This is a genomic window from Streptomyces sp. NPDC048718 (assembly GCF_043198875.1).
Lineage (GTDB): Bacteria > Actinomycetota > Actinomycetes > Streptomycetales > Streptomycetaceae > Streptomyces.
In genome coordinates this window covers 427,518-485,188 of record NZ_JBICVG010000006.1, presented here as the reverse complement: position 1 = coordinate 485,188, position 57,671 = coordinate 427,518, and the positions used below count along the sequence as shown (strand labels likewise).

General features: G+C 73.8%; 36 protein-coding genes and 2 pseudogenes (2 of these 38 cut by a window edge). 13 read left to right on the top strand and 25 right to left on the bottom strand.

Features of this window, described 5'->3' with window-relative positions:
* From ACGFRB_RS14705 to ACGFRB_RS14695, 3 genes and pseudogenes are all read right to left on the bottom strand, one after another.
* Positions 1–1,133 carry the 5' end (the start) of a xanthine dehydrogenase family protein molybdopterin-binding subunit gene (locus ACGFRB_RS14705; protein WP_393243081.1) on the bottom strand. 1,270 nt of this gene lie to the left of the window's left edge, so 1,133 of the gene's 2,403 nt are visible here — the first part of the coding sequence; the start codon lies at positions 1,131–1,133; its stop codon lies off the left edge, out of view.
* Between the two features lie 170 nt (positions 1,134–1,303).
* Positions 1,304–1,921, bottom strand: a pseudogene (locus ACGFRB_RS14700) ((2Fe-2S)-binding protein); the annotation flags it as partial.
* 2 nt (positions 1,922–1,923) lie between these two features.
* Entirely contained in the window at positions 1,924–2,817 is an 894-nt protein-coding gene (locus ACGFRB_RS14695; protein WP_393243079.1) for an FAD binding domain-containing protein, read from the bottom strand.
* 347 nt (positions 2,818–3,164) lie between these two features.
* On the opposite strand from ACGFRB_RS14695, the gene ACGFRB_RS14690 reads away from it, so the two are divergent.
* The gene (locus tag ACGFRB_RS14690) at positions 3,165–4,856 is read left to right on the top strand and encodes a PucR family transcriptional regulator (protein WP_393243077.1); all 1,692 of its coding nucleotides are present in this window, start codon (positions 3,165–3,167) and stop codon (positions 4,854–4,856) included.
* A 271-nt stretch (positions 4,857–5,127) separates the two neighbouring features.
* Complete coding sequence (locus tag ACGFRB_RS14685) at positions 5,128–5,895, top strand: hypothetical protein (RefSeq protein ID WP_393243075.1); 768 nt, start codon at positions 5,128–5,130, stop codon at positions 5,893–5,895.
* Between the two features lie 92 nt (positions 5,896–5,987).
* Here the strand turns inward: ACGFRB_RS14685 and ACGFRB_RS14680 are convergent, their stop codons facing one another.
* The 3 genes from ACGFRB_RS14680 to ACGFRB_RS14670 form a co-directional block, all read right to left on the bottom strand.
* Positions 5,988–6,752, bottom strand: coding sequence for a hypothetical protein (locus ACGFRB_RS14680; protein ID WP_393243073.1), 765 nt, complete (start codon positions 6,750–6,752; stop codon positions 5,988–5,990).
* 423 nt (positions 6,753–7,175) lie between these two features.
* Positions 7,176–8,711, bottom strand: coding sequence for a WD40 repeat domain-containing protein (locus ACGFRB_RS14675; RefSeq protein ID WP_393243071.1), 1,536 nt, complete (start codon positions 8,709–8,711; stop codon positions 7,176–7,178).
* Between the two features lie 83 nt (positions 8,712–8,794).
* Positions 8,795–9,814 (bottom strand): GntR family transcriptional regulator, encoded by a 1,020-nt coding sequence (locus ACGFRB_RS14670; RefSeq protein WP_393243069.1) that lies wholly within the window; start codon positions 9,812–9,814, stop codon positions 8,795–8,797.
* 256 nt (positions 9,815–10,070) lie between these two features.
* On the opposite strand from ACGFRB_RS14670, the gene ACGFRB_RS14665 reads away from it, so the two are divergent.
* Together ACGFRB_RS14665 and ACGFRB_RS14660 are read left to right on the top strand one after the other, a co-directional pair.
* Positions 10,071–10,943, top strand: a complete 873-nt coding sequence (locus tag ACGFRB_RS14665; protein WP_363007387.1) for a (2Fe-2S)-binding protein — start codon at positions 10,071–10,073, stop codon at positions 10,941–10,943.
* 280 nt (positions 10,944–11,223) lie between these two features.
* On the top strand, positions 11,224–12,420 hold the full coding sequence (locus ACGFRB_RS14660) for a DUF2637 domain-containing protein (RefSeq protein WP_393243067.1): 1,197 nt from the start codon (positions 11,224–11,226) through the stop codon (positions 12,418–12,420).
* 70 nt (positions 12,421–12,490) lie between these two features.
* Here ACGFRB_RS14660 and ACGFRB_RS14655 read toward each other — a convergent pair whose 3' ends face one another.
* The 4 genes from ACGFRB_RS14655 to ACGFRB_RS14640 all read right to left on the bottom strand — a co-directional run bounded on the left by ACGFRB_RS14655 (position 12,491) and on the right by ACGFRB_RS14640 (position 16,676).
* On the bottom strand, positions 12,491–12,895 hold the full coding sequence (locus tag ACGFRB_RS14655) for an ATP-binding protein (protein ID WP_363007390.1): 405 nt from the start codon (positions 12,893–12,895) through the stop codon (positions 12,491–12,493).
* A 100-nt stretch (positions 12,896–12,995) separates the two neighbouring features.
* On the bottom strand, positions 12,996–14,738 hold the full coding sequence (locus tag ACGFRB_RS14650; protein ID WP_393243065.1) for a pyruvate dehydrogenase: 1,743 nt from the start codon (positions 14,736–14,738) through the stop codon (positions 12,996–12,998).
* A gap of 27 nt (positions 14,739–14,765) precedes the next feature.
* Entirely contained in the window at positions 14,766–16,259 is a 1,494-nt protein-coding gene (locus tag ACGFRB_RS14645; protein WP_393243063.1) for a protein phosphatase 2C domain-containing protein, read from the bottom strand.
* A gap of 111 nt (positions 16,260–16,370) precedes the next feature.
* Positions 16,371–16,676: a hypothetical protein gene (locus ACGFRB_RS14640; protein WP_393243061.1), complete on the bottom strand. Its 306-nt coding sequence runs from the start codon at positions 16,674–16,676 to the stop codon at positions 16,371–16,373.
* 235 nt (positions 16,677–16,911) lie between these two features.
* Here ACGFRB_RS14640 and ACGFRB_RS14635 point away from each other — a divergent pair, with 235 nt between their 5' ends.
* Both ACGFRB_RS14635 and ACGFRB_RS14630 read left to right on the top strand, forming a co-directional pair.
* On the top strand, positions 16,912–17,895 hold the full coding sequence (locus ACGFRB_RS14635) for a helix-turn-helix domain-containing protein (protein WP_393243059.1): 984 nt from the start codon (positions 16,912–16,914) through the stop codon (positions 17,893–17,895).
* Between the two features lie 86 nt (positions 17,896–17,981).
* Positions 17,982–18,464, top strand: a complete 483-nt coding sequence (locus tag ACGFRB_RS14630) for a DUF456 domain-containing protein (RefSeq protein ID WP_363007400.1) — start codon at positions 17,982–17,984, stop codon at positions 18,462–18,464.
* A 73-nt stretch (positions 18,465–18,537) separates the two neighbouring features.
* On the opposite strand, the gene ACGFRB_RS14625 is transcribed toward ACGFRB_RS14630, so the two are convergent.
* Positions 18,538–19,374 carry an EamA family transporter gene (locus ACGFRB_RS14625; protein ID WP_363007628.1) on the bottom strand — a complete coding sequence of 279 codons (837 nt, stop codon included), beginning with the start codon at positions 19,372–19,374 and terminating at the stop codon, positions 18,538–18,540.
* An 83-nt stretch (positions 19,375–19,457) separates the two neighbouring features.
* On the opposite strand from ACGFRB_RS14625, the gene ACGFRB_RS14620 reads away from it, so the two are divergent.
* Complete coding sequence (locus tag ACGFRB_RS14620) at positions 19,458–20,312, top strand: MurR/RpiR family transcriptional regulator (protein ID WP_393243057.1); 855 nt, start codon at positions 19,458–19,460, stop codon at positions 20,310–20,312.
* A gap of 399 nt (positions 20,313–20,711) precedes the next feature.
* Here ACGFRB_RS14620 and ACGFRB_RS14615 read toward each other — a convergent pair whose 3' ends face one another.
* From ACGFRB_RS14615 to ACGFRB_RS14605, 3 genes are all read right to left on the bottom strand, one after another.
* Positions 20,712–22,139 (bottom strand): bifunctional transcriptional activator/DNA repair enzyme AdaA, encoded by a 1,428-nt coding sequence (locus ACGFRB_RS14615; RefSeq protein WP_393243055.1) that lies wholly within the window; start codon positions 22,137–22,139, stop codon positions 20,712–20,714.
* Positions 22,140–22,368: 229 nt separating this feature from the next.
* The gene (gene rsgA, locus ACGFRB_RS14610; protein WP_393243053.1) at positions 22,369–23,490 is read right to left on the bottom strand and encodes a ribosome small subunit-dependent GTPase A; all 1,122 of its coding nucleotides are present in this window, start codon (positions 23,488–23,490) and stop codon (positions 22,369–22,371) included.
* A 336-nt stretch (positions 23,491–23,826) separates the two neighbouring features.
* Positions 23,827–24,741, bottom strand: coding sequence for an arylamine N-acetyltransferase (locus tag ACGFRB_RS14605; protein ID WP_393243051.1), 915 nt, complete (start codon positions 24,739–24,741; stop codon positions 23,827–23,829).
* 408 nt (positions 24,742–25,149) lie between these two features.
* Here ACGFRB_RS14605 and ACGFRB_RS14600 point away from each other — a divergent pair, with 408 nt between their 5' ends.
* From ACGFRB_RS14600 to ACGFRB_RS14585, 4 genes are all read left to right on the top strand, one after another.
* Positions 25,150–26,925 (top strand): AMP-binding protein, encoded by a 1,776-nt coding sequence (locus ACGFRB_RS14600; protein ID WP_393243049.1) that lies wholly within the window; start codon positions 25,150–25,152, stop codon positions 26,923–26,925.
* Positions 26,926–27,247: 322 nt separating this feature from the next.
* On the top strand, positions 27,248–28,468 hold the full coding sequence (locus ACGFRB_RS14595; protein ID WP_393243047.1) for an AraC family transcriptional regulator: 1,221 nt from the start codon (positions 27,248–27,250) through the stop codon (positions 28,466–28,468).
* Positions 28,465–28,611, top strand: coding sequence for a hypothetical protein (locus ACGFRB_RS14590; RefSeq protein WP_363007414.1), 147 nt, complete (start codon positions 28,465–28,467; stop codon positions 28,609–28,611). The genes ACGFRB_RS14595 and ACGFRB_RS14590 overlap by 4 nt, the downstream gene beginning before the upstream one ends.
* Before the next feature lies 1 nt (position 28,612).
* A complete protein-coding gene (locus ACGFRB_RS14585; RefSeq protein ID WP_363007416.1) occupies positions 28,613–29,611 on the top strand; it encodes a peptidoglycan-binding protein in 999 nt (332 codons plus the stop codon).
* Positions 29,612–30,059: 448 nt separating this feature from the next.
* On the opposite strand, the gene ACGFRB_RS14580 is transcribed toward ACGFRB_RS14585, so the two are convergent.
* Positions 30,060–30,536, bottom strand: coding sequence for a phospholipase (locus ACGFRB_RS14580; protein ID WP_363007418.1), 477 nt, complete (start codon positions 30,534–30,536; stop codon positions 30,060–30,062).
* Between the two features lie 260 nt (positions 30,537–30,796).
* On the opposite strand from ACGFRB_RS14580, the gene ACGFRB_RS14575 reads away from it, so the two are divergent.
* Complete coding sequence (locus ACGFRB_RS14575) at positions 30,797–33,787, top strand: BTAD domain-containing putative transcriptional regulator (RefSeq protein WP_393243044.1); 2,991 nt, start codon at positions 30,797–30,799, stop codon at positions 33,785–33,787.
* 400 nt (positions 33,788–34,187) lie between these two features.
* Here ACGFRB_RS14575 and ACGFRB_RS14570 read toward each other — a convergent pair whose 3' ends face one another.
* A complete protein-coding gene (locus ACGFRB_RS14570; protein WP_393243042.1) occupies positions 34,188–34,499 on the bottom strand; it encodes a hypothetical protein in 312 nt (103 codons plus the stop codon).
* A 214-nt stretch (positions 34,500–34,713) separates the two neighbouring features.
* On the opposite strand from ACGFRB_RS14570, the gene ACGFRB_RS14565 reads away from it, so the two are divergent.
* A complete protein-coding gene (locus ACGFRB_RS14565; protein ID WP_393243040.1) occupies positions 34,714–36,900 on the top strand; it encodes a BTAD domain-containing putative transcriptional regulator in 2,187 nt (728 codons plus the stop codon).
* Positions 36,901–37,137: 237 nt separating this feature from the next.
* Here ACGFRB_RS14565 and ACGFRB_RS14560 read toward each other — a convergent pair whose 3' ends face one another.
* The 9 genes and pseudogenes from ACGFRB_RS14560 to ACGFRB_RS14520 form a co-directional block, all read right to left on the bottom strand.
* A complete protein-coding gene (locus ACGFRB_RS14560; RefSeq protein WP_363007426.1) occupies positions 37,138–37,446 on the bottom strand; it encodes a chorismate mutase in 309 nt (102 codons plus the stop codon).
* Between the two features lie 207 nt (positions 37,447–37,653).
* Positions 37,654–38,652, bottom strand: a pseudogene (locus ACGFRB_RS14555) (hydroxyacid dehydrogenase); the annotation flags it as partial.
* A gap of 92 nt (positions 38,653–38,744) precedes the next feature.
* Positions 38,745–40,715 carry an FtsX-like permease family protein gene (locus tag ACGFRB_RS14550; protein ID WP_393243038.1) on the bottom strand — a complete coding sequence of 657 codons (1,971 nt, stop codon included), beginning with the start codon at positions 40,713–40,715 and terminating at the stop codon, positions 38,745–38,747.
* The gene (locus ACGFRB_RS14545; RefSeq protein WP_363007430.1) at positions 40,715–41,527 is read right to left on the bottom strand and encodes an ABC transporter ATP-binding protein; all 813 of its coding nucleotides are present in this window, start codon (positions 41,525–41,527) and stop codon (positions 40,715–40,717) included. Before ACGFRB_RS14545 ends, ACGFRB_RS14550 begins: the two co-directional genes overlap by 1 nt.
* 64 nt (positions 41,528–41,591) lie before the next feature.
* Entirely contained in the window at positions 41,592–50,840 is a 9,249-nt protein-coding gene (locus ACGFRB_RS14540; protein WP_393243036.1) for an amino acid adenylation domain-containing protein, read from the bottom strand.
* A complete protein-coding gene (locus tag ACGFRB_RS14535) occupies positions 50,833–51,057 on the bottom strand; it encodes an MbtH family NRPS accessory protein (protein ID WP_363007434.1) in 225 nt (74 codons plus the stop codon). Before ACGFRB_RS14535 ends, ACGFRB_RS14540 begins: the two co-directional genes overlap by 8 nt.
* A gap of 29 nt (positions 51,058–51,086) precedes the next feature.
* A complete protein-coding gene (locus tag ACGFRB_RS14530; protein WP_393243034.1) occupies positions 51,087–51,833 on the bottom strand; it encodes a thioesterase II family protein in 747 nt (248 codons plus the stop codon).
* Complete coding sequence (locus ACGFRB_RS14525; RefSeq protein WP_363007438.1) at positions 51,830–52,780, bottom strand: TauD/TfdA family dioxygenase; 951 nt, start codon at positions 52,778–52,780, stop codon at positions 51,830–51,832. Before ACGFRB_RS14525 ends, ACGFRB_RS14530 begins: the two co-directional genes overlap by 4 nt.
* Positions 52,781–52,939: 159 nt before the next feature.
* Positions 52,940–57,671 carry the final stretch of an amino acid adenylation domain-containing protein gene (locus tag ACGFRB_RS14520; RefSeq protein WP_393243032.1) on the bottom strand. The gene runs 6,002 nt beyond the window's last position, so 4,732 of the gene's 10,734 nt are visible here — the last part of the coding sequence; its start codon lies off the right edge, out of view — the gene reads right to left on this strand; it ends in the stop codon at positions 52,940–52,942.

Here is a 57,671-nt window from a genome sequence, read left to right as displayed (position 1 = left end):
CCGCAGGGCGGGTTGTTGGTGTAGAGGGCGAGGGCCTCGATGTCGACGGCGTCGACGACGTACGGGCCGGCGCCCAGCGAGGCGGCGTTGCCGACGACCGCCGGGGAGGACGACGCGTAGGCGCCGCCGTCCAGAACGATGCGGCAGGTCAGATGGGTGAGCCGGCCGTCCTTGGTGGCGCCGTGCTCGTAGCGCAGCTTCGCCGGGTGGCGGTGGACATGGCCGAAGAAGGACTCGAAGCGGTCGTAGACCATCTTGACGGGCTTGCCGGTGCGCAGCGCGAGCAGACAGGCGTGGATCTGCATGGAGATGTCCTCGCGGCCGCCGAAGGCGCCGCCGACCCCGGCGAGGGTCATCCGGACCTTGTCCTCGGGCAGGCCGAGGACCGGGGCCATCTGGGCGAGGTCGGCGTGCAGCCACTGGGTGGCGACGTAGAGGTCGACGCCGCCGTCCTCGGCGGGCACCGCGAGGCCGGACTCGGGGCCGAGGAAGGCCTGGTCCTGCATGCCGAAGGTGTACTCGCCCTCGACGATCACATCGGCCCGGGCCCGCGCGGCCGCCACGTCGCCACGGACGACGGGCTGGCGGTGGAGGATGTTGGGGTGCGGAACACGGTCGGCGTAGTGGTCCGTGCGGTGCTCGTGGACCAGCGGGGCGCCCGGCGCGGTGGCCGAGGCCTCGTCGGTGACCAGCGGCAGTTCGCGGTACTCGACCCGGATCCGGGCGGCGGCCCGGCGCGCGGTCTCGGGGTGGTCGGCGGCGACGAGGGCGACCGGCTCGCCGTGGTGGCGCACCTTGCCGTGGGCGAGAACCGGGGTGTCGCGGATCTCCAGACCGTAGTGCTTCACCTCGGTCGGCAGGTCGTCGTAGGTCAGGACGGCGTGGACGCCGGGGGTCGCGACGGCTTCGGCGATGTCGAGGGAGACGATCTCGGCGTGGGCGACGGTGGAGCGCAGGGTGTGGCCCCACACCATGTCCTCGTGCCACATGTCGGAGGAGTAGGCGAATTCGCCGGTGACCTTCAGGGTGCCGTCGGGGCGCAGGGTGGACTCGCCGACGCCGCCCCGGTGGTGGTCCTGGGTGAGGCCGGTGGGGGTTCCGGTGGGGGCGGTACGGGTGGACGGCCGGGTCATCGCGGTCCCTCCTCGTCGCGGTCGTTGAGGTCGTGGCCCGGCCCACCGTCCGGCCGGCCGGCCTCGGGGCTACCGTGGCGGTCGTGGCCCGGCAGGCCGTCCGGCCGGCCGGCCCCGGAGCCGCTCTGGTGACCGTCCGTCAGGCTGCCCGTCCGGCCGGCCGTCGGGCTGTCCTGGCGGGCGGCGGCGAGGCGGACCGCGTCGAGGATCTTCTCGTATCCCGTACAGCGGCAGAGGTTGCCGGAGAGCGCCTCGCGGATGTCCTCGTCCGTCGGCGAGGGGTGACGCTCCAGCAGATCGTCGGCGGCGACGAGCAGTCCGGGCGTGCAGAAGCCGCACTGGACGGCGCCGGCGTCGAGAAACGCCTGCTGGACGGGGGACAGCGCGGCGGGGCCGGATACGGCGGACCCGCCCTGGCCGCCCGCTCCCGGCTCCTCCTCGTCGGGCCGGGCCCGCCACCGGCGTGCCTCGTCGAGCGAGGTGCCGTCCGCCGGGCCGGGCCCGGGTGCGGCGGCCTTTGTCCCCGTACGCCCGCGCCGCTCGGCGTACCGGGCGAGGCCCTCGACCGTGTCGACCCTGCGGCCCTCGGCCTGGCCGGCGGCGACCAGGCAGGCGCACACCGGAACACCGTCGAGCCGGACCGTACAGGACCCGCATTCGCCCTGTTCACAGGCGTTCTTGGAGCCGGGGAGCCCCAGCCGCTCGCGCAGTACGTACAGCAGGGACTCGCCCTCCCAGACGTCGTCGGCCGTCTGCGCGCGGCCGTTGACGGTGAAGTGGACTCGCATGGTCATGCAGCTCCTTCGAGGGTGCGCCCGTCGCCGTTGCGGTACTGCTCCCAGGCCCAGCCGAGGGTGCGCCGGGCCATGACGCCCACGGCGTGCCGGCGGTACGCGGCGGTGCCCCGTACGTCGTCGATCGGGGCGCAGGCGCCGGTGGCCAGCTGCGCGAACTGCCGGGCGACCGAGGGGGTGATGATCTTCCCGTTGTCCCAGAAGCCGCCTTCTTCGAGCGCCGCGTTCAAGAACTCCTCGGCGGCGCGCGCCCGTACGGGGGTCGGGGCCGCCGAGCCGATGCCGGTGCGCACGGTCCGGGTCTGCGGGTGCAGGGCGAGGCCGAAGGCGCAGACGGCGATCACCATCGCGTTGCGGGTGCCGACCTTGGAGAACTGCTGGGGGCCGTCCGCCTTCGCGATGTGGATGGCCCTGATGAGTTCGTCGGGCTCCAGCGCGTTGCGCTTCACGCCCGTGTAGAAGGCGTCGATGGGGATGCGGCGGCTGCCGCGCACCGACGCGACCTCGACCTCGGCGCCGGCGGCGAGCAGCGCGGGGTGGGCGTCGCCGGCCGGGGAGGCGGTGCCGAGGTTGCCGCCGACGCCGCCGCGATTGCGGATCTGCGGGGAGGCGACGGTGTGCGCGGCGAGTGCCAGGCCGGGCAGTTCGCGGCGCAGGTTCTCCATGATCCGGGTGTACGGGACCGAGGCGCCGAGCCGCACCGTGTGCTCGCCGACCTCCCAGGTGTTCAGCTCGTCGATCCGGGTCAGGTCGAGGAGGTACGCGGGGCGCCGGTGGTCGAAGTTGATCTCGACCATGACGTCCGTGCCGCCCGCGAGAGGTACGGCCGCGGGGTGCTCGGCCTTGGCCGCGAGCGCCTCCTCCCAGTCGGCGGGGCGAAGGAAGTCCATGCTGGCTCTCTTCTGCTGGGTGATGCGGGACGGCGTACGGAGCCGGGGGGCGAGGGGCCGGCCGGAGGCGTGTCGTACGGGCCCGGGAAGCCCTTCGGCCGCTGTCGCCGTGTGCTCGCCCCACACAACCCCACACCCCGGATGTGATCCAGTACACAAGCCCGGGTGTCCGAGGTGCAGTGACAGAAACCATGAAGCGGTTGGCTGCCGAGCGCCGTCGTCTTGTAGATTCGAACGAACGACGGAAGCGCGGTGCGCTCTCCGTTCCCCCGAACGCGATGGCCCCGGGCCACCCGTTCACCCCACCCCATGACGGACAACGGACGAGAAGGAACGGCGGCGACATCATGCGGCTGCGCGCACTGCTGGAGAACGACGCGCTGGGGCTGCGGCTGCTCGGCGGCGCGGAGGCGCTGGACCGCACCGTCCGCGGCGTGATGACCACGGACCTCAAGGACCCGAGCCGCTATCTGTCCGGGGGCGAGGTGGTGCTCACGGGGCTCGCCGGGCTGCGGGAGCCCGCCGACGTGGAGGTCTTCGTCCGCGCCGTGACGACCGCCGGAGTGGCCGCGGTCGCCGCGGGCGAGGTCGAGCTCGCGCACGTCCCCGCGCTCGTGGAGACGTGCGCGCGGTACGAGCTGCCGCTGTTCGCGGTGAACGAGTCCGTCGCGTTCGCGACGATCACCGAGCACGTCGTACGCCAGGTTTCCGGCGAGCGGGCGGGCGATCTGGCCGCCGTCGTGGACCGCCACCGGCGGCTGATGACCTCCGGCCCGGCGGGCGGCGGCCCCGATGTCGTCCTCGACCTGCTGGGCTCCGACCTCGACCTGCGGGCCTGGGTCTTCTCCCCCACCGGCCGCCGTATCGCGGGCGCCGGGGAACCGCTCGACGCCGAGGTGGCCGCCACTCTGGCGGGCGAACACCTGGCCGCGACCCGGGCCGGGCGGCGCGCCCCGCACCGGGTCACCACCGGCGGGACGACGTACTCCCTCTTCCCGATCCGCAACACCGCCCGCACCGCCGCGCCGGGGCCGCGCGACGTACGCGAGACCGTGCTGGCCGACTGGCTGCTCGCCGTCGAGGCCGACGCCGCCGAGTGGCCGCCGGCCCGCCTGGACCTGCTCCAGGGGGTCACCCAGCTGATCGCCGTGGAGCGCGACCGGCGCGACGCGGCCCGTACGGTGCGCCGCCGGCTCGCCCAGGAGGTCCTGGAGCTGGTGCAGGCGGGCGCGGCGCCCGCCGAGATCGCCGCCCGGCTGCGGGTCGCCGCGCCGGTGCTGCTGCCCGGCTTCGGCAACGCGCCGCACTGGCAGGTCGTCGTCGCCCGGCTGGAGTGGGCGCAGGAGCCGGGGCAGAACCCGATCGACAGCGGGCACGTCGCCCAGGCCCTGCTGGAGGAGATCCTGGTCGATCCGGCCGCCACGGGCCCGGACTCCGCCGACCGGATCGCGGTCGCGCACAGCGGCGACGAGGCGATCGCGCTGGTCCCGCTGGCCACCGCGCCGCTGCCGGAGTCCGAGGACGGGCTGCCGTCCGCGGCGCTCGGTCTGCACGCGGACGTACTGCTCAAGGCCATCCGCGGCCCGCTGTCCGCCGGGCTCGGCGAGGACGGGCGGCTCACCCTGGGCGTCAGCGCCTCGGTGCACTCCGCGGAGGGGCTGCGCGGCGCGCTGGAGGAGGCCCGGCACGCCCGCCGGGTCGCCGCCGCCCGCCCGGGCCGGGTCTGCGCGGCCGGACACCACGAGCTGGCCTCGCACGTCCTGCTGCTGCCGTTCGTCCCGGACGACGTCCGGCGGGCGTTCACCGCGCGGCTGCTCGACCCGCTGCGCGACTACGACCGGCGCCACCGGGCCGAGCTGATCCCGACGCTGGAGGCGTTCCTCGACAGCGACGGCTCGTGGACCCGCTGCGCGACCCGCCTGCATCTGCACGTGAACACGCTGCGGTACCGGGTCGGGCGGATCGAACAGCTCACGGGCCGCGATCTGTCCCGCCTGGAGGACAAGCTCGACTTCTTCCTGGCGCTCCGCATGAGCTGAGCGGCTCACGCGATTCGCCGCGCGAGCCGGGAGATTCCGGAGATACGGAACCCACCGAAGATTCGGAAGATACGGGTGAACGCCGAGGTCACCCGTATCTTTTCGGCTCATCGGGCGACAACCCGCGCCCCTGGGGACACACCCGGCGCCCGCTTCCAGCCGCTCCGGGCCCCGTCCCACCAGCCCCTCCCTTTGTGAAAATTTTCACCCGACCCCTTGGCCGGGCCCGGAGTTCGTGTTGAGATGCCGTCCTACTCGACAGCTCGATGGCGTGCTACGGGAGGCCAATGTGGCGTACGGCCGGGGAACCCCACTGGAGACCGCGGTCTGGAGGCTTCGCTCGCGCGGCTGTTGGACGGACGCGGCGGAGCTGCTCAGCCCTCGCGTGGCCGATCCGGCCGCGGCCCTGGAGCGGGCGGCCCTGTTGATCGAACGCTGTCTGTACACCGAGCAGGGCTGGCCCGAGGCCGAGGAGGCGCTGCGCGCGGCGGAGGCGGTCACCCGGACGGACGAGGAGCGCGGCGCGGCCGCCTGCGAGCGGGGCTATCTGGCGTACGCCTCCACTCTGCTGGGGGTACGCGACCGGGCCGACGAGGCCCGCGCGGCGCTCGGCCGGGCGGCGGCGCTCATCGACCCGGACACCCCCAGGCGGGCCCTGCTCGACTTCCGGCGCGGCCTGGTCGCCCAGAACCTCGGCGACTCCCCCCAGGCCGCCCGCGCGGCCTACCGCCGCGCCCACGAGGCCGCGGCGGCTCACGGGGACTCGTTATTGCTCTCCTTCACCTGGCGACACCTCGCCGGACTCGCCCTACGGGAGGGCGAGTTGACGGAGGCACGGCACGGCTTCTCCGAATCCCTGCGCATCCGCGAGGAGTTGGGCTACCTGGTGGGCACCGCCCCGGCCCTCGCCTCGCTCGCCGCGACCGCGTCCGAACCGGAGGCGGGCCGCCTCCGCGAGGAGGCGGCCCGCCTCTTCCGTCTTCTGGGCGGCGTCCCCACCTGGCTGGCGGCCCAACTGACCCCGCGCCCGGCGATCTAGGAGTTCTTACGGGTGCGCGTCCGCCGAGGGAGAGCCCGAGGGGAAGCAGACCGCTGCCGCCTCGGGCCGACCCGTGAAGTGACCCCGGGAGGTCACTTCACCACGACGTAGTCCCCGGCCGAAGTCGACGCGCCGGTCGTGGTGTTGCCGCCGTACATCCAGCGCCACGTACCCGTCTTGGACGCCTTCACGGTCGTCTTGAGGTCGCCCTTGCCGTTCGCGTACACCGTCTTCACCGAGGTGTAGGAGGTGGCTCCGGCGGGCTTGAACTGCAGGCTCACCTTGCGGCCCTCGTACGAGACGTACTTCCTGGTCTCCCAGTTGGCCCGCGTGACCTTTCCGGTCACGGTGAGGGTGCCGCCCTTGGCCACCGGCTTGGGCGAAGCCTTCACGGACAGACGGGAGTTGCGCTTGACGTAGACCGTCATTCCCTTGTCGTCGATGTCCCTGCCGCCGCCCAGGAAGTACACCTCCGCCGCGACCTTCCAGGCTCCGGCCTCGCTGTTGCGCATGGGCCACTGGCTCGGGTTGAAGTAGATCATCTCGTCGATGTCGCAGACACCCGCGCCCACCTTGATGCAGTCGCTCGTCTCAAAGGCGTGCGACAGCCGCTCATCAGTGTTGCCGCGGTACAGGAACACCGCCGGCCACTTCCACTTGTCGGGGGTCGTCAGCCTGAAGGAGGCGGGGGCCTTGACCTCGTTCGTCACCCCGATCACGACCGGCTTGCCGCCGTTCACCTTGACGCGGGTGAACGCGGCCCCACCCTCGGCCGCGCCGGCCGGAAACGCGGCCAGGCCGGTGAACACCGCGGCCGCCGCACCGGCCACGACGGCTCTCCAGAGCTTCTTCCCCATGTGATCCCCCATCTCCGTCTCAAAAGGCACCGGAGACTCATCCTCTGGCGCGTATTTTCAGACTGCTGTGATCCACAAAGGTTGTACTCCTCTTGCCAACTCCCCACCGGCGGACGGGCACCCTCAACACCCGCCCACCCCTCCCCCAACCCAAGCGGACGGGGTGCGGGGCGGTGCGCCGCGAGACGGACGGGAGCGGGGGCCGGGGAGGGGGTCGTGTTCGGAACGTAAGGCGTGATTTGTGGCGCGGAGACAGCAACGCTTCACGCACTACAAAGGCTCCCGCGCCGTAAATCATGCAGTGCAAAACACGAGCCCCCGGACCGGCCCCCGCGCACCCCACCACGAACCCACGGCGCACCGCACCAGCACCCCGAACGCGCCCCCACGCCCCGCCACCACCACGCCCCGCACCCACACAGCTCAGCGCAGCGTCACGCACACCAGCGCCTCGTCCAGCCCCACCACCAACGCCCCGTCCCCCGTCACCGCCACCGCCCGCACCGCCGGCCCCGCCCGGAACACGCCCCGTTCTCTCCGCTCAAGGCGGTGGAGTTCCACGACGCCGTCGCCCCACGCGGCCGCCACGACCGGCCCGTGCGGGGTCTGCGCGGCGGCGAGGGAGACGACGGGCGAGGAGCGCCGCCGCAGTGGTTCGGGGTCGGGGTCCTGACCGGGGGTCCATCGGCGGACGGTGCCGTCGCTGCCGCCGCTGCAGACGAAGGGGGTCTCGGAATCGACGGCGGCGACGGCGGTGACCCGCCCGCTGTGGAGTGACGCCTGGTGCAGGCCGGTGAGTCCGAAGGCGTGGACGGAGCCGAGCCGGTCGCCGACGACCACGGACCCGGCGATGGTGGCGAGGGCCGTCCCGGGGTGCCGGGTGAGGGTGGCGGTGACGGCTTCGGTGAGCCGGTGCAGATAGGGGGCGCGGGGTTCGCGTCCTGGCGCGGTGTGCAGCCGGCCGCGTTCGTCGAGCAGGAGGACGGTGCCGTCGGGGGCGGGCGCGAGGGCGGTGATCCGCCCGGTCACGGGGTGGTCGAGCTGTCCGAGCGGCCGGGCGTCGGCGGCGGCGAGGAGGCGAACGGTGCCGCCGAGGTCGGCGGTGAGCAGCATGCCGTCGGGTGCGGCGAGCGCGGTGACGGGTCCGGGCCAGGGCGGGGTGAGGTCGCCGGTGACCCGGCTCCAGCGCAGTCGCCAGGGTGAGCCGGCCGCGAGGGCGGCGAGCGCGGGCCGCAGCCGGGGGTCGGCGCCGTCGCCGAGGAGGGCGAGCAGGCCGAGGGCGCGGTCGGCGGGGCGGGGGGCCGCGCAGAGGGCTTGTCCGGCGCGGAACCAGGCCGCCCGCAGCCCGCCGTGTTCGTCCCAGGGATCGCGTATGTATCCGGTGGTGACGGCGACGGGGTCGGCGGCGCAGACGGCGGCGGGGTCGGAGAGGTCGACGGCGGCCGGGGCCGCCCCTTCGTCCCCTTCGTCGCCCTCCGCACCCTCGGCGTCGTCAGGGGCGACGACGGTGACCCGCTCCCGCGCGAGCAGCTCGTACTCGGGTGTGCCGGGCCGCGCCTCGACGACCATCCGGACCCGGCCGAGCCGGGCGAGTTCGGCGAGCAGCGCGGCGACGGCCTCGGGTTCGGCGGCGGTGTGCAGGGCGGTCAGCAGCAGGACGGTGCGGGCGGCGCGCCCGTTCTCGCTGGTGGCGAGGGCGCGTACGAGGTCGGCTGGGGACGCCGCGACGACGCCCAGGTGGTCGGCGACGGCCCACGCGGCGCCGAGAGCGCTGCGTCCGGTGAGCGGGACGAGCGCGCGGACGGTGCGCCGGCGGCCGGCGTCGCGGGGGCCGTGGCGGGCGAGCCAGTCGAGCAGCCCGGGGCCGCCGGTGACGAGACAGAGCCGCGGGGCCTCGGGGTCGGTGAGCCAGCCAAGCAGGCCGGCGGCCCCGGGGCGGTCCGCGCGGACGGACGGCATGGCCACCTCCAACGGAACCACGGCATAGCGGCGCAACGGCATAACGGCATATGCCTAAGGCCTCTTGCTCTCGACCTTAGCCGTCAGTCGCGCCATCCGGTGAAGTGCTGTCGGACCCGTGTGAGAACGGCCTCGGTGTCCTCGGCGATCAGGGCGTCCAGAAGGGCGGAGTGCGCGGCCGCGTCGGCGACGAGTTCCGCGCGCCGGACGGTGCCGGGTGCGCCGGCCAGGGGCCACTGGGTGCGGCGGTGCAGGTCCTCGGCGACGGTGAGGAGCTGCTCGTTTCCGGCGAGGGCGAGGACCGCGCGGTGGAAGGCGCGGTCGGCGTCGGCGTAGCCGGCGCGGTCGCCCCGGGCGGCGGCGAGCGCGGCGGTGTCGGCGAGTGGGCGCAGCGCGGCCCAGCGGGCGGCGGGGACGGTGCGGGCGAGCCGGAGGATGACGGGGACCTCGACGAGGGCGCGGACCTCGGCGAGCTCGGCGCGTTCGCGAGGGGTGTGTTCGGTGACGCGGAAACCCCGGTTGAGCACGACTTCGACGGCGCCCTCGGTGGCGAGCTGCTGCATGGCCTCGCGTACGGGGGTGGCGGAGACTCCATGGCGTTCGGCGAGGGCGGGCGCGGAGTAGACCTCGCCGGGGACGAGTTCGCCGGCGAGCAGGGCGGCACGCAGGGACTGGAGGATCTGGCCGCGTACGGAGTGGCGGCGCACGGTCCGGGGCGCGGACGCCCCCTCGGAGTGCGCGGGTTCGTCGTGGGCATCGCGGGCGTCTTGAGCGTCGTGGCCGTCGTCGCCGCGCGGGCCGTCGTGCGGATCGCCGCGCGGATCGCCGTGGCCGATGTCGCCGTGCACATGCTCGCCCCGGGCCGCAGGGAAGGCGGGGACGGGGACGGCGGGCCCCGTCGACCGCTCGACGCCGGCCTGCTGCGGCACCCTGACCTCGTCGCCGTACCCGGGATATCCGGGGTATGCGGCGTCTCCGGCTTCTCCGAGCGCGGCGAGCCCGACGCCGAGGCCGCCGAGGCCGCCGAGGCTCCCGGGACCACTCCCGGTGGCAGCCCACCCGTTGCCGCCGTCGCCGCCGTCGCGGGTGCTTCCGTTCTCCATGCCCCTGTGCTCCACGTACTCCGCGTGCTCCACGCCCCCGGATTCCCGGGCCGCGGCGCGCTCCCCCGCCCACGTCCCCGCCGGGCCGAGGCCACCGCCCTGCTCCACCCGGGTCCTCCTGCGCCTTCGTCTCGGGCCCGGCTCGCGGTGCCGGGGTCCCCTGTGCACGATAGGCGGACGGCGTCGCAGTTCAAACACCGTGCGTGTCGGGTAAGGTAAGGCTTACCTGCCCACGAGCGCGATTCGGTGGTCCCGTATGACCGTCCCCACCTTGCGAACTCCGCCGCCCGCCCCGGCCGGTTCGGCCGTCGCGGCGGCCTACGCGCGGATCGCCGAGGTCTTCCCGGCCCTGCGGGTCGAGGAGTGGACGGACGGCGACGGGCGGCGCGGCGGCGGCTGGTTCGGCGCCGACGAGCTGGCGGCCGGCGGCGAGGATCTGGACGCCTTCCTGGCCTGGGACGAGGAGCAGGTGCTCCGGGATTACGGGAGCCCGGGGCGTCCGGACGTGGTGGCGGGCTTCGGACTGCACCGGTACGCCTGGCCGGCCTGCCTCCTGGTCACGCTCCCCTGGTTCCTGGACCGCCGGGTTCCCCGGCTGCCCGCCCGCAACGTGGCCTTCCACCGCGGGCTCGGGCGGCTCGCGGTGCGCGTGGAGGATTTCGCCTGTCTGCCGGGCGATCCGGCGGCGGCGCTGCCGGGCGCGCGAGTGGTGGCGGACGAGGAGGCGCTGCGCGCGCGGGCGCGGGAGGCGCTGGCCGAGCACTTCGAGGCGGTACTGGCCGGATTCGGGCCCCGGATGCGGCGCGGCCGGCGCGCGCTGTGGGGAATGGTGACGGACGAGATCGTCGAGGGCCTCTGGTACGTGGCGGCGCTGCTCGGCGAGGAGGACCGGGCGCTCGGCGAGCTGGAGCGGCTGATGCCGGGGACGGTCCGGTCGTACGCGCCGTACGCGGGGGCGGCGAACTTCCGCGAGCTGCCGGGTTCGGCGGAGGCCTGCGGTGGCCCACGCGCCACCCGGGACCGGGTGACCTGCTGTCTCTTCTACACGCTGCGCCCCGAGGACACCTGTCTGACCTGCCCCCGCACGGCCGACCCGGAGCGGGTGCGCCGACTGGCCGCCGCGGGCTGACGGACCGGCCGGTCCGACAGGCCGAACAGGCCGCCGAGGGCGCAAGGAAGGCGCCCGCCGTCCTCCCCCTCGCGCCGGTGCGCCTCCCTTCACCCCTCACCACCGAACAAAACCCCTCTCCCCGCATGCCAGTTCGACCAGATTGAGCCTCCGTACGCCCCCTACGCCCCCATTGGCATGCTGTTCCCCGGAAACCCCTTGTCCGTCCCGCCCGGTCGGCCAGGATGGCCGCCGCGTCGCCGTTTCGCGAGGCACTCCTGAGAGGCAAGGAACACCGCCGATGAGACTGACCGACATATCGCTGAACTGGCTGCTCCCGGGCGGCGTGGTCCTGGTGGGCGGCCTGGTGGCGGTGGCGATGCTCGCGCGCGGGAAGCGCGCCCCGGACCCGCCGGCCGGCGAGGGCGGCCGGGAACGCGGCGAGGAGCGCCGCCGGCGCCGGGAGACCCTGTACAGCTCCGCCGCCTACGCCCTGCTGTTCTGCTGCGCCGCGGTCGCGGCGGCGCTCTCCTTCCACGGTCTGGTCGGCTTCGGCCGGCAGAACCTCGGTCTCTACGGCGGCTGGGAGTACCTGGTCCCGTTCGGGCTCGACGGCGCGGCCATGTTCTGCTCGGTGCTCGCGGTGCGGGAGGCCAGCCACGGTGACGCGGCGCTCGGTTCACGCCTCCTGGTGTGGATGTTCGCGGGGGCCGCGGCCTGGTTCAACTGGGTGCACGCGCCACGGGGCCTCGGGCACGCGGGCGCGCCGCAGTTCTTCGCGGGCATGTCGCTGTCGGCGGCCGTCCTCTTCGACCGGGCGCTGAAGCAGACCCGGCGGGCGGCCCTGCGCGAACAGGGACTGATCCCCCGGCCGTTGCCGCAGATTCGGATGGTCCGCTGGCTGCGGGCACCACGGGAGACGTACGCCGCCTGGTCGCTGATGCTCCTGGAGGGCGTCCGTACGCTGGACGAGGCCGTGGACGAGGTACGCGAGGATCGCCGGGAGCGGCGGCGCGGCCGGATCGCCCGGCGGGAGCGGGCCAAGCTGGACCGAGCCCGGCTGAAGGCGCTGAGCCGGCGGCACCGGGCGTACGGAGACGGTGCCCGTCAGGCCGGCTCCGCGACGGTGGCGCTCGGCGCCTCGTCCGACTCCGGCACGGGCACGGGCACGGGTACGGGTACAGGTACAGGTGCGGCGGCGACCGGACCGACCGGGCCCGCCGTCGCGGAGCCCGTGATAGCGGAGGTTCCCGACCGGGCGCCGGCCCGGGTGAAGCACGAACAGCGGCCCGAGGAGTCCGGGCCGCGAACCCGCCCGTCTCTCCAGGCGGTGCGGGAAAAGGCCGGGAATCCGGCCTCCGAGTCGCGCGCGGGTGATTCCCGCCCGATCGATCCCGCATCCGCATCCGCGGCCGCCTCCGAGGACGACCTGCGGACGCTGCCCCGGCTCGATCAAATGGAGCGCAAACTCGCCGCGATGGAGCAGCAGTTCGGCTGATCTTCAGCACACGAACCAAGCCCCTCGCACGCACGGGAACAGCGGGGCCGCCACTCCCCTCACGGGTTCCTCAGGCGGCCCCGCCGTACAGTTCGAACCACACCACCTTGCCCACCCCCTGGTTCTCGACACCCCAGGAGTCGGCGAGGGCTTCGACCAGGATCAGTCCTCGGCCGTGCGTGCCGTCGTCGGCGTACGGGACCCGCGGATGGTCGATCCCCGGGACGAAGTCCCGTACCTCGACGCGCAGTTGTTCGGGTTCCACGGTGGCGGTGACGACGGCCCCGTGTTCGGTGTGGACAAGAGCGTTGGTCACCAGTTCGCTGGTGAGCAGTTCCGCGACGTCGGTGGCGCCCGGTGCGCCCCAGGCGCCCAGCATCGCGCGTAAGGCGTGCCGCACCTCCGGAACCGCGGTGAGATCGGCGCCTCCCACCTTTCTGAGCAGTTGAGTCGGCTGCTTCGCCTTCCCGGTCATAACCCCACCCCGTTGTCGGATCGAACAGGCTCACGGGGATGCATGCCCCGCCCGGGGAACCGCATTCATGGGGCTCGCGTCACGGAACCGGTGCACGGAGTCACGGACGGGGCACATTGCGCAAATTCGAGCGGGCCATCTGAACCATGCGACCCACGCCCCCGTCCAGGACGATCTTTCCGGCGGAGAGCGCGAAGCCGGTGACCATGTCGGTGCTGATCTTCGGCGGGATGGAAAGGGCGTTGGGATCGGTGACGACGTCGACGAGGGCCGGCCCCCGGTGCGCGAAGGCGCCCTTGAGCGCGCCCGCCAGTTGTTTGGGCTTCTCCACTCTGACCCCGTACGCCCCGCACGCGCGGGCGACGGCGGCGAAGTCCGGGTTCTTGTTGGTGGTGCCGTACGACGGCATGCCGCTCACCAGCATCTCCAACTCCACCATGCCGAGGGAGGAGTTGTTGAAGACGATCACCTTCACCGGCAGGCCGTACTGGACGAGGGTGAGGAAGTCGCCCATGAGCATGCTGAATCCGCCGTCGCCCGACATCGACACGACCTGCCGCTCGGGGTCGGTGAACTGGGCGCCGATGGCCTGCGGCAGGGCGTTGGCCATCGAGCCGTGACTGAAGGAGCCGATGATCCTGCGCCGCCCGTTGGGCGACAGGTAACGGGCGGCCCAGACATTGCACATGCCCGTGTCGACCGTGAAGACGGCGTCGTCGTCCGCGAGTTCGTCGAGAACCGAGGCGACGTACTCGGGGTGGATCGGGACGTGCTTGTCGACCTTGCGGGTGTAGGCCTTGACCACGCCTTCCAGGATGGCGGCGTGCTTCTTCAGCATCTTGTCCAGGAAGCGCCGGTCGGTCTTCTCCCGGACGCGCTCGATCAGACAGCGCAGCGTCTCGCGGACATCGCCCCACACGGCCAGGTCGAGCCGGGAGCGGCGGCCCAGCCGCTCGGGCCGGACGTCGACCTGGGCGATCTGGACATCGTCGGGCAGGAAGGCGTTGTAGGGGAAGTCCGTACCGAGCAGAAGCAGCAGATCGCAGCCGTGGGTGGCCTCGTAGGCGGCGCCGTAGCCGAGCAGTCCGCTCATGCCGACGTCGTACGGGTTGTCGTACTGGATCCATTCCTTGCCGCGCAGCGCGTGCCCCACGGGGGCCTTCACGCGTTCGGCGAACTTCATGACCTCCTCGTGTGCCCCCGCCGTACCGCTGCCGCAGAACAGCGTCACCCGATCAGCGGAATCGATCATCCGGACGAGCGCGTCGATCTCGGCGTCCCCCGGCCGGACGGTGGGCCGCGCGGTGACGAGCGCGGTCGCGACGGGCTGTTCGGGGGCGGCCTGGGCGGCGATGTCGCCGGGCAGGGAGACGACACTGACCCCGCCCTGGCCGACGGCGTGCTGGATCGCGGTGTGCACCAGCCGGGGCATCTGGCCCGGGTTGGAGATCAGCTCGCTGTAGTGACTGCACTCGCGGAACAACTGGTCGGGGTGGGTCTCCTGGAAGTAGCCGAGGCCGATCTCGCTGGACGGGATCTGGGAGGCGAGGGCGAGCACCGGGGCCATGGAACGGTGGGCGTCGTACAGGCCGTTGATCAGATGGAGATTGCCGGGGCCGCAGGAGCCCGCGCAGGCGGCGAGCCGGCCGCTGATCTGAGCCTCGGCGCCGGCGGCGAAGGCGGCACTCTCCTCGTGCCGCACCTGGATCCAGTCGATGCCGGCGGTACGGCGGATGGCGTCGACGACCGGGTTCAGGCTGTCGCCGACCACCCCGTAGAGGCGCTGGACGCCCGCACGGACGAGGATGTCGACGAATTGTTCTGCGACATTCTGTTTGGCCATGGGTCCATCAACCCATGGGCCCGGAGGTTACGCCTCCCAGACCGCCACCGCCGTACGGTCGTCGGCGTAGCCGGTGACCCGCAGCTGGGTGTCGGCGAGAAAGGCGGCCAGACCGGGCACCTCGGCGCTGTCGGCGGCGGCCCAGCGGGTGGCGAGTTCGCCGGCGAGAGCCGGTGCGCCGCGCATCGGCTCGGCGAGCCCGGCCGAGGCGAGCAGCAGGGTGTCGCCGGGGCGGGCGGCGCAGACACGGAAGCGGAACGGCTCGGCGGGCGGGGGCGGCGGCTCCTCGACGAAGGGGCGGCCGGGCGCGGCGGCGAGGCCGAGGCTCAGGGTGTACAGGTCGCCGTCGCCGAAGTCGTAGTCCTCTGTGTCGGTGGCGGGCTCGGGGGCGCCGTCGCCCGGGTGGGCGTCGGTGGGTCCAGTGCGGCGCGGGTCCGGCCCGGAGGACGGGTCCGGCTGGTCGGCCGGGTCGGCCGCCGCCGGCTCGATGTCCTGCCAGGAGCCGTCGCGCAGCCGGAACAGTCCGCCGGGTCCGACGCCGAAGAAGACCCGGGTGCGGCAGCCGGGGTCGGCGGACAGCAGCAGACAGCGCAGGTGGGCGGAGTACGACTCCGGGGCGAGGCCGTGTTCGGCGGCACGGGCCCGCAGCCTGCGGCAGGCGCGGTCGGTGAGCCGGCGGAGCCCGGCTCCGAGGTCGCCGGCGCGGCCCGAGCGGAGGTCCTCGGACAGCCGGGCGTGGCTGCGGCCGACGGCCTCGCCGATCCAGCGGCAGGCGTCGGCGGCGGCGAGCGGGGCGTGCGCGGTGGCGCGGTCTCCGGTGGCGCGGTCTGCGGTGGCGACGGCGACGAATACGAGCGCGGCCTCGTCCTGGCCGAAGCGGGCCGTGAGCAGGGCGTCGCGGCGGGGTTCGCCGCGCAAACGGGCGGAGTCGCCTCGGACGGAGGCGGCCCGCAGGGTGCAGGCGCCGTAGCGGGCGCCGTCCAGGACGGTGTCGGCGACGAGGTCGCCGAGCGCGTCGGGGTGGGCGGCGGGCAGTGCGGTGGGCTCGGGCTCGTAGGTGGGCGGCCGGCTGCCGATGTGTCCGGTACGGGGCCGGGGCGCGGGGACCATCCGGGGTCCCGGTGCGGGGGTCGCCTGGGACGCCGGGGCGGGTGCCGGGGCGGGTACGTCCTCGGCGACTGGCACGGGCGTGGCTCCGGGAGGCTGCGCGGAGGCCGGCTCGGAGGTCGACGCGGGCGCGGGCCCGGCGACCGGGGGTGTGACGGGTTCGGTGTCCGGGGCGGAGGCCGGGCCTGAGTCCGGGTCGAGAGGTGGGCCGGAGGCCGGGATGAGAGGTGGGTCGGCCGCCGTCGCGGGGGCGGGCACCGGCGTCCGGCCGGTCAGGGAGACGGTGGTCGCCGCGGCGGAGTCGTAACGCTCGTCGAGGCTGTCGGACGTCGATGCGGGCCCGGTGTCCTGGGCCGCCGCGTCGTAGAGCCTGTCCCACCAGCCGGTGTCGCCCTTCTCGCCCTGCTGAGTCATGCCCGCATTGTCCACCGGGCGAGCCACCAAAAACCGGCGCATCGCCGGAAAAAGTGGTCCGCCGGACGTCTCCAACCCCCCACGGGAAGGACGCCCGGCGGACCGGCGTGATCAGCGCACGGCGTGGGCGCGGACCACGGTCCGGGGGACGGAGCCGCCGTGGGCTTCCGTCGGTTCGGTCCTCAAGGAGACCCACTCGCCGACCATTCCCACGCCCTGGCCCGCGTGGTCCACGGTGGCGAGGGCGAGGGGGACCGGCCGTTGCCGTCCGGCGCGGGCGGTCTCGCTGCCGGCCGGCAGCCGCTTGCCGGGCGCCGGCTCGTCCTGCGGCACCGCGCACGCGGAGGCCGGGGCCGCGGTGACGGCCGGGACGGCCGCGGTCGCCGCCCCCAGAGCCGTACGCGAATACGGGCGCATCGCTCCCCCTCTCTCTGATCCCGGACACGGCGGGGCGAAAGCCCCCGCGTCCGGGGGTCGCCGGTACCGCGGTGGCGCCACATTGGCAGAGGTGAGGGTGGTGCGGGCAGGATGAACGAGGCGGGAATGTGCCGTGGCCGTTTCCCGCCAGGCACCACATGGAACGAATGCGTCCGCGGGCCGCCCCGGGACGTCCGGGTCGCCCGGGGCGTCCGCGCGAGGGATGGGTCGGCAGATGCTGGGTGCGATAGGTCTCGACGAACGGCAGGAGTCCGCCTACCGCGCGCTGGTCGCGCTCGGCGCGGCCGAGGTCTCCGACCTGGCCCATCGGCTGGCGCTGCCGGAACTCGACACCGAGCGGACACTGCGGCACCTGGAGTCGCAGGGCCTGGCCGCCCAGTCCTCGGCCCGGGTGAGCCGCTGGGTCGCGGCCCCGCCCGGGATGGCCCTCGGCGCGCTGCTCACCCAGCAGCGGCACGATTTGGAGCAGGCGGAACGGGCGGCGGCCCTGCTCGCGCGGGAGTACCGGACCGAGGCGACCGAACCCGCCGTCCACGACCTGGTGGAGGTGGTGACCGGCGCGAGCGCGGTCACCCACCGCTTCCTCCAGCTCCAGCTGGGCGCCACCGACGAGGTGTGCGCGCTGGTGACGGGCAACCCGATCGCCGTGTCCGGCGTCGACAACGAGGCGGAGGCGCGGGCCTCCGGGCGTGGTGTGCGCTACCGCGTGGTCGTCGAGCGGGACGTCCTGACGCAGCCGAACGGGCTGGTCGAGCTGTCGGCGGCGCTGGGACGGCACGAGGAGATCCGGGTGGTGGACCGGGTCCCGACGAAGCTGGTGGTGGCGGACCGGACGCTGGCGATGATCCCGCTGTCCGGCCGTAACGCCGAGCCGGCCGCCCTCGTCGTCCACGCGAGCGGCCTCCTCGAATCGCTGACGGGCCTGTTCGAGTCGGTGTGGCGCGAGGCGCTGCCGCTGCGGCTCGGCGCGGGCGCGCGTCTCGTGGAGGAGGCGGCGCCGGGCCCGGACCCGGTGGACCTGGAGGTCCTGTCGCTGCTCCTCGCGGGGATGACGGACGCGACGGTGGCCAAGCAGCTGGACCTGGGGCTGCGGACGGTGCAGCGGCGGGTGAAGGGGCTGATGGAGCTGGCGGGCGTGACGACGCGGTTGCAGCTGGGCTGGTACGCGTACGAGAAGGGATGGGTGGCGCGCCGGTAGGGCGAAGGGGTTGCCGGGCCACTCGTCCGTACTTCTTGGGCACCCTTTGACCTGCGGGAACGCTCGTTCTCCGGCACCCTGGGCAGATGGGAGTGTGGCAGCTTCTGCTGATCGGCCTGGTGATGCTGCTCGGCCTGTTCGGGGTGCTGACGCCCGGCGTGCCCGGGACGTGGCTGGTGTGGGCGGCGGTGCTGTGGTGGTCGCTGCACGAACAGAGCGGTCCGGCCTGGATCCTGCTGGTGTCGGCGACGGGGCTGCTGCTGCTCACCCAGACGGTGGTGTGGCAGTTGCCGCCGCGCCGGTTCCGGGGGCCGGGGATCACCCGGCGGACGATGGGGTACGCGGGGGCGGGGGCGCTGCTCGGGTTCGTCCTGATCCCGGTCCTTGGCGCGGTTCCCGGTTTCGTGGGCGGGGTCTATCTGTCGGAGCGGCTGCGGCTGGGCGGCCACGGCCAGGCGCGGGCGGCCACGCGTACGGTGATGCGGGCGGTGGGGACGAGTGTGCTGGTGGAGCTGTTCGCCTGTCTGCTGATCGTGGGGGCGTGGGTGGGGACGCTGATCCTGAGCTGACGAAGGACGACCGCGTCGGGGACGGCTCCGGGCGAACGGCCAGGTCCCGGCCCCGAGCCACCGCGACCGTCAATCAGTGCAGCAGCCCGATCCCGGCCAGCATCACCGCGCCGGCGACCAGCCGCAGCCGCCCGAAGGGCTCGCGGAAGAAGAGGGTGGCGATCACGGCGGCGACCAGGATGCCGGTCTCGCGCAGGGCGGCCACGGCGGCGACGTCGCCGTGCGCCTGGGCCCAGATGACCAGTCCGTACGCGGCCATGGACAGCGCTCCGCCGGTCAGGCCGGTCCCGAGTACCGGCCTGAGCTGCCCGAACAGGGCGCTTTGGCGGCGGGCGAGCGCGATCAGCGGCAGCACCGGGCCCTGGAGGAGGAAGAGCCAGGCGATGTATCCGAGGGTGTCCTCGGTGTGCCGGACGCCGGAGCTGTCGACGAGGGTGTACGCGGCGATCAGCACGCCCGTACCGACGGCGGCGCCCAGGGCGGGCAGCTGGGCGCGCCCGATCCGGCCGGAGCCGAGGGCCAGGATCCCGAGGCCGCCGGAGACCAGCAGAACGCCGAGGGCCTGGAGCGGGGTGAGGCTGCCGCCGAGCAGGGTGACCGAGGCGACGGCGACGAGGAGCGGCGCGAGACCGCGCGCCAGCGGGTACATCTGGCCGAAGTCGCCGAGCTGGTACGCGCGCAGCAGGAACAGGTGCGAGGACACTTCGAGCGCGGCCGAGGCGGCGATGAAGGGCCAGGCGGCGGCCGGCGGGACGGGCGTGAAGCAGACGAGGACGGCCGCACAGAGGGTGTATCCGCAGTTGATGAGGGTGAAGCCGACGAGTTTGTCGGGGATCTTGTGGGCCATCGCGTTCCAGACCGCGTGGAGGACCGCAGCCGTGAGGACGGCGACGAGAGCGGCGGTGGACATCGATCCGGGCATGGCGGGGCGACTCCTGCGCGGGACGGCGTGGAACGAACTCCTGGAATGAAATTCCACGCTAGGCTAAGCGCATGGAACACAATTCCGAAAGCGGGGGTCGGCTCGCGGCCCGGATCCGTGCCCGGCTGCCGGAGCTGCGCGAGACCGAGGCCCGGGTGGCGCACACGGTCCTTGACCAGGGTCCGGCCCTGGTCCACCTGAGCGTCAGCGATGTGGCCGCGCTGGCGGGCACGGCGCCCTCGACCGTCGTACGCGCCTGCCAGCGACTCGGCTTCCGGGGCTTCCAGGAGCTGAAGATCGAGGCCGCCCGGATCGTCACCGAACCCCCCGCTCGGACGGATACGGAGGACGATCCGGCGGCCCAGGCCCTTGTGGCCACGGTGCGCGCCTCCCGCGAGGCCCTGGAAGGGCTCGCCGCGACCCTCGACACCGCCGTACTCGCCGCCGCGGCCGGGGCGTTGCGCGCGGCCCCGCGGGTGGTCGTCGCCGGCGCCGGCCTCTCGGCGGCGGTCGCGCTCGACGCCGCGTACCGGCTGCGGGCGCTCGGCTGCCCCGTCGACGCGCCGGCCGACCCGCTCACCGCCCAGCTCGCGGCGGGCCAGCTCCCGCCCCACGGCGTCTGTCTCGCCATCAGCCACACCGGCGCCACCCGCACGACGGTGGACACCGCCCGCCGGGCCCGCGCGGCCGGAGCGGCGGTGGTCACCCTCACCAGCTACGCCCGCTCGCCCCTCAGCGAGAGCAGCACCCATGTCCTGGTGGCGGGCGGTCAGGACCTCGTCTTCGGGCTTGAGACCTCCGCCAGCCGTATCGCCCACCTCGCCACCGTGGACGCGCTCACCGCCACCCTGATGTCCCTCTCCCCCGAGACCGCCCGCCGCCACCTGGACCTGTCGGCGGACGTCACGGCGGACCACGCGTACTGAGTGACGCGTACCGAGCAGGGAAGCTGATCACTAAATCCACCGTCACCCACCACCCCCACCCACCCACCGGCGCTCGCCCCTCCCCCACCCCACCCAAGCGGGAGGGGTGCGGGGCGGTGCGCCGCGACGCGGACGGGAGCGGGGGCCGGGGAGGGGGTCGTGTTCGGAACGTAAAGCGTGATTTGTGGCGCGGAGGAAGGGCGCTTCACGCACTACAGAGGTGCCCGCGCCGTAAATCATGCAGTGCAGAACACGACCCCCGGACCGGCCCCCGCGCACCCACCACGAACCCCCAGCGCGCCGCCCCGCAACCCCGAACGCGCCCCGCACCACCCCACCCGCACAGCGCAGCGCACCCGCACCACCGCCCCGCCCAGCAGCGCGCAGCGCCCCGCAGCGTCACCGCACCCCGCGAGCCAGATACCGCGCCGCGTACGAACGCCACGGCCGCCACTCCCCCCGCTCCCCCACCCCGGGAACCGCGACGTCCGGATCCCCGAGCGCCCGCACCCGGATCGCCGCGACAGCCTCGGGCCCGACTCCGGGAATCGCCGCGAGCGCGGCGGCGGACGCGTCCCGGTCGGCGCCGGGGTCGAGGCGTACGGTGCCGTCGGCGAGGGCGGTGGCGAGCGGGCCCGCGACGAGGTGGCCGGTGAGTGCGGCGGGTTCGGGGAAGACGTGGGTGAGGCCGCCGCAGCGGGTGTCGAGCGGGGTGCCGTGACGGGCGACGAGCCGGGCGGCCTCGGCGGGGCCGACGACGGTGCGGATCGCGAATTCTTCCGGTTCGGCCGTTCCGGGGGAACGTACGCCGGGGCGGGCCGCGACCTCGGCGGCGAGGAGGGGGTCGGCGCCGAGGCGTTCGGCGACGGCGTACGGGTCGGCGTCGAGGTCGAGCAGCCGGCGCAGCCGCTGTACGGCGGTGGCGAGGTCGCGCAGTTCGGTGAGCCGGATCCGGGCGTCGAGCCAGTCGCCCGGGGAGTGTTCGTCGACGGAGACGAGTCCGGTGCCGTAGGGGAGGCGGAGGGTGCGCCGGTAGGTGCGGGTGCCGGGTGCGCCGACGACTTCCTCGATGCCGGGTACGGCTTCGGCGGCGAGCAGGTCGAAGACTTCGCGTGCGGCGTACGGCCCCCGGTGGGCGAGCCGCAGCGGCACTCCGGCGGCGAGCGCGGTGCGCGGTCCGGCGCCGGTTCCGGTGCCGGATTCGGCGCGCAGGTCGGTGGGGGTGCGGGCGTAGACGGCGCGGATGGTGGCGTTGAACTGGCGGACGCTGGCGAAACCGGCGGCGAACGCGATGTCGGTGACGGGCAGGGTGGTCGTCTGGAGCAGGAGGCGCGCGGTGTGGGCGCGCTGCGCGCGGGCGAGTGCGACCGGGCCGGCGCCGAGTTCGGCCGTCAGTTGGCGCTGTACCTGCCGGGTGCTGTAGCCGAGCCGTCCGGCGAGTCCGGGGACGCCTTCGCGGTCCACGACGCCGTCGCCGATCATCCGCATGGCGCGGCCGACGACATCGGCGCGGACGTTCCATTCCGGGGAGCCGGGGACGGCGTCGGGCCGGCACCGGCGGCAGGCCCGGAAGCCGTGGGCCTGCGCGGCGGCGGCGGAAGGGTAGAAGCTGACGTTGCGCCGTTTGGGGGTGACGGCGGGGCAGCTGGGCCGGCAGTAGATGCCGGTGGTGGCCACGCCGAAGAAGAACACCCCGTCGAAGCGGGCGTCCCGGCTGCCTACCGCCTGGTAGCGGGTCTCCTCGTCGAGCGGCACGCCGCCCACCGGGCCGGCGGATCCCCCCGTAACCCCCGCACCCGCCGCCACCTCGGTCTTCGTGTCCGTCATGCCTCCAGTGTGCGCGGCGCGCGGTGGTGGGGCTGGCGGATTTCGGACACGGAGCCGTGGAGGCGGCGGGTACGGGGCGGGGGCCGGGATCGGTGCGGGGGCGGTGCGGGGGCCCGTACCGGGTCAGCACGGGAGGAACCCGCGCCGGGGGACCCGTACCGTACCGGCCCCTGCGAGAGCCCCAGGGAAGCAGCCCGTCGACGGACGCGACCACCGACGGACGCGGCCGTCAGCGGAAGCGCCCCTGCTTCATCTCCATCGCTGCGCGGCCCTCCGCGCCCCGCTGCTTCCAGCCCTTCAGCCTCTCGGCCCGCATCCGGGCGTCGGTCTTGGCAGCCAGCCGCTGGTTCTCGCGCAGCAGCTTGCGGTAGCTGTCGAGGCGGCGTTCGGGGAGGGTGCCGTCGTCGATGGCGGCGGCGACGGCGCAGCCCGGCTCGGTCTCGTGGGCGCAGTCGTGGAACCGGCACGACGCGGCCAGCTCGTCGATCTCCGAGAAGACCTGGCCGACGCCGCTCTCCGCGTCCCACAGGCCGACCCCGCGCAGCCCGGGGGTGTCGATGAGGACGCCGCCGGCCGGCAGGGCGAGCAGGTTGCGGGTGGTCGTGGTGTGCCGGCCCTTGCCGTCGGCGTCGCGGGTGGCCTGGACGTCCATGGCGTCCGCGCCGAGGAGCGTGTTGGCGAGGGTGGACTTTCCGGCACCGGACACGCCGAGGAGCACGGTCGTACCGCCGGTGGCGATCGCCCGGAGCGCCTCGACGCCGTCGCCGGTGTGCGAGCTGACCGGCAGGACCTCGATGCCGGGGGCGACCGTCTCGACGTCCTCGACGAGATAGGACAGGCCGACCGGGTCGGGCACGAGGTCGGCCTTGCTCAGCACGACGGCCGGCCGCGCACCGGATTCCCAGGCCAGGGCGAGAAATCGTTCGATCCGGCCCAGGTCGAGTTCGACCGCGAGGGACACGACGATGAGCGCGTGATCGACGTTCGCCGCGAGGATCTGGCCCTCGGAGCGCTTGGAGGAGGTGGAACGGGTGAAGGCGGTCCGGCGCGGCAGGTAGTCGCGTACGTACCGGGGGTCGCCGGCCCCGTCGGGGTCGACGGCGGCCCAGTCGCCGGTGCAGATCACCCGCAGCGGGTCGTGCGGGGTGACGAACGCCGTGTCGGCGCGCACCAGCCCCTCGGGCGTCATGACGTCGCACTGCCCCCGGTCGACCCGGACGACCCGCCCGGGGAGAAGCCCCTGGGCGGCGTACGGGGCGAACGCGGCCGCCCACTCCTCGTCCCAGCCGTAAGCGGCGAGCGGGTGCGGGGCAGCGGAAGAGGAAGACGGGTGGAGCGAAGCGTGGAACAAGGGGAAACCCTTCGAAGGGTGGCCCCGGCGGCGCGCTCCGAGCGCGCGGATCGAATGGGTGTCAGCCGGAGACCACAGGGGTGGGAACGATGAACTCCTGAATGCGGGCAGAGCCCGTCACGGTGACAGTCATCAATGTCCTCACCTCCTGTTTCTTTCTCGACGTGCCGACAGCGCCCCTTGGAAGTGGTCCCAGGGAGCGGATGGGCAGCACGATAGCCCCGCCCCGGGGCCCGGCACCACCGATTAATTCCGGGGCCTCGCCCACGGCATCGGCCGCGGGGCTCACGCCGCCGGTCGCACGGTGTCCCGGCGCGTCGGGGAAGCCCTCCCCGCTCACCCGCGCGGCGCCGGTGCGGCCTCGTAACGGGTGACCAGCGCGGCGATGTCCTCGGCGTCCGGTTCGAGCCCGAACTCCTCGTACAGCAGCGCGGGCAGCTCTCCGCCCGTCACCCGGCGTCTCTCCTCCGTGCCGTCCGGGAGGTACCCGACGAGTTCCGTGTCGCGCAGGAGGAGCCGGCGGTCGGCCGCCGGCTTCTGGACCAGCAGCCGGCCGTGGAAGGGCGAGCGGGGATGGGTGGCGGTGAAGTAGCTGGTCATGGCGAAGTCGACCGGGAAGCGCGGCTCGGTCCCGATCGCGTAGAGGGCGAGCCAGCCGTCGGGCCGGCAGAGCCGGAGTACCAGCGGACCGGTCGTCCCCCGGGTGGGGCCCTCCTCCCGGACCAGCGTGTACGTCCAGCCGGCCTGCCGCGCGGTCTCGCCGTCGCGCAGCCGGATCGGCTCCAGAAGGCCCTCGGCGCCGAAGCCGACGTCGGTGAACCAGGTCTCGTCGTCGATCTCCACCCGCAGCGCGTAGTGGGTGGCCGGGCGGATCCGGGTCTCGCCGAGGCGGACGCGTGAGGCCACGGCGGTGAAGGTGAAGCCGAGCGCTTCCAGGGCCGCCGCGTAGAGCAGGGTCTGCTCGCAGCAGGTGCCTCCGCGCCGCCGCCGGACCATCTTCGCCTGCACGGACTCCAGGTCGAGCAGGACGGCCCGGCCCAGGGCGACCTCCAGGTTCTCGAAGGCGAGCGCGGCGATGTGGGCGGCGTGCAGGGCGCGCAGCACCTTCAGCGTCGGCTCGCGCTCCCCCTCGTACCCGATCCGGGCCAGATAGGCGTCGAGATCCAACCGCTCCCCGCCCCAGACGGAGCCGACCGGGCTGATCAGGCTGTTCGGGCTGTTCGGGCTGTTCGGGCTGTTCGGGCTGTTCACGTGCTCCTCCTCCGGCGAGCCGCCCCACCCCACGTGGTTACCTCGGTCCGGGGCACGCGGAACCCTGCGAGGGGCCGGATCACCCCTGCACTCGCGGCCACCCCGGTCGTGCGGGGGCGTCCGTTGGGGCGCGGCTGTCCGTTCGTACGCCGGCACACGCTCGTACGCGGGCGCCTGCTCGTACGCGGCCGCCCCTCTGTCCACAGCCACCCGTTCGAGTGCGTCGCGACTCCGCGCGGGCGCACCGGCCGATCCGCCTCGGCCCGGCTGTGCCAGAGTGCCGGCAGGGCCCGGCGGGCCGATGTATCCACGCACCCCCACGTACCGACAGCCTCACGGTCGGCTCGCGGTCGCCGGCCGGTCCTCCCGCCGGAGACCGTCCTTGCCTCACCGAGGGAGCAAGTCCCCATGCCGGAGCTGTTCGACGCCATGCGGCCCCTGCCCGCCACCGCCGCCCGCTATCGCGAGCGGGAGTGGTGGCGCGATCGGACCTTTCTGGACGATCTGCGGGACGCCGCCGAGCAGGTACCCGACCGGCCGGCGCTCATCAACTGGCGTACGGCGGAGGGCCGGGCCGTCACCCTGACCTTCGCCGAACTCGCCGACCGGGTGGAGCGGTACGCCGCCGGGCTGGACGGGCTGGGGGTGCGGCCCGGCGAGGTGGTGGCCTTCCAGCTGCCCGACTGGTGGGAGGCGGCCGCCCTCACCCTGGCCTGCTGGCGGGTCGGAGCGGTGACCATGCCGCTCTCCTCGCGGTTCGGCCGGCGCGAGGTGGGCCGGATGCTGGCCGCGACCGGGGCCGTCCTCCTGGTCACCACCGACCGCCACCCCGGCCCGGAGCACATCGAGGCCCTCGCCCGGCTCGCCGACGACCTGCCGGCCCTGCGCCACCGTGCGGTCATCGGCGACGCCACCGCCACCGGCGCGCTCGACTTCGGCAGCTGCCTGGACACCGCCTCCCGGACGGCGCCGCGAGGTACCGGTCTCGCCCCGGACGAGGCCGCGACGGTGCTGTTCACCTCGGGGACGAGCGGCAGCGCCACCGCCGTCGTCCACAGTCTGAACACCCTGTACGCGGGGGTCCGCCGGCCGTTGCCGATCCCGCCGCTGCTGCCAGGGCAGCCCTTCCCGCTGCTCACCCCGCTCAGCCACGGTGCCGGTCTGCGCAACGGCCTGCTGCGGCCACTCGTCGACCGCACCACCGCCCTGTACAGCGACGAGTGGGACGCCGGCCGCTGGCTCGACCTGCTCGGCTCCTACCGCGCCGGCGCCCTGATCGCCCCGCCCGCCATGCTGGAGTCCCTCGCCACCGAGCAGGCCCGCCGCCCCCGGGACCTGCCCGCCTGGGAGGCCGTGGCCGCGATGGCCGCGAGCCCCTCGCGCGAGCTGGTCGACCTTCTGCGGCGCACCCTGAGCGACCGGGTCGTCAACGCCCTGGGGTCGACGGAATCCGGCGGGATCCTCTCCACCGCACTGACCGACCCGCCGGAACGGGCCGCCCGCAGCGTCGGCCGCCCGATGCCGGGGATCGAACTGCGGATGGGGCCCGCCACCGGAGCGGACCAGGCCTCGCCGGTCGACCTGCGCGGCCCGTCCACCTGTCTGGGCACCTTCGACCGCGACACCGGCCGGCTCCTGTGGCGCGCCGCCGACCACGACGGCTGGTTCCCGACCGGCGACCTGATGCGCCCGGACGGCGAGGGCGGGTTGCGCTACGCGGGCCGGGCCTCCGACCGGATCTCGGGCACCACCCAGCTGATGATCCCCGTCGTGGACGTCGAGACGGAATTGCGCGAGCATCCCGCGATCGACGACGTCGTCCTGGTCGGCTACCCCGCCGAACACGGCGACCTGCCGTGCGCGGTCGTCGTCCCCGCCGCCGGGTGCTCCCCCGGCCTGGCCGAGCTGCGCAGCTGGCTGGCCGGACGCGGCATGACCGACTGGTACTGGCCCACCCGGGTCGAGACCGTTCCGCGCTTTCCCCGCAACGAGCTCGGCAAGGTGCGCAAGAACGTCCTGCGGGCCTGGCTGTCCGGTGCCGGGCCGCTGCCGGTCGCCGACGACGATCCGACCGCGCCGGCCGTTCCGCCCGTACCGGCGACGTCGACCGCGCGGGCCAGGTCGACCGCGCGGGCCAGGTCGACCGCGCCGACCACGTCGGCTCACCCGCCCGAGGACGCCTGACCGGAGCCGGCCCCTTCGGCCCGGGGTAACTGACCGAAACTGGTCCATTCGACCTCGGGAAGCCTGACTGAAACCGGCCCATTCGGCCCCTGGACAGCCGATCGGAATCAGCCTCCCGACAGCGGGTCGAAGAGGGCGGGGCGACCCGCCCCACACGCGGCGGGCGTCCGCCCTGTGTCCGTCCCCTGCCCACTCACGAGTACTCCTCACCTGGGTCGACGGCCGCACAGGGTGCGTCGCCGGGTGGGCGCGTTGCTGCCGTGTTGGTCGGCTGCCGTCGGACGTAGATCGAACGTTTATGGCCATTGTCTTGACTGGCCCCATGCTTGACGAGATTTCAACGAGAGCACGGATGGTTCCGGCCGGTGCGCCGGACCCTGCCCTGCTCACCGCGCGCCCGGTGGGGCTGGGCGCGCTGCGGCTGCGAGTGATCCGGGCCGCCGGCGACACGTACGAGTACCGGCCCGGACCGGCGGACAGCCGGCCGACGTCCGGGCAGCACGCCCTGGTGCTGATGCTGATGCTGGAGGGGAAGGCGGCGCTGACCCAGGAGGACCGGACCGCCATCGTGTGCGCGGACGACCTCGTTCTGCTCGATCCGTCGCGCCCGCTGGGTGTCCGTCCGGCGGCGGAGCCGAGCCGGGCCGTGGTCGTCGAGATGCCGCAGGGGTCGCTGCCGCTGTCAGCCGCCGACGCCGAGCGGCTGTTCGTGGTCCCGCTGTCCGGGGCGCGGGGCCCGGGGGCGCTGCTGGCGCCACTGCTGTCCCGGGTGGCGGCCGACCCGGACGCGTACGGGGGATGCGACGGAGCGCGGGTGGCCGGGGTGGTGGCCGAGCTGGCTGGGCTGCTGTTCGACCACTGGTTGCGTCATGGGCCCGGAGACGGGGCGGACGTGGGGGCGAGCCAGGGGCCGGTGCCGGTGCCGGTGGACGGTCAGGGGCGCGGTCCGGTCCGTACCCGATTCGAGCCGTGTCCAAAGTCGCCCAAGGGGATCGGGGAGGTCGGGGAAGCCGGGAAGATCAGGGAAACCGGGGAGGTCCGCCTGGGGGTGGGCGGGCGCCGCGCGACTCGGCAGAGCATGTTGCTGAGCCGCGTACAGGCGTACGTCCAGGAGCACTTGGCCGCTCCGGACCTCACCCCGGACACGATCGCGGCGGCGCATCACATCTCCACCCGCTATCTGCACCGGATCTTCCAGCAGCAGGGGCTGACCGTCGCCGCCTGGGTACGCCGGCAGCGCTTGGACCGGTGCCGGCTCGATCTCGCCGATCCGTCGCTGGGCGATCTGCCGGTACGCAGGGTCGCCGCCCGGTGGGGGTTCGACGAACCCGCCTCGTTCACCAGGACGTTCCGGGCCGCGTACGGCACGACCCCCGGCGCGTTTCGTGTACGCGCAGGATCAACGGAGTGTGCGTACGGCGTCAATGACGCGTCCCCGCCCCACGCGGCAGACTCGGCCACGACGAGCACGGGACCGATCAAGGTCTGCGCGCTCCTCGATCCACTCGCAGCATCGCAGCATTCGCACCAGGGGGTTCGATGAACGAGAACGACAAGTTGCCGCCGGAGCCTCGGGGAGGGGCGGGCGTCTTTGACACGGACCCCGACCAGGCCGGAGTCAGCCAGGACCCGAACGTCGTCGTCACCGGCGACATCGAGGTCCTCCCCGTGGGCAAGGAGGGCTGACATGGGTTCCGTCGAGGGCATGCTGGCCCAGATGCGCGCACTCATCGGCACCGGCGAGAACCCGCCGGGCTCGGACCGCAACCAGGTCACGAGCTGGTACGGACTCGTGGGTCCGTGGTGCGACATGACCGTCTCGTACGCGGCGGCGCACTCGGACAACCTGGGTGCGATCTACGGCAAGTTCGCGTACACGGTCGCGCACGCGCAGGCGTTCCAGAACCACGGTGCCTGGCACTACGGCCTGGGCGGGGTGCGTCCGGGCGACGTCGTCTTCTTCGACTGGAGCGGCAGCCGCTCGATATCGGCCATCGACCACGTCGGTGTCGTCGAGGCGGTCCACTCCGATGGAACGATCACCACGATCGAGGGCAACACCAGCGACCGCTGTATGCGCCGGCAGCGCAACTCGGCCACGATCGTCGGTTACGGCCGTCCGGCCTACGGCAACGCCAGCCCCATGCCGTCGTCGGACGGCATGCTGCGCCGTGGTTCGAAGGGTGACGCGGTCAAGACCCTCCAGCAGAACCTCAATTCGGTCATGGGATCGGGGCTGACCGTCGACGGGGACTTCGGTCCGGCCACCGACGCCGCGGTCCGGGCCTTCCAGGCGAAGTACAAGCTGACCGTCGACGGCGAGTTCGGTCCGGCCTCCTCCGCCGCCATGAAGGCCGCCCTGGGCGGCGGTTCGGCGCCGCAGGCGCCCGCTCCGCGTCCCCCGGCGTCCGGACAGCTGGCTGTGGACGGCGACTTCGGCCCGGCGACGTGCGCCGCGCTCCAGCGCGCGCTCAACTCGCACGGCGCCAAGCTGGGTGTGGACGGCGGATTCGGGCCGCTCACCAAGAAGGCTCTGCAGAGCTACCTGGGGGTCGCCGCGGACGGGGCCATCGGTCCGCAGACGATCAAGGCGCTGCAGAAGCGGGTCGGCGCGGGCGTCGACGGCGGCTGGGGCCCGGACACCACCCGCCACCTCCAGCAGGCGCTCAACGCGGGCACTTTCTGACGCTTCTTCCGGCGCTGTCCGCCCCTCTTTCCAGCTCGGCTCCGGCGGTCGCCACCGCCGGGCCGGGCCGGGAGCGGCGACTCAGCGCTTCGGCGGCGCACGCCCGCCGGTCGTACCTTGCCCCGCGTCCCTTTGGGACGCGGGGCATCGCCGTATCCGGCGGCCATCGCGCCTTCGGGCCTCGCATGTGACGCGCGAGGCCCGAAGGCGCTTGGCTGTCCCCGCGTGCGCGGGGATCACCTCGTCGTATCCGAGCCGCTGATGACGATCGTGGGACCACCCCCGCGTGCGCGGGGACCGCAGGCGCCGACCCACGGTCTCGCCTCACCAGGCCCCGGATTTCGCCCACTTCACCCAAGGCGCGACTCAACTCACACCAAGACGGCCGCTCGCGGTGCGATCTTCCCGCGAGCGGCCGTCTCCGACCCGACCGGGGTCAGGCCCCGGGTCAGGCCCCCGCGCCGTTGTCCACCGCCGCCGTGAAGCCGAAGACCTTCACCGCCTGGTAGTAGGTCCAGGCCGTGGCGTCGCACGAGGTCGCCTTCGCGCCCGAGTAGGCCGAGCACACACGCTTGAGGTCGGCGTAGAAGGCGTCGTCGAGGCGCGACTTGTTCGCGCTGAACGTGCCGGCCTGCTTGTAGTTGCGGTAGCCGAAGTCGTGGCGGGCGCAGGCCGTCTGGAACGGGAACCCGAACGGGTTGTCCGGGGAGGTCGTGCAGTAGTCGGTCGACCAGTCGAATCCGTACGCCGACCAGCTGCCCTGGCTTGCGCGGGCGGCCACCCAGGAGTTGTAGCTCGCCGCGCTGGTCTGCGTCCATCCGGAGAGCACCTGCGGCTTGTCGGCCGGGGCGGCGGACGCCGGGGTGGCGAGGGCGATCATTCCAGCCATAACGGTGGCGGCGACTGCGGTGAGTTGGCGGCGCATCAGGGGTCCTCCCCGGGTGGGGCTCCGGGCTTTCCCGGTGCCGGTGCGCATTAGAGTGAGGTGCTGGAATGTCACGGAACTCCCGCACAACTACACGGAATCTTTACTCAGACTTTTCCGTCTACGGGCCAACGGGAGCCTAGGGCAACCTCCTGGGCATGCTCCGTGACCATCCAGAGGTGGATCTACTTGCCGGTAACTGATCGCATGGCGCGTACATCCATGGAACCTGCACCACGCACGCACAGGGGGGCACCGGCTTGCGAGAGGTTGTTTTCGGTCTTCTAGGGCCATTGGACGTACAAATTGATGGTGCGTCCGTTCATCTCGGCGGAGCGCGACAGCGGACGGTACTGACCATGCTGCTGCTGTCGTCCGGCCGAATCGTCTCTGTGGACAGCCTCACGGAGGCTGTCTGGCCGGCCGGCGCTCCCACGACCGCCCGCAATCAGATCGCCATCTGCATCGCGGGACTTCGTAAAGTATTCAAGGAAATGGCCTCGCTGATCGTGACGTCCCATCCCGGGTACGTCCTCAATCCCGTGGGCCACCGCATCGACGCGATCGCGTTCGAGGAGGCCGTCCGCCAGGCCCGTGAACTGGCCCGCAGCGGCAAGAACTCCGAGGCCTGCGACCGCTACGCCGAGGCGCTCTCCTTCTGGCGCGGGCGCGCCCTCGACGGCGTGGCCGGGCCGCGCGTCGAGCAGGAGGCGGCACGCCTGGAGGAACAGCGCCTGGACGTCCACGAGGAGTACGCCGGCCTGCGGCTCCAGCTCGGCCGCCACCGCGCGCTCGTCCCCGAGCTCCACTCGCTGGTGCAGGCCAACCCGCTGCGCGAGCAGGCCCGCGCCCATCTGATGCTCGCCCAGTACCGCTCGGGACGCCGCGCCGAGGCGCTCGCGATCTTCCGCGAGGGCCGCCGGCTCCTCGTCGACGAGCTGGGCATCGAGCCCGGCCCCGTCCTCCAGGGCCTGCACGACCTCGTCCTGAGTGACTCGCCCGAGCTCACCCAGCCGCCGGCCGATCCGACCCCTCCCCCGGCGCCCCATATCGCCGCCCAGCTACCCGCCGCCTCCGCCTCCTTCACCGGCCGTGCCCGGGAACTCGGCGCCCTCGACCGGATGCTCGACGAGCGTCTCGGCCAGTCGCCGCTCGCCATGGCCGCCATCAGCGGCATCGGCGGCGTAGGCAAGACCGCGCTGGCCAACCAGTGGGCCAACCAGATCGCCGCCCGGTTCCCCGACGGCCAGCTCTTCACCGATCTGCGCGGTTACGACGAGGCGTACAAACCGGTCTCGCCCGCCGTCACCCTCGACCGTTTCCTGCGCGACCTCGGCGTCCCCGCCCCCCAGATCCCGGCCGACCCCGGCGACCGCGCCGCCCTCTACCGCAGTGTGCTCGGCGGCAAGCGCGTCCTGATCGTGCTCGACAACGCCCGTTCCTTCCGTCAGGTACAGCCCCTGCTGCCCGGCAACGGCCGCTGCTGCGTGATCATCACCGGCCGCGATCTCATGGACGATCTGATCGGCGACTACGCCGTACTGCGCATCAGCCTGAACACGATGTCCGCCCAGGAGGCCACCGCGCTGCTCGTCGGCGTGGCCGGATCGGAGCGGATCGCCGCCAACCCCGGCGCCACCGAACGGCTGGGAGAGCTGTGCGACCGGCTGCCGCTCGCCCTGCGGATCGCGGGCGCCCGCCTGGTCGCCAAACCGCACTGGTCGGTACGGAGCCTGGTCACCCGCCTCGAGGACCAGCGGCGCCGGCTGGACGAACTCAGCCCCGGCCAGGGCGGTGTACGCGCCGGATTCCGGCTCAGCTACCGCGATCTGTCCCCGCCGGCCCGCATGCTCTACCGAAGACTCGGCCTCCTCAGCGTCCCCGACTTCGCCTCCTGGGTCGGCGCCGCTCTCATCGACGCCGGTCCCGACGGCATCACGGACGCCGAGGACCTCATCGAGCAGCTCGTCGACGCGCAGCTCCTGGAGGTCGTCGGTTCCTCCGGGCCCGCCACCCGCTACCGCTTCCAGGACCTGCTGCGGCTCTTCGCCTGGGAGTGCGCCCACGCGGAGGAGAGCCCGAAGGAGCGGACGGCCGCCCTGGAGCGGGCCTACTCCGGCTGGCTCCACCTCGCCGACGCCGCCCGCGAGCGGACGTACGGCGGCACGCACGAGGTCTCGTACGGCCGGGCGACATCGCTGCCGTTGCCCGATCACCTGGTCGACGAACTCCTCGAAGATCCCATGGAGTGGCTGGAATCCGAGCGTGTCGCCCTCGGCGACGTGATCAGCCAGTCCGCCGCCGGCGACCAGTTCGCCGCCTACTCCTGGGCGCTCACCCTCAACGCCACCCCGCTCTTCGAGGCGCACAACTATCTGGAGGACTGGCGCACCTGTGCGGAGCGTGCCCTCGGCGCCGCCACCCGCACCGGGGACAAGCTCGGCGAGGCGACCATGCTGCGTTCGCTGGCGACCTTGGCGATCTATCAGCGCCAGTACCCGCAGGCGCAGCCGCTGCTCGCCCGCTCCCTCATCCTCTTCGACGAGGTCGGCGAGGTGCACGGCCGCGCCGTCACCCTGCGCAATCTGGCCCTGTGCGCCCGCTTCTCCGGTGATCTGGACGGCGCGACGCGCGACGCGGGCAGAGCTCTGGACGGGTTCCGGGCGGCCGGCGACACGGCGGGTGAGTCCCATGTGCTGGGGCTGATGGCCCAGTTGGAACTCGAACGCGGCAACCTGGCCGAGGGACAGGAGCTGTGCGCGCGCGCCATCGCCAAGAGCCAGGAGGCGGGCAGTGTCCGGGGCGAGACCCAGAACACCTACCGGCTGGCCGAGGCCCTGCTGCGGCTCGGCGATCCGGTCGGCGCGGAGCAGGCCTGCCAGACGGTCCTCGAACTGACCCGCGGGGACGGCGACCGGCTCGGCGAGGCGCACGCGCTGCGCGGCATCGGCGAGGCCCGCTGGCGCCGGGGCGACTGGGAGGGTGCGCAACACGCGCTGCTCCAGGCCCTGGAGGGGGCCGAGCAGGTGTCCGACCGGTTCCTGCGGGCCCGTATCGAGGCCGATCTCGGCTTCGCGCTCGCCGTGTGCGGGGAACCCGAGGCCGCCGGCCGGCTGGAATCCGCCCGCACCGTGTTCGAGGAGCTGCGCACGCCGGTGTGGCAGGAGCGGATGGCACGGGCGCTGCCGACGGTGATCTCCGCCGTCGGCCCCGTCGCACCGGAGGTCCTCATCGACGTCCTGGAAGGCTGAGCCGATGGCATGGGGATCCGAACCGATGGCCTGAGACCCGGGCCGATGGCCTGAGGACCCAGCCGATGGACTGGGGCCCGAGCCAAGTCACCGGAGACCACCCGAGCCCGCGCACGACGGTCCGCACCGGAGCCCCACAAGGGTCGAGCCGGTGGCCTGAAGGACCGGACAAGCGCCCCGACGGGCCGCACCGGCACCCCACAAGGGTCGAGCCGGAGCCCCGCGAGGGCCGGAGCCCCGCAAAGGCCGAGCCGGCCCCCCGGCCTGACCGGACCGGCGCCCCGAAGGACGAGAACAGGCGCTGCCTTCCGGTGCCCTGCCCATGAACCACGGGAGGCCCGCAACCGCTGGACAGCGGTTCCGGGCCTCCCGTTCGTGGTCACCGCGGCTGGGGTGACGATCAGGTCCAGGGCACCTCGCTGCTCTGGTCGCCGTTGGCGGTCCCGCCGTCCAGACCCGGGCTCATCGGCGCGGTCCACGGCACCTCGGAGGCGAGGACGGTCCACGGCGACTCCGGACGGTGCTCCGGTTCGGTCCACGGCACCTCGGAGGCCAGGACGCTGTGCGGCGCCTCGACGGGCGGCGTCGGACCGGTCCACGGCACCTCGCTCGCCAGCGTCAGGCCCGCACCACTCGCACCCCCCGCGGCGAGGGCGACGGCGGCGGCCATCGAGCAAAGGAAGCGGACGACGACGGAGCGGGTGCTGCGCATGGGGATTCTCCTCATCAGGTGCAGTGGGCCGCCACCGTGGCCGGGGCGATGAGGAAGACGTTAGAGATCATCTCTGTCGGCCCGATATCGCTCCGATTTCGTCTCCCCGGTCTCCGTCCGAATGGCGCGAAATCGATCCGACATCGGGGGAACAGCGCGGCGGGACATGGTGGGGGTCACCGCCCCCACCACGGCCCGTCATCGACAGGAACTCATGGACCTCCAACTGCTTGGCCCGGTCGAGGCCACCCGAGACGGCTCGCGCATCGCCCTCTCGGGAACGAAGATGCACACCCTTCTCGCCGCCCTCCTGCTGGCCCGGGGGCGAGTGGTGCCGGACACCCGGCTCAGCCGGCTCCTGTGGGGAGCCGAGCCGCCGGCCACGATGAGCGCGCAGATCTATACGTACGTGTCACGTCTGCGCAAACTCCTCGACCCCGAGGTCGCCCTGGAGCGTCGCTCGCCCGGGTACTCGATCAGGACCGGGGAGTGCCGCGTCGACATCCTTGAGTACGAGCGTCTCGACCGCTGTGGGCGGCAGGCGCTCCAGGAGCACCGTTACGCGGAAGCGGCGGCCCTGCTCCGGGACGCGCTGGAGCTGTGGCAGGGCCCCATGCTGGTCAACGTCACCGAGTTCCTCGCGGAGGAGGAGGTCCCGCAGTGGGAGGAGGGACGCGCCGCCACCCTGGAGAACCGGATGGAGGCCGACCTCGCCCTCGGCAGACACCAGCAGGTCGTCGCCGAACTCACCCGGCTGGTGGCCGATTTCCCGCTGCGCGAGCGGATGCGGGCCCAGTTGATGACCGCCCTGTACCGGTGCGGCCGGCAGGCCGACGCGCTCCATGTCTTCGACGAGGGCCGCGCGGTGCTCGCCGACGAGCTGGGCATCGACCCCGGCAGCGGTCTGAGGGCCGCGCACCAAGCCCTGCTGTGCGCCACCCTCGACCTCGAACCGCGGGCAGAGGAGCGTACGTCGGCGACCCTGACGCCCGCCCCCGCCGCCACCACCAACGCCTCCGCCCCCGCCCCCGCTCCTGCTCCGGCGGTCACGGCGGGCTCCGTCCCGACGCTCAGCCAGATCCCCAGCCCCCGCAACGGTGCCGCCCCCGCGTACCCGCTCCCCGCTCAGCCGTCGCCCGCCGACGCGCCTTTGCCGCGCGCGGCCTTCGAACAGCCCGAACAGGCCGAGCGGTTCGACCAATCCGAGGGGTTCGGCCGATCCGAGCGATCCGAGCGGCCCGCACCCGGCGGATCGGCCGGTCCCACCGCACCGGGCAGCCCCGCCCGACCGGGCAGCCCCGCCGGTCCCGGCGGCCTCGCCGACGGCGGCCCGCACACCGCCTCGCCGTTCATGCTGCCGCCCGACATCGCCGGCTTCAGCGGGCGCACCCGCGAACTGGCCGAGCTGTACCGGCTGCTCGCCCCCCGTCCCGCCGGAGCCGTCGCCGAGCCGCGCCGCTGCCTGATCACCGGAATGGCGGGCATCGGCAAGACGGCCCTCGCCGTGCACGCGATGCACGCCGCGCGGGACGAGTTCCCCGACGGGCAGCTGTACGCCGACCTGACCGGGGCCGACGGCACCCCCAAGGATCCGCGCGACGTCCTCGTACGCTTCCTGCGCGCCCTGGGCACGGAGCCGCCCGAGTCCGCCGTCCACGACCTGGAGGAGCTGGTACGGATCTACCGCACCCGCACGGCGGACCGCCGCCTCCTGGTCCTGCTGGACAACGCCTCCGAGCGCGCCGGTCTCGCCCCGCTGCTGCCGGCCGGACCGCACGCGGCGGTCCTGGTCGTCGGCCATGTCCACCTCGCCGCGGAGACCGGGCCCGCCACCCTCGCGCTCGGCGCCATGAACCGTACCGAGTCGCTCGCCCTGCTCACCAGGACCATCGGCAAGGCGCGCACCACCGCCGAACCGGGCGCCGCCGAACGGATCGTGGAGTACTGCGCCGGGCTGCCACTCGCCCTGCGGATCGCCGGAGCCCGGCTCGCCGCCCGCCCGCACTGGTCGGTGGGCCGGCTCGCGCAGCGGCTGGCCGACGAGCCGGCCCGGCTCGCCGAACTCTCCTTCGGCGAGCTGGACGTGACCGGCACCCTGGCGAGCTGGCTGCGCCGTACCGGCACCGAGGACCGTGAGGTGCTGACCCGGCTGTCGGCGCTCGGCTCGCGGGCCTTCACCCCGGTCTCCGCCGCGCCGGCCCTCGGTGTGCCGCTGCGGCTCGCCGAGGACCTGGTGGAACGGCTCGCCGACGGCTGGCTCCTGGAGCCGGTCCACTCCCCCGGCACGGTGGGCACCCTGGCGGGCAGCGCCTTCCGCTTCCACCCGCTCCTGCTGCTCCACGTCCTGTCGCTGCCGGTGGAACGTCCGGTACGCGCCGCCCCGCTCGCGCAGGCGAGCTGACCCGCCCAAGTTCCACGACCGCCCGCACCCACAACCGCCCGGTGCGGATCCGCCTCATCCCCCGGGGCTGATCCGCACCGGGCCCACATCCGTATCCGCACCCACAGCCGGGCCGGATCCCACCCGATCCACTCCCACCCCACGCCCACACCCAGACGCGCACCCGCACCCGGCCAAGGCCCCCTTCCCGTACCGATACGGGGAAGGGGGCCTGGTCGTGCCGCACCGGTCAGGGCGTCACGCCACCGGGCGAGCCAGCGAGCCCCGGCAGAACTCCAGGACCGCCATCGCCATCTTCCCGCCGGGCCGGCCGAGACGGTCGGCGTAGCGGTTGATGACGACGTTCTCCCGCCCCAGTTCGGTACGGCGGCCACCGGACGAGATCCGGGCGTCCTGGATGGCCTCGGAGAGAGCCCGGCGGCTGTCGAGCAGCCGGAGGATCTCCGCGTCGAGGAGGTCGACGCGGTCGCGCAGACCGGCGATGACGATCTCGGCGGAGGGCGGGGGCACGACGGGCTGGAGGGTCTGGAGGGTCTGGGTGCTCATGTCCGGCGTTCTCCTGGTTCGGTGGGCGGGCGCGCGGGGCGGGCGTTCCCCGCGGGGCGGCCCGTGCGAGGCGGGTGGCACAAGGCAGGTCGTACGAGTCGGGCCCGTACAGGAACCGCGGTACGGCGCGGTTCCTGTACGGGAGTTCAGGGGTGGTGCGGGGCGGCGAGAGAGGGAGGGGCGGGGGGCCGGGGCCTTCCCTCAGCCGTTGACCGCGTCCGGCACCGGCTCCCCCGCCAGGGCGAGCCGGACCGAGGCGGCCACCGAGGTGCCCGCCTTCTCCTGGGCCTCGGCCGTGCCGGCGCCCAGGTGCGGGGTCACCACCACGTTCTCCAGGCCGAACAGCGGGGAGTCGACGCAGGGTTCGGTGGCGAAGACGTCCAGCGCGGCTCCCGCGATCCGGCCCTCCGCCAGGGCCTCGTAGAGCGCCCGCTCGTCGACGATGCCGCCGCGCGCGGCGTTGACCAGCCGGGCCCCCGGCTTCATCCGGGCCAGTGCCTTGGCGTCGATCAGTCCGAGGGTCTCGGGCGTCTTCGGCAGGTGAACGGTGAGGAAGTCGCTCTGGGCCAGCAGCTCGTCCAGGGTGACGAGCCGGGCGCCGGCGCGCTCGGCCACGGTCTCGTCGGCGTACGGGTCGTACGCGACGATCTCCATGCCGAACGCGGCCATCCGGGTGGCGACCAGGGAGCCGATCCGGCCGAGGCCGACGATGCCGAGGGTCTTCCCCGACAGTTCGACCCCGGTGAAGCGGGACCGCTGCCACTTCCCCGCCCGCAGCGCGGCGTCGGCGGGGGCCACATTGCGGGCGACGGCGAGGAGCAGGGCGATGGCGTGCTCGGCGGCGCTGACGATGTTGGACGTGGGGGCGTTGACGACCAGGACGCCCGCGGCGGTGGCCGCCGGCACGTCCACGTTGTCCAGGCCGATGCCGGCCCGGGCGATCACCTTCAGCCGCGGCGCCGCCGCGATGGCCTCGGCGTCCATGGTCGTGGCGGACCTGACCAGCACCGCGTCGGCGTCGGCGAGCGCGGCGAACAGCGCGGCGCGGTCGGTGCCGTCGCAGCGCACCACGTCGACGTCCGGGCCGAGCGCGGCGACGGTGGCCGGCGACAGCTCCTCGGCGAGCAGCACGGTGGCTCTTCGCGCGGCGGGCGGGCCGGCCGGCGCGGCGGTGGCGGCGAACGGAGTGAGCGTGGTGAAGCTCATCGTCGGTCCTCTTTCGGTTCGGTTCGGTTCCGCTCAGGCGGGAGGGAGCGGGCGGAGCACGCGGGCGTGCGGGGTACGGGGAGCGGGGCGTGTCACTGACGGGCTGCCGCCAGGTCCAGGGCCCGGGCGCGCAGCGCCAGTCGGGCGGGCAGCAGGCTGGCGACGAGCGCGAGCGCGAGTCCGGCCGCGGCGGCGCCGCCGAGGGCGGACCAGGGCAGACGCAGCGGGAGCGCGGGGCCCGCGGTCAGGATCCGGTTGCCGATCAGCATCAGGGTGGCGGCCTGGGTGCCGGTGGTGACGAGGAGCGCCAGGGCGGTGGCGGTGAGGGCCGTCAGGAGTGCCTCGACGCCCACCATCGCGAGCACCTGGCGGTCGTTGCCGCCGGTGAGCCGGAGCGTTGCGAAGTCCCGCAGCCGGTCGCCGGTGGACATCATCATGGTGTTGACGATGGCGATCAGGGCGTAGAGCAGGGCCGGGCCCAGGATGGCGATCATCGCGATCCAGTCGGCGTGGGACCGCGCGTCGTCGGCGCCGCCCCACGCGTCCGCCGCGGTGACCTTGAGGCCGGCGGCGGGGTCCAGGGCCGGTGCGGCGGCCCCGTCGGGGGCGGTGAGGAAGGCGGCGGTGGGTCCCCGGTCGGCGGACAGGTGCCCGGCGACGACGGAGTACGGCAGCAGTACTTCGGCGAGGCTCAGCGGGGTCTTGACCAGGGCGACCACGGTGAGGGTGCGGGGGGTGCCGTCGTCGAGGGTGGTGTCGAGCTTGTCGCCGACCTGCCAGCCGTTGGCCTTGGCCAGTTCGCCGGAGACGGCGAGGGAGGATCCCTTCAGATCGTCCAGGGAGCCGGCCTCGGCGGGCAGCTTCCAGGTGGCGGCGGCGTTCCCGTCGACGGCGGTGGCGGACAGGGTGCCCGCGGCGGCGGGCGAGAAGCCGGCCCCGCCGGACAGGCCGTTCAGCCAGGTCGTACGGATGGTGGTGGTGCCCACCCCGGGCAGGGCGCGCAGCTTCTCGACGGTGCCCGGGGCGAGGACGGGGCCCTTCGCGGGTTCGACGACATAGCGGGCGCTCAGCGCGTCGCGGGACTGGAGGGTCCGGGCGTCGCCGAAGGTCAGGGTGGAGCCGACGACCGTGCCGGTCAGTCCGATCACCAGGAACATCGGGGTGGCGGTGGAGACGGTGCGCCGTACGGCCGCGAGGGCGTTCTGCCGGGCCAGCAGGCCCACCGCCCCGGAGGCCAGCGGTACGGGCAGGGTCAGCAGCCGGACCAGCGGCGGGATCAGCAGCGGGGCGAACAGGGCGACCGCCATGATGGCCATGACGTCGATGAGGAGCGTCCAGACCGGCAGGTTCTGCGGGTCGCGCAGCTGCGGGTCCTGGTCCATGCCGGGCGGCATGGTGGCGAACAGGGCGAGGACGGTGCCGAAGACGGCGAGGTAGCCGACGGCCCACACCCAGCGGCCGAGGGTCATCACCTTGCCGTCGACGGCGGCATCGCCGAGGGCTTCGACCGGCCGTACCCGGCCGGCCCGGCGGGCCGCCGCGTAGGCGCCGGCCACCGCCACCGCCACCTCGACGGTGGCGGCGACGAGCAGCGGGGTGACGCTGAAGTCCACGGTGAAGCCCTCGGGGGCGGCTTCCCGGGCGATCAGCCAACGGGCGAACAGCGGTGCCACGGCGGTGCCGAGGAGCGCGCCGCAGACCGAGGCGGCCAGCGAGACGGCGAGCGCCTCGCCGAGGACGAGCAGCCGGACCTGGCGCGGGGTCGCGCCGACCGCCCGCAGCAGCGCCGTCTCCCGGCGCCGCCCCGCGACCGCGAACGCGAACGTCGAGGCGACGACGAAGAGGGAGACGAAGCCGGACATGCCCGCCATGAAGGTGAGCAGCTTCTTCAGGGACGGTGCCGACGGGTCGTTGTTCTCCAGGCCCGCCGAGGTGCTGACGAGCAGTCCCGTCGCGGAGATGAGGGCGACGCCCAGGGTGAGGGCGACGAAGGAGCCGGCGAAGCCGAGCCACCGCTTGCGCAGAGTGGCCACGGCCACGGGCAGCAGCAGGGTGATCCCCATCAGCGGCCACCGTCGATCCGGACGGGCTCGGCGGCCGCTTCGGTCTTTGCCGGGGCGCCCTCGGCGACGGGCTCCGGGCCGGACTCCAGGCGCGCCATGTGCTCGGCCACCCGCCGCGCGGTCGGCTGGTGCATCTCGCCGGTGACGCGGCCGTCGACGAGGAAGAGGACGCGGTCGGCGTAGGAGGCGGCCACCGGGTCGTGGGTGACCATGATGGTGGTCTGCCGCTGGTCGTCGACCAGTTCGCGCAGCAGCTTCAGGACGGTCCGGCTGGAGCTGCTGTCCAGGGCGCCGGTCGGCTCGTCGGCGAAGAGCACCTTCGGGCGGGTGATCAGGGCGCGGGCGATGGCCACCCGCTGCTGCTGGCCGCCGGACATCTGGTTGGGCAGGTGCCCGGCGCGTTCACCGAGTCCGACCCGGGCCAGCGCGGCCCGTACCTCGGCCGGGTCCGGCCGGCGGCCGGCCAGCCGCAGCGGCAGTCCCACGTTCTGCTCGGCGGTGAGCGCGCCGAGCAGGTTGAACGCCTGGAAGATGAAGCCGATCCGGTCCCGGCGCAATTCGGTGAGAGCCTTCTCGCCGAGCGGGCCGAGTTCGACCTCGTCCACGACGACCCGCCCCGCGTCGGGGCGGTCGAGCCCCGCCGCGCACTGGAGCAGGGTGCTCTTGCCGGACCCCGAGGGCCCCATCACCGCGGTGAAGGTGCCGTGTTCGAAGGCCACGGAGATGTCGTCGAGAGCGCGCACCTGCGCCGCCGAGCCCGCCGCGTAGAGCCGGCTGACCTGTTCGAGCCGGACTGTCTGATTGCTGTTCATACCCCAACACCTATCAAGTGATCTTGTACTGGACGGGACCAACCGACTTCGTTCTCAAGGCGGTTCAGTACCCCCCTGCCGAGGAGGGCGCACCGGCGGCGACCGCCGGGCCGTCCTGCCCGGCCACCGAGCCGTCCCGCCCGACCGCCGGACCGACCGCCGGACCGTCCTGCGGCTGTACGAGCGCGCCCACCGGCGTGTGCCGTGCGTCGGCGACCGTCTGGAGGATCCGGGCCATCCGGTCCAGCAGGGCTGCCGCCTCTTCGTGCCGGTAGACGTCCGGAAGGTAGCCGAGGTGCAGTCCCAGCCGGCTCGAATCCAGCCCCGGCACCGCCTGCATGCGCAGCGGGTAGTGGGTGGCGTCCTCGCTGTCGCCGCCGGTCAGCCGCAGCCCGTCGGGGCCCTCGCCGGCCCGGCCGAGCAGCGCGGCGGAGTCCAGCGGGGTGTTCTTGACGACGGTCGTGGTGTCGAACAGCGGCCCGTTCCCGGCCAGTCGCTGGATGTCACCGAGGCCCAGGTGATGGTGGGGCAGCAGGGCGGCCTGTTCCTCCTGGATCCGGGCGAGCAGCCCGCCCAACGACTCCTCGGGGTCCACCTGGACCCGTACCGGCAGGGTGTTGATGAAGTTGCCGACCATCCGCTCGATGCCGGGCACCTCCGGCGTGCGGCCGGAGACCGTCGAGCCGAAGACCACGTCGTCGCGGCCGGTGTGCCGGGCGAGGACGAGGGCCCAGGCGGCCTGGACGGCCGTGGACAGGGTGAGTCCGGCGGCGCGCAGACCGGCGTGGAGCCGGGCGGTCGACTCCGCCGGCAGCTCGATCCGAACCGACCGCTGCGGTCGCTGCTCGTCCTCGGTGATCTCGGGTGCGACCAGGGTCGGTTGGGCGGGTCCCGCGAGGGCCGTGCGCCAGGCGGACTCGGCGGCGGCGCGGTCGCGGCCGGCCAGCCAGCTCAGGTAGGCGCGCAGCGGCGGGGCGGGAGGCAGGGTGCCACTCCCGTCGCGCTCGGCGTACAGGGTGAACAGTTCCTCGACGAGGACCGGTACCGACCAGCCGTCCCACAGGATGTGATGGGCCGTCAGCAGCAGTCGGTGCCGGCCGCCGGGCAGTGCGATCAGCGCCATCCGCAGCAGCGGCGGGGTCTCCAGATCGAAGGTGTACGCCCGCTCTCCGTCGGCCAGTTCGAGGGCGCGGGCGGCGGCCGTACGGTCGTCGTCGGCGCTGAGGTCGGCGGTCAGCCAGGGCAGCGCCGCTCGGGCGTGCACCACCTGCACCGGGCGGTCCGTGTCGTAGTGGAACCCGGCCCGCAGCGCCGGCTGGCGCTCCAGGAGCCGCTCGGCGGCGGTCCGCAGGGCGTCCGCGTCCAGCGGGCCCTCAAGATCGAGGGCGAGCTGGGTGGTGTAGACGTCGGGGCCGTCGTCGTCGCTCAGCAGCGAGTGGAAGAGGAAGCCCTCCTGGAGCGGGGTGAGCGGGAGGACGTCGATGAGGTCCGGGTCGGAGCGCATCAGCACCTCCGTCTCCTCCTCCAGGCCGGGGAACGGCCCTTCGAGGTACGGGTCTTCCGCCTGCTCCCGCTCCTGGGACCGGCCCGCCGCCGCGGCGGCCGAGGCCAGCGCGGCGGGCGTCCGCTGGACGAACACGTCGCGCACGCCGAGCGCGAGGCCTGCGGCCCGGGCCCGGGACACCAGCTGGATGGCGGTGATGCTGTCGCCGCCCAGGTCGAAGAAGGAGTCGTCGGGTCCGGCGCCCGGGTTTCCGAGCAGTTCGGCGAACAGGCCGCACAGCAGGGCCTCTTCGGGGCTCACCGGGGCCCGGACCGCACCCTCGGCCGAGGCGGACCGGGGCGCGGGCAGCGCCTTCTGGTCCACCTTTCCGTTGGCGGTCAGCGGGAGTTCGGCGAGCGTCACAAAGGCCGAGGGGACCATGTAGTCCGGCAGCGAGGCGCCGAGGAAGGCGCGCAGCGCGGGTACGCCTACGTCCCGGCCGACCGTGTACGCCACCAGCCGCTTCGCGCCCGGCCGGTCCTCGCGGACCACGACGGCGGCCCGTTCGATGCCCGGGTGGGCGGTGAGCGCCGACTCGATCTCGCCGGGCTCCACCCGGAAGCCCCGGATCTTGACCTGGTGGTCGGTGCGGCCGAGGTAGTCGAGGGTGCCGTCGCCGCGCCACCGGGCCACGTCGCCGGTCCGGTACATGCGCGAGCCGGGGGCGCCGAACGGGTCGGCGACGAAGCGGTCCGCCGTCAGGTCGGGCCGGCCCAGATAGCCCCGGGCCAGGCCGGAGCCGGCCAGGTAGAGCTCGCCGGGGGTGCCGGCCGGGACCGGCTGGAGGTGCGCGTCGAGCACGTACGTACGGGTGTTGGCGATCGGGCCGCCGATCGGCGCGAGCACCGGGCCGGCCAGCGGAGCGCTCATGCTGGCGCAGACCGTGGACTCGGTGGGGCCGTACGCGTTGACCATGCGCCGGCCCCGGGACCAGCGGTCCACCAGGTCGGGCGCGGTGGCCTCGCCCGCCACCACCAGGGTGGAGCCGGGCGGCAGGCCGTCCTCGGGCATCACCGGGAGCGCCGAGGGGGGCAGGGTCACATGGGTGACGCCGTGCCGGGCGATCAGCGCGGCCAGGGACCGGCCGGGCAGCAGCCGGTCCGCGTCGCCGAGGACCGCGCTGGCTCCGGTGAGCAGGGCCATGCACAGCTCCCACACCGCCGCGTCGAAGCTGGGCGAGGCGAAGAGCAGGACCCGGCTGTCCGGGGTGACGCCGAGGCCGGCCCGCTGGGCGGCGACCATGGAGGCGATGCCCCGGTGGGTGACCACGACGCCCTTGGGGCGGCCGGTGGAGCCCGAGGTGTAGATGACGTACGCCGGGCGGCCCGCGTCGCGGGGCACGGCGAGACCTCGGCCGGAGCGGTGGTCGTAGGCGGTGCGGTCGATCAGCAGCCGGGGCGCCTCGCAGCGGGGCAGTCCGCCGTCGGCCACCGCGCTGCTGGTGACGACCAGGCAGGGCGCGGAGTCGGCCAGCATGTAGGCGAGCCGGTCGGCCGGGTAGTTCGGGTCCAGCGGGACGAACGCGGCGCCCGCCTTGAGCACGGCCAGCTGGGTCACGATCAGCTCCACGGACCGGTGCAGGGCGATGGCGACGAACCGCTCGGGCCCGGCGCCGCGCCGTACGAGCAGCCGGGCGAGCCGGTTGGCGCGGTTGTTCAGCTCGCGGTAGGTCAGCTCGGTGTCCCCGTGGACCAGCGCGACGGCGTCCGGCGTACGGGCCACCTGGGCCTCGAAGAGGCCCGGGATGGTGCGGGGCAGGGCCGCTTCGGGCACGTCGGTGGCGTTCCAGCCGGTCACCAGGAGCGCGCGCTCGGCGGGCGGCAGGACTTCCAGCCGGCCGACGGGCGTCTCGGGCCGCTCGGCGATGGCGGTGAGGACGGTGAGCAGCCGGTCGGCGACCCCGCGGGCCTGGTCCGCGTCCAGCAGGTCGCTCTGGTGGTCGAGCCGGAAGTCCAGTCCGTCGGTGCCCGGCCGGGCGACCATGCCCAGGGTGTAGTGCACCGCGTCGTGGCCGTCGACGCCGTCGAGCACAAGGCCCGAACCTGCGGTGGCGGCGGCCAGCGCGGACACGTCCAGCGGATAGTTCTCGAAGACCATCGCGGTGTCGAACAGCGCCCCCACACCGGTGAGTTGCTGGATCTCGGAGAGTCCGAGGTGCTGGTGGCCGAGGAGCGCGGACTGTTCCCGCTGCATCCGCTCCAGCAGGGTGCCGAGCGTCTCGTGGCCGTCCAGGCGCAGCCGTACCGGGACGGTGTTGATGAACAGGCCGACCATCGCCTCGACGTCGGCCAGTTCGGCCGGGCGGCCGGAGACGGTGGCACCGAAGACGACGTCGTCGCGGCCGGTCAGCCGGGCCAGGACCAGCGCCCAGGCGCCCTGGAGCACCGTGTTGAGGGTGATCCCGGCCGTCCGGGCCCGCTCGGCGAGCACGTCGGCGACGGCCGCCGGCAGGGTGAACTCCAGCCGTCCGGGCACCGTCGGGGTGCGTCCCGGGTCCGAGGGGCGGACCAGGGTGGGCTCCTCGACGCCGGCGAGCGCCTCGCTCCAGGCGGCGCGGGCCGCCTGCCGGTCGGTGTCGGCGAGGTGGGCGAGGAAGTCGCGGTACGGGCGGACGCGCGGCAGCGGCGAGGGGGCGGCCCCGGCCGCGTACAGGCTCAGCAGTTCACGGACGAGCACCGGCATGGACCAGCCGTCGAGCAGCAGGTGATGGTTGGTCAGGATCAGGCGATGGCTGTCCTGACCGGTCTTGACCAGGGTGAAGCGCAGCAGCGGGCCCTCGTCGGGGGTGAAGCCGGTCGCGCGCTCGGCGGCGGCCAGGGCGGCCGCGGCGGTGCTCCGCTCCTCCTCGGGCAGGTGGGTGAGATCGCCGGCGGCCCAGGGGACGCGGATCTCGCCCGGCACGGTCTGCACCGGCCGGTCCAGGCCCTCGTGGTGGAACTCGGCGCCGAGGTGCGGGTGGCGGGCCGGCAGGGCCTCGGCGGCGGCGCGCAGCCGGGCCGCGTCGAGCGGACCGTTCAGGACGAGTTCGATCTGGGCGGTGTAGATGTCGCTGTCGCCCGCCTGGAGGCTGTGGAAGAGCAGGCCCTCCTGGAGCGGCGAGAGCGGCAGAATGTCCGTGAGGCCGGGCCGGCGGCGTTCCAGGAGCTCGATCTCGGCCTGGGTGAGCACGGCCGGGGCGATGTCGCAGGGGGTGCGTCCGCCGGCGCCCGGGCGGGTGCCGTGGCGGGCCAGTTCTTCCAGGGCCGCGAACCACAGGGCGGCCAGTTCGGCCACCTCGGGCTCGGTGAGGAGGTCACCGGCCCAGCTCCAGCGGGCGATCAGTTCCGGTCCGGCGAGGCCGTCCTGGGTGAGGGCGTCGAGTTCGAGGGCGTGGCCGAGCGGCATGCCGGGCAGGCCGCCGGGGATGCCGTCGCCGAGGCGCGGGACGATCGTCCAGTCGGCGGCGGTGGCGGGCGCGGAGAACCGGCCCAGGTAGTTGAAGCCGATCTCGGGGCCGCCGAGCGGGGCCAGCCGGGCGCCGGCCTCGGGGTTCAGATGGCGCAGCAGGCCGTAGCCGATGCCCTTGCCGGGAACGGCGCGCAGCTGCTCTTTGACGGCCTTCAGGGCGGCGCCGGGGTCGTCGTCCGGTCCGGCCGGGGCGTCGAGCAGCACCGGGTACATGCTGGTGAACCAGCCGACGGTGCGGGACAGATCGGCGCCGGGGACGGCCGACTCCTCGCGGCCGTGGCCCTCCAGGTCGACGAGGACCGGTCCGCCGTCGCCGCGCCAGCGCCGGAAGGCGAGCGCGAAGGCGGTCAGCAGGACGTCGTTCACCTCGGCGTGGAACGCGGCCGGGACGGTGGTGAGCAGGGCGTGCGTCGCCTCGGCGGGCAGTCGCAGGGTCAGCCGGCTCGCGGTCGCCAGGGTGTCCCGGCCGGGGTCGAGGGCGCGGTCCGCGAGCGGGGCGCCGCCACGGGACAGCACCTCGCTCCAGTAAGGGAGTTCGGCCTCGCGCTCCGGGGAGAGCGCCGCGTCGGTGAGCCGGTGGGCCCAGGTGCGCAGCGAGGTGCCGACCGGGTCGAGCCGGGGGGTCTCGCCGCGGGACACGGCGGCCCAGGCCTCGGCCAGGTCGGGGGCGAGGACGCGCCAGGACACGCCGTCGACCGCCAGATGGTGGACGACCAGGACCAGCAGGCCCGGCTCTTCGGTGCCCCGGTCGAGCCAGACGGCGCGGAGCATGCCGCCGGTCTCGCGCGGCGCGAGGGTGGCGAGCGCGGCCCGTCCCTCGGTGTCGGCGAGCGCGTCCAGCGCGGTCTCGTCGAGTCCGGTCGCGTCGACGCGGCGGACGGCGGCCGAGGCGTCGGCGGAGCCGACCGGTCCGACGACGAGTGCGCTGTCGGTGCGGTGGGCGCGCAGCGCGTCGTGGCGGTCCAAGGCGGCCTGGACGACGGCCACCAGGCGGGGCAGGGTCAGTTCGCCCGGGACCCGCAGCACCACCGACTGGTTGTAGCCGTCCTGCGGGCCGCCGCGCTCGTCCGACCAGCGCATCACGGGGGTCAGGGGCAGCTCGCCGATGCCCGCGCCGGGGGCTTCGGCCGGCCGGGTGTCCAGTTCGGTGGCGGCCTCGGCGAGGGCGGCGGGGGTGCGCAGCCGGAACACCTCGCGCGGGCTGAGGACGAGTCCGGCCCGGCGGGCCCGCGACACCAGCTGGATGGCCATGATGCTGTCGCCGCCGAGGTCGAAGAACGAGTCGTCGGCGCCGGCCCGTTCGACCCCGATCACCTCGGCGAACAGCGCGCACAGCGTCGCTTCGCGCGGGGTGGCCGGGGCCCGTCCCGTGCCACAGCCGCCGGCGGCCGGGGCGGGCAGCGAGCGGGTGTCGAGCTTGCCGTTGGCGGTCAGCGGCAGCGCGTCGAGGGTGACGAAGGCCGCCGGGACCATGTGCGCGGGCAGCTCGGCGCCGAGCGCGCCGCGCAGCTCGCCGTCGGCGAACGCGGCGCCCGGGGCGGGCACCACATAGGCGATCAGGCGCTTGTCGCCGGGGCGGTCCTCGCGGACGACGACCGCGCCGCTCGCGACCTTCTCCTGGGCCAGCAGGACGCTCTCGATCTCGCCGAGTTCGATGCGGAAGCCCCGGATCTTGACCTGGTGGTCGGCGCGGCCCAGGTATTCGAGTCCACCGTCGGCCCGCCGGCGGGCGAGGTCGCCGGTGCGGTACATGCGCGAGCCGGGCGCGCCGAAGGGGTCGGCGACGAACCGGTCGGCGGACAGGTCGGGGCGGCCGAGGTAGCCGCGGGCGAGTCCGGCGCCCGCCACGTACATCTCGCCGCGCTCGCCGACCGGGGAGGGCCGCAGCGCCGTGTCGAGGACGTAGATCCTCAGGTCGGGGATGGCGTGGCCGATGAGGCTGCGGGTCTGGCCCGAGGTCGCTTCCTCGTCGAGCGCGAGATGGCTGACGTGCACGGTCGTCTCGGTGATGCCGTACATGTTGACCAAGGCGGCCTTCGGGTGGGCCCGCTGCCAGGGGCCGAGGCGGCCCAGGTCGAGCGCCTCGCCGCCGAACACGACGCGGCGCAGCGCCAGTTCACCGACCGGCTGCTCGGCGTCGGCCCGCATCAACTGGTAGAACGCCGACGGCGTCTGGTTGAGGACTGTCACCCGCTCCTCGGCGAGCAGTGCCAGGAACTCGTGCGGTGAGCGGCTCACGGCGTGCGGGACGACGACGAGCCTTCCGCCGTACAGCAGCGGGCCCCACAGCTCCCAGACGGAGAAGTCGAAGGCGTAGGAGTGGAAGAGGGTCCACACGTCCTCGGCCCCGAAGTCGAACCAGTGGCCGGTGGCGGTGAACAGGCGTACGACGTTGCTGTGCGGGATCACCACGCCCTTGGGGCGGCCGGTGGAGCCGGAGGTGTAGATGACGTACGCCGGGTTGCCGGGGGTCAGCGGGGCCGTCCGGTCGGCGTCCGTGAGGGGGGCCGGGTCGGCGGCGGCGAGTTCGGCCCGGGTGTCCGCGTCGTCCAGGACGACGAGCGGCACCTCGGTGTCCGGCAGCGCGCCCACGCCGTCCAGGGTGGTGACGACCAGGGCCGGGGCGGCGTCCTGGAGCATGTACGCGAGGCGGTCGGCCGGGTAGTGCGGGTCCATCGGTACATAGCCGGCGCCCGCCTTGACGACCGCGAGGAGCGCCGTCACCAGGTCGGCGGAGCGCTCCAGGGCGACCGCGACGTACCTCTCGGGGCCCGCGCCCCGGGCGGCGAGCAGCCGGGCGAGCCGGTTGGCGCGCTCCTCCAGCTCGGCGTAGGTCAGGGACTCGGAGCCGTGGGTGACGGCGATCCGGCCGGGGTGCCGGGCGGCCTGCTCCTCGAAGAGCGCGGCGAGCGTGCGGTCCTCGGCGGGCACCTCGGCGTCCGGCGTGTTGACGCCGTCGATCAGCCGGTCGGTCTCCGCCTGGGGCAGCAGCTCGATCCGGCCGACGGGAAGGTCGGGCGCGTCCAGGGCCGCGTGCGCGAAGTGCAGGAAGCGGTCCTGGTGGGCGGCGACGGAGTCGATGTCGCAGACGTCGGGGGCGGCGTCGAAGTCGATCCGGATGCCCTGGTCCTCGCCGAGGTCGTAGATGCCGATGGAGAGGTCGTCGACGGGGCCGTTGCTCAGGTTGTGCTGCGTACCGGGCTGTCCGAGGAAGCCCCTGCCCTGCGCGAACGCCATGATGTTGACCATGGGGGCGGCGATCCGGCGCCCCGTCTCGCCGCCGGACAGCTCGCGGCACAGGTCCTCGTAGCGCGGCAGCTGGTGGGCCAGCGCGGCCTTCACCTCGGCGCGGACCCGGGTCATCAGCTCGCCGATCCCGTGCTCGGGGCGGACCGTCAGGCGCAGCGGGACGATGTTGGAGACCATGCAGGGGGTGCGGCGGGTCAGCTCGGTGGTGCGGCCGGTCACCGGCAGCCCGAGGACCAGCTCGTTCTTTCCGGTCGCCCGGTGCACATAGGAGGCGACCAGCGCGATCATCAGCATCGACCAGGACGTACGGGCCGAGCGGGCCGCCTCGCGCACCCGCCGGGACCGCTCCGGCGTCAGGCGGACGCTGCGCCGGACGTACGGCTCGCCGGCCGGCTGCCCGGCGGCGTGGTCCTCGCGCTCGCCGAGCCGAGGGGTGTCCGGCAGACCGGCCAGCCGCTCGGCCCAGTACGCGGTGTCGTCGGCGGCTTCCCGCGAGACGCGGTAGGCGGCGTCCTCCGCCAGGACCTCCGCGAGGGAGGCGAAGGGGCCCGGCTCCCAGGCGACGCCGTTCAGTGCCTGGGTGTACAGCTCGGTGAGCCGGTGGTCCATCAGGGCCCCGGACATGCCGTCGATCATGATGTGGTGGTAGCGCTGGTAGTACACGAAGTGCTCCGGCGCCAGCCGGAGCACGGCCACCGTACGGAGGTTGGCGCCGGTCACCAGGTCGACCGGGGTCCGCAGGTCCTCGTCCATCCAGGCCCGGGCCGCGGCCATCGGGTCGGCCGGGTCGGCCCGCTCGCTCAGGTCGACCAGGAGCGGCGGGCGGATGTCCTCGACGGGCTCCAGGATCTGGTACAGGCCGGTGTCGTCCTGCTCGATCCGGACAGTGCGCAGGATGTCCGTCTCGGTGGCCAGCCGGTGCCGGGCGGCGGCGAGGACGTCCAGGTCCAGCGGCCCGTGGATCTCCTTGCATTCGGCGATGTTGTAGCGGCGGCCGGTCGGGTCCATCGCGTGGGCGAACCAGATGCCGCGCTGGGCCGCCGAGAGGGGCAGCCGGGTGACGAGATCAGCCATGGTCCGGCCCCGCCACCGTCGCGCGCAGGCTCAGCGGCCGCAGGTCGGTCCAGTGCGTGTCGACGTAGTCGACGCACGCGGCCCGCCCGGCCTCGGCGAGCGCCACCGTCCAGCCCTCGGGCACCTCGGCGAACGCCGGCCAGAGGGAGTACTGCTCCTCGCCGTTGACCAGGACGTGGAAGAGGCCGTCCTGGTCGTCGAAGGGATTGTTCGCCATGGGGAGTGCTCCTTGGGGTGTGGTTCGGGTCAGCGGGCGGCCGGGGCGGGCATGAGCGTGTCGGTGAGCAGGTCCATCAGGCGTTCGGGAGCGCTCTCCAGGTAGAAGTGGCCGCCGGGCAGTTCGCGCAGCTCGAAGCGGCCGGTGGTGTATCCCGCCCAGGCGGCGGAGTCGGCGGCCGTGCAGGCGGTGTCGTACGCGCCGGCGATCGCGGTGACCGGGCACAGCAGCGGGGCGCCGGGCCGGTGGCTATAGGTGTCGATGAGGTGGAAGTCGGCGCGCAGCGTGAACAGCGCGATGTCGCGCAGTTCCTCGTGGGCGACGAGCCGGCCCGCGGCGCCGCCGAGCGAGGTGACGTAGCGGAGCATGCCCTCGTCGCCGCGGTACTCCGGGGCCAGCGGCCGGCAGTCGCCGGGCGCCTTGCGCGCCGAGGCGAACAAGTGGACGAGGGCGGGCCGCAGTTCGCGCGGCAGCGCGCGGGCCACCTCGTAGGCGACGGTGCCGCCCATGCTGTGCCCGAAGAAGGCCACCTGGCGGTCCAGGAGGGGGCCGATCTCCGCGGCGAGGTCCCGGACCAGGGTGTCCATGTCGGGCGACGGGTCCGCCATGATGCGGTCCTGCCGGCCCGGGTACTGGACGGCGGTCACCTCGATCGACGACGGCAGCAGCTCGGCCCAGCCCCGGAAGGCGCTGGCGGCGCCGCCGGCGTGCGGGAAGCAGATCAGCCGCAGCGTCGCCGAGGGGCGCGGGACGAAGGTACGGAACCAGGCGCTCACGCGGTCACCTGTCCCGGGGCGTACGGCTCGGCCATCGCGACGGCGATCCGGCGCGGCCCGGTGAAGGGCTCCCGGCCGTGCGCGGCGAGCATGTTGTCGACGACGAGGATGTCGTCGAAGCGGTAGTCGAAGCGGGTGGAGGCGGCCCGGTAGCAGTCCCGCAGATGGGCGGTGACCTCGTCCGGGATGACCCCGCCGTCGCCGTAGAAGGTGTCGCTCGGCAGGTCGTCCTCGCCGAACAGCTCCAGCAGGCCCTCGCGGACGTCCGGGGCCAGCGTGGTGTGGTGGAAGAAGGTGATGTGGTTGAACCAGACCCGCTCACCGGTGACGGGGTGGACGTGCACGGGCCGGCGGATGCCCCGGGTGCGCAGACCGCCGTCCTCGGTCCACTCGAACTGAAGCTCCTTGGTACGGCAGTTGGCCTCGACCTCGGCGCGGTCCTCGGTGTTGAAGACCTGCCGCCAGTCGACGCCGAAGCCCTCGTGGAAGTTGCGGACGGCCATCCAGCCGCGGGCCTCGAACTCCTCGACGACGGCCGGGTCGATCCGGGCCAGCACCTCGCGGGTGTCGGCGAGCGGGGTCGCGCCGAGCGTCTCGGCCTCGCGCACGCAGTGGAAGTACAGCGTCCGCGGCCAGGCGGCCTGGTAGGAGTTCTCGGTGTGCAGAAAGATCTCCTCGGCCGGCGGGTAGTCCGTCGAGGTGTAGACGTTGCCCTTGATGGTGGAGCGGGGTGAGGAGCGCTCGGAGTACTTCAGCGGCTCGCCGGACATGGCCCGGACGACATCGGCGAAGCCGTCCACCCCGCCGACGTCGAAGCCGCGCAGCAGCAGGGCGCCGTGCCGGTGGAGCTTCTCCCGCAGATGGGCGGACTCCTTGCCGATCAGCTCGATGATGCCGGGACTGCCGCTGTCGCTCTCCACCGTGAAGGCAAGTGTCTGCGCGGTCATCTTTCTCTCCCTGTCTCGACCGGGTCGGGCGCCGGCGCGGGAACACGAAGAACCCCCGGCCGGGTCAGTCTCCGGCCGGGGGCTATACATCTTCGATACCGCTTCTGCGCGGGCCTTCACCAGGGGCTTGTCCCCCGGTGAAGGGCCGCGGTCCACCGGTCAGCGGTCGATGCCCACCGCCTTCAGGACGAGTTCGCTGAACTCGCCGTTGGTCAGTACGACGGCGCCGCTGCCGTGGTGCAGCCGGTTCATGGAGACGGCCTGGTAGCCGCCGGGTGACCCGCCGTGGCCGTACTCCACCTCCGCCCCGCCGGCGTCGACGATGGCGCCGAGGCCGTAGAAGCTGTCGCTGTGCGGGGTGAGCAGCTCGCGGGCGCTCTGCTTGGACAGCAGGGCCAGCGGGCGGCCCAGGTAGCTCCGGCGCAGCTCCAGTTCGAAGCGGGCCATGTCGGCCGCGGTGCTCCACAGTCCGGCCGCGGCGAGTTCCGGCTGGATCAGCCAGCCGCCTTCGAGGGTGCGGCCGTGCTCGTCGTGGCCGAGGGCCACCGGCCGTCCGGCGTGCTCCGGGAAGGACTGGTCGAAGCTGCTGCCCGTCATGCCGAGCGGGTCGAAGACCAGGCGCCGGGTCAGTGCCTCGAAGGACTCCCCGGTGACATCGGTCAGGAGCCGTTCCAGGACCGAGTAGTGGGCGTTGGACTTGTGGAACCGCTCCCCGGCGGGCCGCTCCGGTGTGACGCCCGCGCGCAGCAGGTCGGCGAGCTGTGGCACCGGCTGTCCCCGCCGGACCCCGTGGCGGGGGGTCTCGGCGAGTCCGCCCAGGTGGCTGAGGAGATGGCGGACGGTCACCGGTCGCTCGCCGGCGGGCAGCCGCCAGTCACGCAGATACGTGTCGGCGTCCGCGTCCAGGTCCAGCACGCCCTGGTCGACCAGGCGCAGGACGGTGAAGGCCGTCACGTGCTTGCCCCAGGAGCCGGTCTGGAAGAGCGTGTCGGGCGTGACGGGCTCGTCCGAGTCCGCCGCGAGGGTGCCGATGCTCTCCAGGGCGACCAGTTCGCCGCCCTCGATCACGGCGAGGCTCGCGCCCGGCACCCCGCTCGCGGCGAGGGCCTCCCGTACCGCCTCCGGGTCGAACTCCCGGCCGCCGCCGACCTGTTCCGAGGCCGGCCGGGACAACGTCTCGGCCCGTGCGGCCTCGGCCGCGGCCGTGACGGCCGCCGCGTCCACGGCCGCCGCCAGGGCGGCCAGGGTGTCGTGCTGGTAGAGCAGGAACAGCGAGATCTCCAGACCCGCCCGGCGGCCGGCCGCGATCACCCGGATCACCAGGATCGAGTCGCCGCCGAGCCGGAAGAAGCCGTCCTCGCGGCCGATCCGGGCGATGCCGAGCGTCTGCGACCAGATGGCCGCGATCCGCCGCTCGGTGTCGGTGGCGGGCTCGGTGTACGGGCGGTCGCCGCCGGCCGACCACTCGGCGGGCTCCGGGAGCGCCTTGCGGTCCACCTTGCCGTTGGGGGTCAGCGGCAACGCGGGCAGCGTCACATAGCCCGCCGGGATCATCGCCTCGGGCAGCACCTGGGCGAGGCTCTCGCGCAGCGCGGCCGGGTCCGGGGCGGTGCCGTCGGCGGTCACCACGTAGCCGATGAGCTGGTCGTGGCCGAGCGGGCCGGGCAGCACCGCGACCGCCGCGTCCGCGACGGTGTCGAGGGCGGTCAACGCGGCCTCGATCTCGCCGAGTTCGATCCGGACGCCGCGCACCTTGACCTGATGGTCGACCCGGCCGAGGAACTCGACGCTGCCGTCCTCGTTCCACGCGGCCACGTCCCCGGTGCGGTACAGCCGGGAGCCGGCCGGGCCGAACGGGTCGGGCAGGAACCGCTCGGCGGTCAGCGCCTGACGGCCGCCGTAGCCGCGCGAGACTCCGGTGCCGCCGGCGTACAGCTCGCCGGGCACGCCCACCGGGACCGGGGCCATCGCCGCGTCCAGGATGTACAGACGGGTGTTGCGCACCGGCCGGCCGATGGTGACCCGCGCCTCGCCGACCGGGTCGCCGGCCCGGACCACGGCGTGCGTGATGTCGTCCGAACACTCCGTCGGACCGTAGGCGTTGACCATCGGGATGTCCGGGAAGCGGGCGAACCAGCGCCGGCACAGGTCCGGCGGCAGCGCCTCGCCGGTCACCACCATCCGCCGCAGATCGGGCAGGGCGAGGGCGATCAGGCCCGCGTCCCAGGCGTCGAGCGCGGCGCGCAGCAGCGACGGGACGACCTCCAGGATGGTGATCCGCTCGTCGGCGGTCCGGCCGAACAGGGCCGCCGGGTCCACGGCCGCCGTCTCGTCGACCACACGCACCCGGCCGCCGACGACGAAGGCGACGAGCATCTGCCACACCGAGATGTCGAAGGACATCGAGGCGTTCTGCACGACCGAGTCGGCCCCGGTGAGCTGAAGGTCCTCGACCTTCGCGAGCAGGTGGTTGGCCATGCCGCGCCGGGTGACCTGCACGCCCTTGGGCTTGCCGGTCGAGCCGGAGGTGTAGATGACGTACGCGAGGTGGTCGGGGTCCGCGACCGGCGCCGGGGTGGTCGCCGGGTGGTGTGCCCAGGTCGCCGGCCGGTTCAGGCGGACGGCCGTCATGTCGAGCCCGTCCAGGGCCGGTTCGGTGAGCAGTACGGCGGCGTTCGCGTCCTGGGCCATGTACGCCAGCCGCTCCGCCGGCAGCGCCGGGTCGAGCGGCAGCCAGGCGCCGCCCGCCTTGAGCACCGCGAGGGCGGCGAGGACGGTGGCCGGGGAGCGCCGGGCGTGGATCGCCACGACGGTGTCCGGGCCGACCCCGAGCGTCCGCAGATGGTGCGCGAGCCGGTTGGACTCGGCGACGACCTCGGCGTACGAGAGTTCCACGTCGTCGGCGGTGAGCGCGGTACGGCCCGGGTCCTGGGCCGCGTACCGGTCCAGCTCCTCCTCGACCGCCACCCAGGCGGGCTCGCGGCCGGTCTCGGTGAAGGAGCGCAGCCGCTCCTCCTCCGCCTCGCCCAGGTAGGTCAGGCGCGGGTCGCCGTCCGGCGAGGCCGCCATGGCGGCGAGGACCGCGCGGTACATCCGGGCCAGCCGCTCGCCGTTCGCGCGGCTCAGGAACCGCGAGTCGGCGGTGAGGTTCAGGCCCCGGCCGCCGGTGGCGACGGTGAGCCCGAACTCGGTGGTCGTCTCGCCGACGCTCGATCCGGCGTCGATCCGGTCGCTGTCGAACAGCCGCAGGTCGTGGTAGTTGAACAGGACGTCGATCTGCCGCTGCGCGCCGGGGGCCTCCCGCTGGATGGCGGCCATCGGGTAACGGCGGTGGCCCCACAGGCCAACCTCGCGGGCGAAGACCCGCTGCACCAGCTCGTCCCAGGTGCGGGCCGAGCGGTCGTACGCGAAGGGCAGCGTGTTGAGGTACATGCCCAGCACCCGGTCGGAGCCGAGCACCTCGGGCCGCGCGTCGACGACGAGGCCGGTGTGGAAGGCCTCCTCCTCGGTGAGCTGGCTCATCACCTTGAGGTGGGCCGCCAGCAGCACGCTCTTGACGGAGACCCGGGAGCGCGACGCGAAGGCGCGCAGCGGCTCCTCCAGGTCGGTCAGGTCGACCGGCACCACATGGGTGCGGCGCTCGCCGGACTCGCCCCAGCCGGCCGGGATCCGCAGCGGCGCGTAGCCGTGTGTGACGCCCTTCCAGTACGCGCTGTCCACGCCCTCGGAGAGCGAGGCCAGTTCGCCGGCGACGAAGTCCGCGTAGCGGATCGGGGGCGCCTGGTAGGCGGAGGCGTCCGCCTGGCCGTCCCGGATCTCCCGGTAGCGGTCGACCAGTTCGGTGACCAGGGCGAACTGTCCCCAGCCCTGGGTGATCGCGTGCGGCTGGCTGAAGGTGACCCGCCAGGCGGCGTCGCTCTCCAGGTGCACGGCGACCCGCAGCAGCGGCGCCCGCGCCGGGTCGAAGCCGTCGGCCCGCTCGGCGGCGAGGAAGGCGGTGAGCGCCGCCTCCCGCCCTGCCTCGTCCTGTCCGCGCAGGTCGTGCACGCCGACGGGGATGCCGACGGTCTCGTGCACCAGCTGCATCGGCTGGGAGAAGCCGGTCAGGTCGAAGGAGGTCCGCAGCACGTCGTGGCGGGCGGTGACGTCCGCGACGGCGGCGCGCAGCGCGCTCTCGTCGAAGGGCTTGTCGTCGGTGACGCGGATGGAGACGCACTGGTGGTAGGTGGAGCCGCCGGTGTCGGCGAGCATCTCCACCAGCATGCCGAGCTGGAGCTGGGACGCCGGGTAGGCGTCGGCGACCCCGGCGGGCACCCGCTCCCGGTCGTCCGCCCCGAGCAGGGCGAACGGGGACACGGCGGTGATGCCGTCGGTCAGCGCCGGGCGGCTCGCGGCGGCCTCGGTGAGACCGGCGACGGTGCGCCGCTCGAAGACGTCGCGGACCGCGATGTCGTATCCGGCGGCGCGCAGGGCGCCGACCAGGTTGACGGCCCGCAGCGAGTCGCCGCCGAGGTCGAAGAAGGCGTCCTGGACGCCGACCCGGTCGGCGCCGAGGACCTCGGCCCACACCGCTGCCATCCGCTCCTCGGCCGGAGTGCGGGGGGCCGTGTAGTCGCCGGCCGTCATCGCGTCGCTCTCGGGGGCGGGCAGCGCTTTGCGGTCGATCTTGCCGGCGGCGTTCAGCGGCAGCGCGTCGAGCACGACGTAACCGGAGGGCAGCATCGCCTCGGGCAGCAGACCGGCCAACCGCTCGCGCAGCCCGCCGGGTTGGACGTTCTCGCCGGCCGCCGGGACGACGTAGGCGATCAGGCGCTTGTCGCCGGGGGTGTCCTCGCGGACGGTGACGGCGGTGTGCGCGACGCCCGGCAGGGTCGTCAGCGCGGCCTCGATC

Bases quoted from the DNA above. Each gene is read 5' to 3' on its own strand.
- ACGFRB_RS14540 (WP_393243036.1), bottom strand. From the start codon at position 50,840: ATGGCTGATCTCGTCACCCGGCTGCCCCTCTCGGCGGCCCAGCGCGGC.
- ACGFRB_RS14645 (WP_393243063.1), bottom strand. From the start codon at position 16,259: ATGACTCAGCAGGGCGAGAAGGGCGACACCGGCTGGTGGGACAGGCTC.
- ACGFRB_RS14600 (WP_393243049.1), top strand. From the start codon at position 25,150: ATGCCGGAGCTGTTCGACGCCATGCGGCCCCTGCCCGCCACCGCCGCC.
- ACGFRB_RS14545 (WP_363007430.1), bottom strand. From the start codon at position 41,527: ATGAACAGCAATCAGACAGTCCGGCTCGAACAGGTCAGCCGGCTCTAC.
- ACGFRB_RS14550 (WP_393243038.1), bottom strand. From the start codon at position 40,715: ATGGGGATCACCCTGCTGCTGCCCGTGGCCGTGGCCACTCTGCGCAAG.
- ACGFRB_RS14620 (WP_393243057.1), top strand. From the start codon at position 19,458: ATGGAACACAATTCCGAAAGCGGGGGTCGGCTCGCGGCCCGGATCCGT.
- ACGFRB_RS14635 (WP_393243059.1), top strand. From the start codon at position 16,912: ATGCTGGGTGCGATAGGTCTCGACGAACGGCAGGAGTCCGCCTACCGC.
- ACGFRB_RS14565 (WP_393243040.1), top strand. From the start codon at position 34,714: ATGGACCTCCAACTGCTTGGCCCGGTCGAGGCCACCCGAGACGGCTCG.
- ACGFRB_RS14690 (WP_393243077.1), top strand. From the start codon at position 3,165: ATGCGGCTGCGCGCACTGCTGGAGAACGACGCGCTGGGGCTGCGGCTG.
- ACGFRB_RS14640 (WP_393243061.1), bottom strand. From the start codon at position 16,676: ATGCGCCCGTATTCGCGTACGGCTCTGGGGGCGGCGACCGCGGCCGTC.
- ACGFRB_RS14525 (WP_363007438.1), bottom strand. From the start codon at position 52,780: ATGACCGCGCAGACACTTGCCTTCACGGTGGAGAGCGACAGCGGCAGT.
- ACGFRB_RS14670 (WP_393243069.1), bottom strand. From the start codon at position 9,814: ATGGAGAACGGAAGCACCCGCGACGGCGGCGACGGCGGCAACGGGTGG.
- ACGFRB_RS14560 (WP_363007426.1), bottom strand. From the start codon at position 37,446: ATGAGCACCCAGACCCTCCAGACCCTCCAGCCCGTCGTGCCCCCGCCC.
- ACGFRB_RS14660 (WP_393243067.1), top strand. From the start codon at position 11,224: ATGAGACTGACCGACATATCGCTGAACTGGCTGCTCCCGGGCGGCGTG.
- ACGFRB_RS14595 (WP_393243047.1), top strand. From the start codon at position 27,248: ATGCTTGACGAGATTTCAACGAGAGCACGGATGGTTCCGGCCGGTGCG.
- ACGFRB_RS14590 (WP_363007414.1), top strand. From the start codon at position 28,465: ATGAACGAGAACGACAAGTTGCCGCCGGAGCCTCGGGGAGGGGCGGGC.
- ACGFRB_RS14695 (WP_393243079.1), bottom strand. From the start codon at position 2,817: ATGGACTTCCTTCGCCCCGCCGACTGGGAGGAGGCGCTCGCGGCCAAG.
- ACGFRB_RS14625 (WP_363007628.1), bottom strand. From the start codon at position 19,374: ATGTCCACCGCCGCTCTCGTCGCCGTCCTCACGGCTGCGGTCCTCCAC.
- ACGFRB_RS14650 (WP_393243065.1), bottom strand. From the start codon at position 14,738: ATGGCCAAACAGAATGTCGCAGAACAATTCGTCGACATCCTCGTCCGT.
- ACGFRB_RS14580 (WP_363007418.1), bottom strand. From the start codon at position 30,536: ATGCGCCGCCAACTCACCGCAGTCGCCGCCACCGTTATGGCTGGAATG.
- ACGFRB_RS14655 (WP_363007390.1), bottom strand. From the start codon at position 12,895: ATGACCGGGAAGGCGAAGCAGCCGACTCAACTGCTCAGAAAGGTGGGA.
- ACGFRB_RS14680 (WP_393243073.1), bottom strand. From the start codon at position 6,752: ATGGGGAAGAAGCTCTGGAGAGCCGTCGTGGCCGGTGCGGCGGCCGCG.
- ACGFRB_RS14630 (WP_363007400.1), top strand. From the start codon at position 17,982: ATGGGAGTGTGGCAGCTTCTGCTGATCGGCCTGGTGATGCTGCTCGGC.
- ACGFRB_RS14665 (WP_363007387.1), top strand. From the start codon at position 10,071: ATGACCGTCCCCACCTTGCGAACTCCGCCGCCCGCCCCGGCCGGTTCG.
- ACGFRB_RS14615 (WP_393243055.1), bottom strand. From the start codon at position 22,139: ATGACGGACACGAAGACCGAGGTGGCGGCGGGTGCGGGGGTTACGGGG.
- ACGFRB_RS14535 (WP_363007434.1), bottom strand. From the start codon at position 51,057: ATGGCGAACAATCCCTTCGACGACCAGGACGGCCTCTTCCACGTCCTG.
- ACGFRB_RS14570 (WP_393243042.1), bottom strand. From the start codon at position 34,499: ATGCGCAGCACCCGCTCCGTCGTCGTCCGCTTCCTTTGCTCGATGGCC.
- ACGFRB_RS14675 (WP_393243071.1), bottom strand. From the start codon at position 8,711: ATGCCGTCCGTCCGCGCGGACCGCCCCGGGGCCGCCGGCCTGCTTGGC.
- ACGFRB_RS14585 (WP_363007416.1), top strand. From the start codon at position 28,613: ATGGGTTCCGTCGAGGGCATGCTGGCCCAGATGCGCGCACTCATCGGC.